Genomic DNA, 57671 nt, shown 5'->3' with positions numbered 1-57671 from the left:
AGCTAAAAAAGTTATCGTTTACAAATACAAAAGAAAAACTGGATATCACAAGAAAAACGGTCACAGACAGCAGTTCACTAAAGTTAAAATCGAAAAGATCAACGCTTAATCTGGTGTTTGCATGATTACAGTGACAGTCAGTAAGAAGAACAATTCCTATATCAGTTTTACATCCAAAGGACATGCCGGATACGCAGAAGAGGGATACGACATCATATGTGCCGCTGTCTCCACTCTCGTAATCAACACGGTAAATTCTCTGGATCAGCTGACGAAAGATCATATAGAGGCAGAGGAGAGTGACGGCTTCGTATCCTTCACTTTTACCGAACCGATTTCAGAAGGGGGAACTCTTCTGATGGATTCCCTTGTTCTCGGACTGACAGAAATTGAGCATAGTTATTCAAAACGTTATTTAAAAGTAAAAGTCAGGGAGGTGTAATGACATGATGAAAATGAACCTTCAGTTATTCGCACATAAAAAAGGTGTTGGTTCTACAAAGAACGGCCGTGACTCCGAGTCTAAGAGATTAGGTGCCAAAAGAGCAGACGGACAGTTTGTTAAAGCTGGAAACATCCTTTACAGACAGCGTGGAACAAAGATTCACCCAGGTGAAAATGTAGGCTGCGGTAAAGACTATACATTATTTGCACTGACAGATGGTGTAGTAAGATTCACCAGAAAAGGACGCGATAAGAAACAGGTTTCTATCGTTCCGGTAGAGGCAGAATAATCAAGTTCAGCGTAAGGCTTCAAATCGTTCAGGTTTGGAGCCTTTCTTTGAATTCAAAATAAAAGAGGAGCGACATATATGTTTGCAGACAGAGCAAAAATTATCATCCGTTCAGGAAAAGGCGGAGATGGACATGTAAGCTTCCGCCGAGAGCTGTACGTGCCGAATGGCGGTCCTGACGGCGGAGACGGAGGAAGAGGCGGAGACGTGATCTTCGAAGTGGACGAAGGTCAGAATACGCTTGGAGAATACCGTCATAAGAGAAAATTTAAGGCACAGGACGGACAGGAAGGCGGCAAGAAACGCTGCCACGGAGCTGACGGCGATGATATCGTCCTCAAAGTTCCAGAAGGGACCGTTATCATGGAAGCACAGTCACGCAAGGTCATTGCGGATATGTCCGGTGAAAACCGCAGACAGATCGTGCTCAAAGGAGGAAGAGGCGGCAAAGGAAACCAGCATTATGCGACAGCAACCATGCAGGTTCCGAAGTATGCACAGCCGGGACAGCCTGCACAGGAGCTGGAAGTTCTTCTGGAACTTAAGGTGATCGCAGACGTAGGACTTGTAGGATTCCCGAATGTCGGCAAATCCACTTTCCTTTCCAGAGTCACCAATGCACAGCCAAAGATCGCCAATTATCACTTCACAACACTGAGTCCGAACCTTGGTGTGGTAGATACTGAGAATGGCGGATTTGTTATCGCAGATATCCCGGGACTGATCGAGGGAGCATCTGAGGGTGTTGGTCTTGGACATGAATTCCTGAGACACATTGAGCGTACCCGTGTCCTTGTGCATATCGTAGATGCTGCATCTACAGAAGGCCGTGATCCGGTGGACGATATCCATAAGATCAACAAGGAACTGGAAGCATACAATCCGGAGATCGCAGCAAGACCGCAACTCATTGCGGCAAACAAAATCGACTGCATTTTTGACGACGGAGAGGAAAATCCGATCGACCGTCTCAAAGCAGAATTTGAACCACAGGGGATCAAAGTTTACCCGATCTCAGCAGTAACAGGTCAGGGGCTTAAGGAACTCATTTATGGGATCAAAGAGCTTCTGAACAGCGCACCGGCAGAGAGGATCGTATTTGAACAGGAATTCTTCCCGGAGGACGAACTGTTTGCAGAGAATCTTCCATTTACAGTAGAGAGAGATCCGGATGATCCGGAGATCTTCATCGTAGAGGGACCGAAGATCGAAAAGATGCTCGGATATACCAACCTCGATTCCGAGAAAGGCTTCGCATTCTTCCAGCGTTTCCTCAAAGAAGGCGGAATCCTTGAGGAACTGGAAAAAGCTGGTATCGAAGAAGGAAACACAGTCCGTATGTACGGCTTTGACTTTGATTATTACAAATAGAAAGGTCTGAAAATATGACAAGCAAACAGAGAGCATACCTGAAAGGGCTTGCAATGAAAATGGAACCGATCATGCAGCTTGGCAAAGGATCTGTCACACCGGAAAACACAGCGGCTGTTGACGAAGCACTTGCAGCAAGAGAGCTGATCAAGATCAGTGTACTTCAGAACTGCCTGGATGACCCGCGTCAGATGGCAGAGGTTCTGGCAGAAAGAACACATGCCCAGGTCGTACAGGTCATCGGACGAAAGATCGTTCTGTACCGCGAAGGCAAGAAAGAAAAGAAAAAGATCATTCTTCCGTAACATCAGGGAGGAACAGGTATGGAGAACAGACGAAAAAAAATCGGCATCATGGGAGGAACGTTTGATCCCATCCATGTCGGACATCTGATCCTTGGAGAGAAGGCATACGAACAGCTTGGACTTGACAAGATCTTATTTATGCCGGCCGGGAATCCTCCGCACAAGAGGAACCGTAAGGGAAGGGCATCTGATGAACAGAGAGTTGAGATGGTGAATCTGGCGATCCAGGGAAACCCGCACTTTGAACTTTCTCTGATCGAGATGAATGCAGAGGGATTTACCTATACCTATTGTACTCTGGAGACCCTTAAGAAACAGAATCCGGATACGGATTATTACTTTATTATAGGAGCCGATTCTCTGTATAACTTTGCAACCTGGATGGAGCCTGCCCGGATCTGCCAGGCGTGTACGATCGTTGTTGCGACCAGAGACCACGTGCCTGTAAAAAATCTGGATCAGGAGATGACGTATCTCTCAAAGCAGTATGGAGGATGTTTTATCCGACTGGAGACGCTCAATATCGACATTTCCAGTCAGCTTCTGCGTCAGTGGCATCAGGAAGACAAGAGTATCCGCTATTATGTGCCGGATGCAGTTGTAAATTATATTGAGGAGAATCAGATCTATCATCCGTCTGAGATGATACCTGATCTGACTCCGACAGAGGGAGATAACGTAAAGATGGCAGATTATGATTTCATAAAAATGCAGAAGAAACTGGCAAAATATCTTGATGAAGACCGATATGCACATACCCTTGGTGTGATGTATACCTGCGCATCCCTGGCGATGGTCCATGGATATGACCTCAAAGATGCACAGGCTGCAGGGCTTCTTCATGACAGTGCCAAATGCATTCCAAACAAGAAAAAGCTTAAGATGTGTGAAGAACATAAAATTCCGGTTACAGAGTTTGAAAAAACACATCCGTTTCTTCTTCATGCAAAATTAGGGGCATATGTTGCAGAAGTCAAGTATGGAATCAAGGATAAAGAGATCCTTTCTTCCATTACTTATCATACAACCGGAAGACCAGACATGTCTCTTCTGGAAAAGATCGTATATATCGCAGACTACATTGAGCCGGCGAGAAACAAAGCACCAAATCTCACCAAAGTAAGAAAACTTGCTTTTGAGGATCTGGATGAGTGCATGTACGAGATTCTCAAGGATACACTTTCCTACCTTGAAGAAAATCCGAAGGACGTCGATTCTGCAACAAAAGAAGCATTTGAATTTTACAGCGATTTGCATAACACCAGGTTTGGGGATAAAACACAGGCCTGATGCAGAAAGGAATAGAAGCTATGAACAAAGAACTGGAAATGGTACGTCTTGCCTGCAAAGCCATGGATGAGAAGAAAGCGATCGATATCAAAGTGATCGACATCCATGAGGTTTCCGTGATCGCAGATTATTTCGTGATTGCAAGCGGAAGTAACTTAAATCAGGTACAGGCAATGGTAGACAACGTAGAGGAACAGCTCGGACGTGCCGGCTATGAGCCGAAACAGGTCGAGGGAACAAGAGGTTCCAACTGGATCCTTATGGACTACGGTGATCTGATCATCCATGTATTTGATGAAGAAAACCGTCTTTTCTATGATCTGGAGAGAATCTGGAGAGATGGAAAAGAAGTCGATGTGGAAGAGTTTTTGAAATAATTTACCATAAATATATTATGTAAACAAATAAAGCAAATACTAAAGCTCCGGATCAAAAACAGTCCGGAGCTTTAGTTATGCATAAAATTATTCAAAGCACAGGAAAGATCGATCCTTACTGAAAGAAGCGGAATACACCAAAGACTTTGCCGAGAATCTGAAGATTATCCTGAACCAGAATCGGATCCATGGAATCGTTCTCCGGCTGAAGACGATAGTAGCCGTCTTCCTTATAGAAAGTCTTTACAGTGGCGGAGTCCTCAACGAGTGCAACAACGATATCTCCGTTCTCTGCAGACGCCTGCTGTTTCACAAGAACCTGATCTCCGTCGAAGATCCCGGCATTGATCATACTGTCACCCTTGACGCGGAGCATAAAACTCTGCTCATTCGGCATGAATTCTGCCGGAACAGGAAAATACGTCTCGATATTCTCGACTGCGAGGATCGGCTGACCTGCTGCTACGGTGCCGATGAGAGGAACATTAACAACCTCTCTGCGGACAAGGTTAAAATTGTCATCAATGATCTCAATTGCTCTTGGTTTGGTCGCATCTCTGCGGATATAACCGTTCTTCTCCAGGGCTTCCAGATGAGAATGTACGGAAGATGTGGATTTCAGATGAACTGCTTCACAAATTTCTCTTACGGCAGGAGGGAAGCCTCTGTTCAGGATTTCGTTTTTGATGTAATCCAGAATCTCCTGCTGTTTTTTACTGATTCTGCCATAAGCCATAGATATACCTCCAGGTTCACGATACTTTACTATACACAAATTTAGTATAGCACAGTCTGGACAAAATAGCAAACAGATATTCGGAAAATACGTTCGAGATTTCCTGACAGATCAAGAAATTATCTGCTTTTTCTTGTCATTGCAGGATGAAAATGGTACAATGATGGATGCAAAATACAAAGATTGATATAAAGGAGGCATTTTTTGTGCCTGATAATCAGAAAAATTCCGGTAATCATCCAGGTTCTCTTTCGAAGATTCGAAAGATCTTTGGGTTGAATATAGGCACTATGTTATTTGGGTGTCTTTTGATTTATATGTTGTTCAGTGCTGTGCTGTATCTGACTTCTACGAATATTGAATCGTATCTGGTCATTTCAGGACCTCTGTCAAGAAATGAAACTTATACAGGGCTTGCACTTCGCGAAGAGTCTGTTCACCAGGCAGAGACCAGTGGATATGTGAGTTATTATGCAAGAGAGGGAAGTAAGATCAATGCCAGCGGAGCTGTTTATGGCATCAGCAGTACACAGCCTTCAGAAACCACATCGGAACTGAGTGCAGAGCAGCTTTCACAGATTCGCAGTAATATGCTCAGCTTTTCCAAAGGATTTAATTCCAGCAGGTTCAACAGTACATATAGTTTTAAATATGAACTGGAGGGAGATATCCTTCAGTATGCACAGGCCCCGGGAAGTAGTACTGCGACGGTTTCTTCTGCATCATCAGATTCTTCTGATGAAAGTGCAGACAGTGTGCCGGCAGTTTCGACAGCATCTTATGCCGGTCAGACACTGAGCAAGGCAGATACGGACGGGATTGTGTTGTATTCTGTCGACGGATATGAAGGAAAAAGCCTGGAAAACCTTACAGCAGAGGACTTTGACCAGACCGCATATCATGAGACAGATCTTAAGAACCAGGGAACAGTTAATGCGGGTGACAATATGTACACGCTGGTAACGGATGAGCGGTGGAGTCTTTTGATACCGCTCAGCGGCAAGCAGGCAGCAAAACTGAAGGATCGTACTTCTGTTCGTGTCAAATTTATGAAAGATGGAATGACACAGAGCGGAGATTTCAGTATTGTGGAAATTGACAAAGCAAAATATGGAAAAATAGATTTTAACAAAGGTCTGATCCGTTACGCGGCAGACCGCTTTCTTGAGATTGAGTTGGTAACTAACACGGTTACAGGACTTAAGATCCCGTTGTCTTCGATTGTAACAAAGGAATTTTATAAGATTCCTTCTGCATACCTGACAGTGAATAAAGATCAGGAATCAGGAATTATGATCCAGAGCACGGACAAAAATGGAAATACGACACAGAAGTTTGTCAAGGCGACTGTTTACGGAGAAGATGAACTGGAAAGTACAGAAGAAGAGGAGTCTCCGGGAAGTATCTATTATATTGATATGAGTAATTTTAAAGAGGGAGATGTGGCAGTCGACACAGAGAATCAGAGTAAATATGTGATAAGAGAGGTTGGAGTTCTGGAAGGTACATATTGTATCAATCAGGGATATGCTGTTTTCCGACGGATTCAGATCCTGGATCAGAATGAGGAATACGCAATTATATCCAGAGAGACTCGTTACGGGCTTTCCAGATATGATCATATTGTCAGAAATGCCGATAAGGTAGATGAGCAGGAAATTTTATATTAAAAGTTGTATAAGCTAAGGAGGCTGATATTATGGTAACAGAGAATCTGAATCAGGTCAGAGAAAATATTAAAGCAGCATGCGAGGCAGCAGGACGCGATCCAAAGGAAGTAACGTTGATCGCAGTCAGCAAGACGAAGCCGGTTCATATGCTTCAGGAAGCATATGATGCAGGTGCGAGAGTATTCGGAGAAAATAAAGTACAGGAGATCACGGACAAATATCCGCAGCTGCCAAAGGATATCCAGTGGCATATGATCGGACATCTTCAGAGAAATAAAGTGAAATATATCGTGGACAAAGTTGCTCTGATCCATTCTGTGGATTCTCTCAGGCTGGCACAGACAATTGAACAGGAAGCTGCAAAGCATGATGTCTGCGTTCCGATCCTTCTGGAAGTCAATGTCGCACAGGAGGAGACGAAATTTGGACTTAAAACAGAAGAAGTTCTTCCTCTGGTGGAATCTATCGCGAAGTTTCCGCATATAAAGATACAGGGGCTTATGACAATTGCGCCTTATGTACAAAATCCAGAAGAAAATCGACCGATTTTCCGTCAATTAAAAAAATTAAGTGTTGACATTGCGGCCAAAAACATTAATAATGTTACTATGAGTGTTTTAAGCATGGGTATGACTGGGGATTATCAGGTTGCTGTGCAGGAAGGCGCTACAATGGTGCGTGTTGGAACTGGAATATTTGGCGAGCGAGATTACTCAAAACAGGCACAGGACAAATAAGATTGGAGATTGAAATGGGCGTTTTAGATAAACTTTTGGACGTTGTAAAGCTGAATGATGAATATGAGGAGGATGACTTCCTTGATGAAGGACTTCTTGACGAGGACGATGAGGATTTCCTTGACGACGAGGACGATGAAGAGAAACCGGTAAAGAAATTCTTCCAGAAATTCGGCAAAAAGAAAGAAGAGAATGATTTTTTTGACGAGGACGAAGAAGATGAGGAAGAAGAGCCAGTAAAGGCAGAGGTGAAGCAGCCTGCACCGAAGCAGACCTTTAAAACCACTTCTGCACCAAAACAGGACAAGCCAGTACGTACTTCTTCCAAGATTACACCAATGAGAAGCAGCAGAAGATCCAGTCTTCCTGTAAATATGGAAGTCTGTGTCATCAAACCGTCTTCTATGGAGGATACACGTGAGATCGCAGATACTCTCGTTGAGAAATCTACAGTTGTTCTGAATCTGGAAGGTATTGATGTAGAACTTGCACAGAGGATCATTGATTTTACATCAGGTGCATGTTATTCCCTCGGTGGAAGCCTTCAGAAAGTATCCAGCTATATCTTTATCCTTGGACCAGAAGGTGTAGATATCACAGGTGACCTTCAGAATATTCTTGGAAGCACTTCTACTCCTTCTGTAAGAGCAGGTTATTAATGCACAATGGAAAAAGAAGAATTTTTCATTAAGAGAATCCGGGAACTGGCAAATCTTTCTTATCGGAGAGATATTGTCACATTTTCGGATTTCCTTAATTTAAACGAACAAAATATCGTAAACAACCGAAAGAATCAGATTCCTGGTGTAGTGACGGAATGCTTCGGCGGTTATGAGCAAGCAGAGCGTCAGATGATAGCGTTTCATCCTGATGCTCTTGCTTTTACCTGGGAATATCCGATCACCTGTCTTAAGGTTGAACCGAAGGCCAGGAAATTTTCAGAGGACCTGGGCCACAGGGATTATCTGGGGGCAGTCTTAAACCTTGGGATCGAGCGTTCCGTGATCGGGGATATTCTGATCCAGGAACATACGGCCTGGATCTTCTGCCACAACAAGATCGCAGATTTTCTTGTGGATAATCTTGATCGGATCCGTCATACTGCGGTGAAGGTTTCTGTTGTGGATAACCCGGAGCATTATCCGGAACCACAGTTTGCACTTGTCACAGGAACCTGTTCTTCGGTACGTCTGGATGCGCTGATCGCACTTGCTTTTCAGGCTTCCAGAAGCAGCATGGTTTCTTTTATCGAGAACGGGCAGGTTTTTGTAAATGGCAAACTCATCACTTCCAATGGCTATGAGCCGAAGGAAGGGGATATCATATCAGTCCGCGGAAAGGGACGTTTCATCTTTGACGGAGTTTCCCGGCAGACAAAAAAGGGACGGAACAGTGTGAAGCTGCGCCGTTATCAGTAAATCACAGAGGAGGCAGACATGGCAGAAGAAATTTTACAGGTAAAAAGAAATGGAGATTTTTATTATCCGATCTATTTTGAAGAGGGATTTGACAGACTTGCAGACGCGATCTGTACAGAGGGACTGGAAGGACGTAATCTCTGTATTGTGACAGACACCCATGTGGAACCTCTTTATGCAGAGGAAGTAAAGCGTGTTCTTACGCAGGTTGCATCCAGAGTCTCTGTCTTTGTCTTTGAGGCAGGTGAGAGAAACAAGAACCTGAATACGGTGCAGCAGTTATACAAGGCACTGATCGAGAATCAGCTTGACCGCAAGAGTCTTGTGGTTGCGCTTGGCGGCGGTGTGGTAGGCGATCTCTCCGGATTTGGAGCAGCGACGTATCTCCGAGGCATTGACTTTATCCAGATCCCGACAACACTTCTCTCTCAGGTGGACAGCAGTGTAGGCGGCAAGACAGGTGTGGACCTTGACCAGTACAAAAACATGGTCGGAGCTTTTCATCAGCCGCGCCTTGTCTATATGAACATGAATACACTGAAATCCCTCCCACCGGTAGAGTTTGCCTGCGGAATGGGTGAAGTACTTAAGACAGGTCTGATCTGTGATGCGGATTTTTATGAATATGTGCTTGCAAACCATGAGGCGATCCGTGCCCTCGATACTGCTGCCCTGGCAAAAATGATCCGCCGCTGCTGTGAGATCAAGGCCGGTGTTGTAGAGCGTGATCCGAAGGAACAGGGAGAACGTGCACTTCTGAATCTTGGTCATACTGTGGGACATGCAGTGGAGAAACTCAAGGATTTCCAGCTGCTGCACGGACAGTGCGTTGCGATCGGACTTGTGGCTGCTGCTTATATTTCCTGGAAGAGAGAGCTCCTCACAGAAGAAGAATATAACAGGATCAGAGAAGGCTGTCTTCTTTATGATCTTCCTGTCAGTGCAGAAGGTCTTGACGAGGCAGCAGTCCTTGCGGTCACCAAAAAGGACAAGAAGATGGAACAGGGACAGATCAAATTTGTGCTGATGAAGGGAATAGGAAACAGTTTTATTGACCGTTCTGTAAGTGATGAGGAATTGCTGGAGGGAATCAGGGAGATCCTTAAATGAAAAAACAGGATACGTTTGACACAGGAAGGACTACAATTCTATGTAGCGGACTGATCCTTGTACTGATTTTGCTGGATCAGGTTGCGAAGCATGAAGCTCTTTTGCACCTGAAGGATCACAGTAGTATCTCATTGATACCAGGTGTACTGGAACTTGCTTATGTAGAGAACCGCGGCATGGCATTTGGCATGCTGGAAGGCAGACAGTTCTTATTTGGCGGCATGTGTGTGATATTCTGCATTGCACTGATCTGGGTCTTTGTCAGGATACCGAAGAACAGATATTATCTGCCACTGCTGCTCACAGGAGCAGTATTGTTTGGCGGGGCAGCAGGGAACTTTATTGACCGGCTGTTCCGAGGATATGTGGTGGATTTTATCTATTTTTCCCTGATCGATTTTCCTGTGTTTAATATTGCGGATATCTATGTGGTATGCGGCGGGATCGTGCTGGTGCTTCTGGTAGTCTTTAAATACAAGGATGAAGACTTTGAATTCCTGAGTTCAAAGATAAAGGATAAATAATCTATGGAAACAATAAATTTTAAAGTGGATGTGGAAAAAGCCGGCATCCGTATTGACCGCTATCTTGCGGATGTATGCCTAGACTTTTCCAGATCTTATCTGCAGAAACTTCTCAAAGACCAGATGGTTTCTGTAAATGGCAAAGTAGTAAAGGCAAATTATAAGACGCGGGCGGGTGACGAGGTGGCACTTCAGGTGCCGGATATGCAGCCGCTCGATATCAAACCGGAAGAGATCCCTCTTGATATCCTGTATGAGGATGAATGGCTGATGGTGGTAAATAAGCCAAAGGATATGGTCGTGCATCCAAGTGCCGGACATATGGAGGGAACTCTGGTCAATGCAGTCATGGCGCACTGCGGTGAGCATCTCTCCGGGATCAATGGCGTTCTGCGCCCCGGAATCGTGCACAGGATCGACAAGGACACAACAGGGGCACTTCTTATCTGCAAGGAGGACGGAGCCCACAGAGACCTTGCAGAGCAGCTCAAGGAGCACAGTATCAAACGAAGATATCGTGCTGTCGTGCAGGGGAACATCAAAGAAGATGAGGGAACTGTTGATGCTCCGGTAGGAAGACATCCGATCGACCGCAAAAAAATGGCGATCAATCATAAGAACGGCAAGGAAGCTGTGACACATTATAAGGTCCTGGAACGTTTCGGCAATGCGACGTATATCGAGTGCCGCCTGGAAACGGGACGTACGCACCAGATCCGTGTGCATATGGCAAGCCTTGGCTATCCGCTTCTCGGCGATACGGTGTATGGATCATCCAAAAATCCATATCATCTCCAGGGACAGGCACTTCATGCAATGATCCTGGGATTCCGTCATCCGGTGACGGGGGAATATCTGGAATTTACGGCACCGCTTCCGGAGTATTTCGAGAAACTTCTCGATAAATTGCGTAAGTAAAGAATCAAGAGACTTTTCTGGCAAATTGTTGGTCTAATTTTAGGGAAATTGTAAAATAATTATAAATTGTTGGCATTTTCAGAAAAAATAATGTATAATACTTCTATAGTTTTTGCAGAAGGGAGTGCACAGCTTATGAATAGTACAAGTTCAATCATCACAATCGGACGTGAATATGGAAGTGGAGGAAGACAGATCGGTCAGGAGATCGCCAAATATTTCGGGATCAAATGTTACGATAAGGAACTTCTGGAGCATGCCGCAAATGACAGTGGTATCTGCAAGGAACTGTTTGAGAATCATGATGAGAAACCGACCAACAGTTTTCTGTATTCTCTGGTCATGGATACCTATTCTTTTGGATATTCTTCCGCAGGATTTTCGGATATGCCGATGAACCACAAGATCTTCCTTGCACAGTTTGATGCGATCAAGAAACTGGCAGATGAGGGCTCGTGTGTTATGGTAGGCCGCTGTGCAGATTATGCGCTGGCAGACTGGAAGGACTGCTTTAGTGTATTTGTACATGCAGATCTTGACTGGCGGATCAACCGTCTTGCAGCCAAACACAACAAATCTCCAAAAGAAGCCAAGGACATGATCACCAAGACCGATAAGAGCAGGGCAAGCTACTATAACTACTACACCAACAAGAAATGGGGAGCAGCCAAGAGCTATAATCTCTGCATCGACAGTAGCAAGCTCGGTATCGAGAACAGCGTCAGAACGATCATAGAAGCGATCAAGATCTTTGACGAGAGCAAAAATAAATAAAAGTTTCAGCAAAGAAGTCCTCTGGCAGTGTGTCAGGGGACTTTAGCTTAGGGGAGGAACACTATGAGCCACACATCGATCCTGCAGTTTCGTACAGCCAATTGTAAAAACTGTTATAAATGTATCCGCAACTGTCCCGTAAAGGCGATCAGGGTCACAAATCAGCAGGCACAGATCATTGAAGAACAATGTATTCTCTGCGAGAAATGTATCGCTGTCTGTCCTCAGCACGCAAAGGTAGAACACGACGATATCCCGGCTATCCAAAGAGTGATTGCGTCCGGCAAAAAGGTGATCGCGTCTGTACATCCTGCTTATCTTGCAAGATATGGCTGGAACAGTATTGGTGATCTGGAAAAATATCTGCAAAAAATGGGTTTCTGGCAAGCATTTGACGCGGCGCAGGGAGCAGCTGTGATGAAGGAAGAATATACCAGGCTTCTGCGGGAACAACAGCAGAAAAAACTGGTGATCTCATCGAACTGTCCGGTGGTGGTGCGGCTGATCGAGACGAAATATCCTCATCTGACAGAATATCTGGCTCCGGTTTATTCTATGAAGCAGATGCATGCAGCATATTTAAGAGAGCAATATCCAGACGCATCTATCGTATACATCAGCCCGTGTATTTCTGTAATGTCAGAACTGAAAGAGCGCCAGTCATGCGCGGATTATGTAATTACATTTGGAGAGCTGAATAACTGGATGAAGGATATCCAGGAAAAACCAGAACGAGAGGATCAAAAAGACGTATATCTTTCAAGAATGACCGCGGTAAGCGGAGGTCTGATACAGGCAATGCAGCCGATAAACGGACAGAAGTACCTGTCGGTAGATGGAATAGATCAGTGCAAGGAAATCTTAAAGGAACTGAGGACAGGAGATTATGCAGATTATTTCATAGAAATGAACGCCTGTACAAACGGATGTATCGGCGGGGCTTATTCTTTGCAGCAGGAAAAGAAACTGCTGGATGCGCTGATCGCGATCAGAGAGCTTTCCATGAAAAACGGTCAGGTAGATTATCAGAAAGATCATCATATCCAGATGCCGGAGATTCCGGAAAGGAAATTTGTGCAGGAGGAAACCTATCCGGAAAAAGCGATCACAAAAGAACAGTTTACCCATGTGATGCATGAAATGGGCAAATATACAAAAGAGGATGAACTGAACTGCGGCGCCTGCGGCTATGACACCTGCAGGGCAAAGGCGATCGCTGTTATCCAGGGCAAAGCGGAAGTATCTATGTGCATTCCTTATATGAGAGAAAAACAGGAAGACTACGCCAATATTATCATTGAGGCTATGCCGGGACTTCTGGTCACGGTAGATTATGACCTTAATATCATACAGATGAACAAAGCGGCGAATGATCTGTTTGATATTTCCAGAAAAAAGCAGCTCCTTGGAAAAGCGGTGGGCGAGATCATGGATGATTATCCGATCATAAATATGATCGCTTTTAACCGGGAGATCGTACAGGACTGTATCTATCTGAATGAACAGAAACGTTATATAGAACGTGTTCTTACAAATGACCGGAAGAATAAACTGATCTTATGTATCATGAAAGATGTGACCAGAGAAAAGGAGAGCGAAAAGAAGCAGAACCGTGCCAAGGCAGAGGCAGTTCAGATGGCAGATAAACTGGCGGCGGAACAGCTTCGGATCGTGCATGAGATCGCCAGTCTTCTGGGAGAAACGGCAGCAGATACCAAAGTGGCCATTGAAGAGCTGAAGCAGACCATTTTGCAGGAGATAAAGTAGGATGGAAAAGAAGAAATACGAGACGATACAAACGATAGGAGATATTCCGACAGGATTCGGTAGGGTCAGCCTCAACAAGAAGAAAGAAAAGATCTGCGGTGACTATTATACAGTGATCACAGATACAGATCAGACAGTACTGGTGCTTTCTGACGGATTGGGAAGCGGGGTAAAGGCCAATATTCTGGCTACGCTGACTGCCAGAATGCTCAGTATCATGATCGCAAGGAATATGGACATCCGGACAGCCGTAAAAGCTGTTGCAGATACGCTTCCAATCTGCAGTGTACGCAATCTGGCGTATGCTACTTTTACTGTATTAGTGTCAGAAGGGAATGGAATCTGTCTTCTGCAGTACGATAATCCGGATGCTATTTTGCTTCGTAATGGAAAAAGTGTGGATTATCATCGGGATATTCTAATGTTCGGAGAAAAAGAGATCCACCAGAGTTATTTTCAGTTTCGGACAGGCGATATGCTGATACTTATGAGCGACGGTGTCACCAATGCCGGAATGGGCAAAACCACCTATGGCGGCTGGGGAAGGGAGGAAGTACTGAAATTCTGTGAACAGCGTTACCATAAGGGAATGAGTGCACAGGAGATGGCATCTGACATTGCAGATGCGGGTGTGGCCCTGAATATGGATGAGACGGATGATGACCTTACGGTATTGACTCTGACAGGAATGAAGAAAAACGTAGTGAACATTATGGTCGGGCCGCCGGCAGACCGGGCGGATGACCGCAGTTATTTTACGACTTTTTTTGAAAAAGAGGGAATGCGCATCGTATGTGGTGGGACCACGGCAAAGCTGGTAGCGGATTATCTGGGAGAAGAGGTAGCCGGGATTCCCGGTACCGGAACAGAAGAAGTTCCAGCCATGTCGCAGATCAAAGGCATTGACCTGGTAACGGAGGGGCTTCTGACTTTACAGAAGGTGATCGATTACTATGAGGATTTCAGCGAAGACAGGCTGTATTATAATCGGATCATCAAGAAGAAGGATGCGGCAGCAGAACTGTTTCGGATATTGTTTGCCGAAGCTACGGAGATCAATTTTTTCTTTGGAAATGCACTGAATGAAAATTATACGGCACTTCATATTGAACGTGAAAAGAAAAAGAATCTGGCACTGGAACTGATCGAAGCTTTAAAATCCGAAGGAAAAAAAGTGAAGATCTGCTTCTGGTGCGTATAAATGAGGAAAATGGAGAAGAATGCAATGATAACAAGACAGGATTTAATAAATCAGATAGAACGCTATCAGCCGTTTAATGAGCAGGAAGAAGCAGATAAATTTCTGATCTTACAATGGATCAGGGAGAATGATAACGCATTCTTAAGGGAAAACACCGTTGCCCATATGACGGCTTCTGCCTGGGTGGTGAACAAAGACCGGAGCAAGGTACTTATGGTATATCACAATATCTATGATTCCTGGTCGTGGCTTGGGGGACATGCGGATGGAGAGACGGATCTTCTTGCGGTTGCGCTTCGTGAGGTAAAAGAAGAAGCGGGGATCTCGCATGTGCGCCCGGTATCGGAGGAGATCTTTTCTCTGGAATCTCTTACGGTGGATGGGCATGTCAAGAAGGGAAAGTATGTATCCAGCCATCTGCACCTGAATGTGACGTATCTTCTGGAAGCAGACTGCGAGGAAGCAGTTTCGATCAAAGCAGATGAAAACAGTGGAGTAGCCTGGTTTTCTCCGGAAGAAGCATTAAAGAAGTCTACAGAGCCATGGTTTGTAGAACGTGTATATGCGAAATTGATAGAAAAAACGAAAAAAGAAAGATGTCAGTAGCAGATTTGTGCTATAATATTTGGAAATAAAGATAAAACAGGAGAATTTTATGAGACTGGTTGTACAGAGAGTACTTCAGGCAGAAGTACAGGTAGATGGACAGAGTATAGGCAAAATAGGCAGGGGCTTTCTGGTGCTGGTAGGTGTCGGAAAGGATGACACAAAGGAGATTGCAGACAAATACCTCAAGAAGCTGCTGGGACTTCGTATTTTTGAGGATGAGAATGGAAAGACAAATCTTTCTCTCAAAGATGTTAGCGGGGAACTGCTTCTTGTTTCGCAGTTTACGCTCTATGCAAACTGTAAGAAGGGAAACAGACCAAGCTTTATCGAGGCGGGTGAACCGGACAAGGCGGAAGCTTTGTATGAATATATGATCGAGGAAGCATCAAAGAGCGTTCCGGTCGTACAGCATGGAAGCTTTGGGGCAGACATGAAGGTTTCTCTTATCAATGACGGACCTTTTACGATCCTTCTGGATGAGCATATTTTATAAGATACCGAAGATAGGGAGGCAGGAATAATGATTATTGATCATGTGAAGGTTTTTACAGAGGATAAGAAGTTTACAGACGGCGGGATCGTCATAAAGAACGGAACGATCGAACAGGTTTATACAGAGGGGAAGAGACCTCAGACAGAAGATGAGGTCCTTGACGGGAAAGGCATGTACGCGATACCGGGGCTTATTGACCTGCATTTCCACGGATGCAAGGGAGACGACTTCTGCGACGGCAGCAGGGATGCGATCGCCAGGATCGCGGAATATGAGGCTTCTGTGGGGGTGACTGCGATCGCTCCGGCGACGATGACGCTTCCGGTCGAGGAACTGGAGCAGATCCTCCGTGTGGCAGCAGAATACAAAAAGGGTCCGCACAGTAAGAAAGAGGCGGATTTTGTCGGCATCAACATGGAGGGACCTTTTATCAGTCCTGCCAAGAAGGGCGCGCAGGATGAGAGAAATATCATTCCGTGTGATGTGAAGGTCTGCGAGCGTTTTCTGGAAGTTTCAGAGGGGCTGGTGAAGTTCATGGGTATCGCGCCGGAGGAGAGCGAAAATGCGGTTTCTTTTATTGAGGCGGTCAAAGATAAGGTAAATGTTTCTCTGGCACATACAAATGCGGATTATGATACGGCTATGGCGGCTTTTAACGCAGGGGCAGACCATGCGGTTCATCTTTACAATGCCATGCCTGCATTTACGCACCGCGCACCGGGTGTGATCGGGGCTGTTTATGACAGTAAGCATGTGATGGCGGAGATCATCTGTGACGGTGTACATATCCATCCGGCAGCAGTTCGGGCGACATTTGAAATGATGGGAGAGGACCGCATGATCCTGATCAGTGACAGTATGCGTGCAGCAGGAATGCCGGACGGTTCCTATACTTTGGGCGGGCTGGATGTAAACGTAGTCGGAAACCGCGCTACACTGGCCTCAGACGGGGCGATAGCAGGTTCTGTGACGAATCTTATGGACTGCATGAAAACAGCGGTTAAAACCATGAATATCCCGTTGGAAACAGCAGTTGCCTGTGCCACGATCAATCCGGCAAAAAGCCTTGGGATCGATGCTGAATACGGTTCCATCCGAGCAGGCAAAAAAGCGCACATCGTCCTGATGGATCAGGAACTGAACGTGCAGCAGGTAATTAAGGATGGGGAACTGCTATAGTTGCAGTTTCCTTATAAATATGTTATAGTATATAAGAACACCTAACAAACCCCAAAACCTGCTTCGCACAACCAGGAAAGGAGGAACATTCTTGATGGAAGATTATCCATTCAGTGAAAAGACAAGGATCATATGGAAACAATTTATCAGGCAGTTTCAGGAAGAAAGTATTGCATCCTATCAAAGTGATTTCCTGGAATTTACACGATTTACGAAGAAAGATTTCCTGGATATCCATGCAGAAGATGTAGCGGGATTCTACAGAAATCTTGAAAAAAAGATCGAAGAGAAAACACTTGCGCCAAGTACCTGTGCCAAAAAGATCCGGGAACTGAATTCCCTGTCAAATTACGTCTATGAGAATCGTCTGGAATTTGGTATCAGAGATGATTATACGAATCATTTTGCCGATTATGTCAAAAAAGTCCAAAAAGTAAGCATGTATGCAAATGCAGTTCCTGTGGAGGACATTGACCGGCTGCTTGTAGCTGCACAGGAAAATCATATGGCGTACTGTATCATAATTTTGCTTTACCGCATGGGCTTTTCCTCGACAGAGATCATTGACATGAAGCCGGAAAATATCCGTCTATATAACAACGGAGCCTATGCATTTATGCCAAAACGCGACAAGGCAAATTTTATCCCGGAAGATGTCTACAGGATCCTGGAGCTGTATCTGGCAGAACGAGAATCGAACGAATATCTGTTTTACAATAAATATGGAAATCAGCTCAATACCATGTATATCAGCCGTCTACTGAAGAAATACACGGCAAAAGCAGGGATTCACAATTACAGCGCTCAGCAGCTTCGGAATTCCTGCATTTATACGATGTTTGCATATGGAGCAGATACGGAAGGTGTTGCAGAGGAAATGGGGATCACACCGGATAATCTGAAGCGTTATAAGCGTAATTATATAGATGAGACCTCCAGAAGTATCCGAAGTATGGTCAAATTAAAGGCAGATCTTCCGGAAAATGAATAAACAGAAAGAAGGAATTTTTTATGCGTCAGGAACAATTTAAAATGGAACGCCAGGGACTGATCAAAGTTGGCGATGTCGTAGAGATTTCAGAATTTCAGTCCTATATGAATTACAGTTACATCATAGAACCGGCTGTGGCAATGTCCGGATGTTACAAAAACTCCGAACGAATTAAATCCAAAACTGGCGTGATCAAAAAAATCGACCACACACCAAGGGGATTTATGGTAACGGCTGAATTTGAGGAATAAAGGCAAAATCCGGGATATGGCTGGAATCTGTATAGATCTATATGAAAAACTACGGTTTGTCGTATAGATATAGATAACTGCTGTCAGCTGTATTTTTCGGGATTTACTAATGATTTGATTTTAAGGAGTTAAATTTTTATGGAGAAAAAAACAACATATCACGAACAAAAAGATGTCGAGAATATTTTAAGGCTGCGTGAAGTTCTCTCAACGCTGCCGCCGTTTTGCAGGGATTATTTTCGTGCGATCGATACGACGACTACGACCAAGACCAGGATTTCCTATGCCTACGATATCCGGATTTTCTTTCAGTTTCTTCTTGATGAAAATCCGGCATTTAAGGATTACAAAATGACGGATTTTACAGTTGATGTCCTGGATCAGATCAAGGCTCTGGATCTTGAGGAATATCAGGAATATCTCAAGGTCTACCAGGCTGGTGACAAAACCGAAACAAACGGCGAACGTGGGCTCAAACGAAAGATCTCTGCCCTTCGGAGTTTTTATGCATATTATTACAGAAGGGAAATGATCGAGACAAATCCGACCGTACTTATCGATGTGCCAAAGATCCATGACAAAAGCATCATCCGGCTTGATACCGATGAGGTTGCTCTCCTGCTTGATTATATAGAACATTGTGGCGACCAGCTTACCGGTCAGAAACGTGTCTACTATGAGAAAAACAAAGAACGCGATCTGGCGATCGTGACTCTGCTTCTCGGAACCGGTATCCGAGTTTCGGAATGTGTGGGACTTGATATTGAAGATGTGGATTTTAAGAATAACGGAATAAAGGTCACCCGAAAAGGTGGAAATGAAATGGTTGTATATTTCGGACCGGAGGTAGAAAAAGCTCTGAAACGTTATCTGGAAGTCCGCGAGAATATCATTCCGCTGGAAGGCCATGAACACGCTCTCTTCTACTCTGCTCAGCGCCGCCGTATCGGTGTCCAGGCGATCGAGAATCTTGTCAAGAAATATGCCCAGCAGATCACGACCACCAAAAAGATCACACCGCACAAGCTCCGCAGCACCTACGGTACGACCTTGTATCAGGAAACAGGTGATATTTACCTTGTTGCAGATGTTCTTGGCCATAAGGACGTAAATACGACCAAGAAACACTATGCAGCGATCGACGATGCCCGAAGACGCCAGGCGGCGAAGGCAGTCAAACTGCGCGAGGATTAATACCTGCTGCCCGTAATGTCTTGCATTATGTACGTTGTTATATGTGCAAATAAAAAGAACATCTTTATGACAGATCTTCGGGATCCTGAAGTTTTTGTCATAAAGATGTTCTTTTTATAAGACTATCCTGCCAGATGCAGTGCTCCTATCAGAAAGATCCAGCTCAGTCCATAATAGGAAATAACAGCCACAAGGTCGTTGACTGTAGTGATGAGCGGACCGGAAGCAACTGCCGGGTCGATGTGGATCTTTTTGAAGAATAACGGAATGCAGGTTCCTACGGCACTGGAGATCAGCATTGCGAGCAGCAGGGAAGAACCGATGCAGGCAGATACCGCAAAGGCAAAGATAAGGGTTTTGCCTTTAAATAACCAGATATACAATCCGATCAGCACAAAGGACATAAGTCCAAGCACACCGCCGTTGCACAGACCGATACGCATTTCCTTAAAAACAAGTTCCAGTTTCTGTTTGCCGGTGAGGGATTCATCCATCAGTACACGGATCGTTACAGCCAGTGACTGGGTTCCGACATTACCTGCCATATCCAGGATCAGCGACTGGAAACACATGATGATCGGCAGATTGGTCACAACCTTTTCAAAGATTCCGACAACAGAGGAAACGACCATGCCAAGTCCAAGAAGGACGATCAGCCATGGCATTCGTTTCTTCATACTTTCTTTGAGAGGTTCCTTGAGATCCTCCTCAGCAGTCAGACCAGCCAGTTTCGCATAGTCCTCTCCCATCTCATCATCGACGAGATCTACGATGTTTGCAGATGTAATAACACCGATCAGGCGGTTATCGTTATCAAGGACCGGAATGGAATCTTCGGAATAATCCTTGAGGTCTTCCATACAGTCATCGATCAGGGCTGTTCCGTATACATACGGGTAGGAAGTGACGATCAGTTCACTGAGCGGATGATCCTGGCGCGCGATGATCAGATCTTTCAGATCGATCGCACCGTAGAATTCCTGATTGCTGTTTACGACAAAAATGGTAGAGATATTGTCATTCTGAGCTGCCTGGGATACCAGGGAACTCATGGCTTCCTTCACAGAAAGATGATCCTGGATCACGATATAGTTGGTGGTCATCCGGCTTCCGATTTCTTCCTCATCGAAAGAATTGATCATCTCGATATCATGTCTCGCTTCATCATCCAGTAACTCGATCAGAAGTCTTCTTTTTTCTTTGTCAAAATGCTGCAGGATTTCAGCTAATATGTTTGTTTCTGTTCGGGAAAGGATCGCAGCAGCTTTCTTGAGGCTCATTTCTTCGAGATAAGTGACTGCCATCTCCTCATCAGTGTATTCCAGAATATCCGATAAAGTATCAAGATCAAAGATCCGGTAAAGCTTGTTTCGTTCTGCAGAAGAAAGCTCCGGCAAAACATCTGCAATGTCGTTTTCGTGGAAATCCTGCAGACGCTTGGAAAGGACTGCCGGAGATATATTGCTTCTGATCACTTCAAGGATTTCTTTTGTGTAGTCCTGTGTTCTTTTTTCCATCCTGTTTTCCTCCTTTTTCGTGGTTTCCGAAAAAGAGCACACCAAAACAAGGCATGGTCTTTCTCAGAGCATGTCAATTGGTATCATTGTTAAACGGATATTTGAATTCCGTTTCGCTATTTGGTTAGATTGTGTTCAGGGATTTTACAGGATAAAAAAGAGAAAAATAGAATAATATAAATTAAAACAGAATGTGACGTGTCATCTCACAAACTGCTGCTCTCTTTGATCCTGTGTTACTACTTCGCCCGTGAGAATCACAACTCTCCATTCTGTTCACCTGCCTTTGTATAATTGAATTTTATTGACGGTCATATTATAACCCGCTCACCAGGGGATGTCAAACGGTTTTATCTTAATATTTATTTAGATTACATAATCATACTTATGGTAACTAAAATGGTGCGCAGAAAAAGAACCCTGCCAGCCAGCAGAGTTCTTCTCATCTCCATATCCTATGTAAAATTTAATGAAACCGTAATTATAATGCAGTCACGATCTTATCCTGGAATGCTTCCGGAACTTCTTCCTTGTCAAGAGACATGCTGATGATGAATTTTACATTGAATTTCTCACCAACTGCGATAAGCTGTTCCAGAGTATTGGAAACATCCTGTCCCTCTAATTTAGCGGTTGTCAGGAAACTGTCGAGATATACCTGCTCAAGATCGTGGTCCTGAGAAATGATTCCGCATACGAAACCAACGAATTCATCGGCGTTCTTGATCGGATATACAGAAACATCGATCAGACGAACCTTGTTGTTCAGTTCATACATGTGTTTCGTGCTCTTGTCTAAGTAAACAATGCTGCCATTTGCATCCTTAATTGCGCCGTTCACTTTGTCTAACAGTACTTTTGTTTTGCCCTTGCCTTTCTTTCCTACAATCAGTTCAACCATCCTGTTTTCCTCCTTAGACACAATATGATATTAATTTTGAACAAATACGATAATTAATATGTTTGTATTATAGTGTATTTTGCATCAAATTTCAATAGAGAATTGCAAGTTTTTGTGAAATTTTCATTAATATTGTAGTGCGGCACAGAAAAGGATTCAATTTTCCTGTACCAGAGGGATTCCTGAACGGGAATAATCGTAATCAAGATAGTAATTCAGCATTTTCTGTATCCGTGATTCATAGTTTTGAGGAGTTATGAGTCCCTTGTCATCATAAATCCAGTTAATGATGTTTTCGCTGATCGATTCACTGTAATGAGTATCATCTTTGTAATTATCAAGATCGCAGGTAAGCTCAAACAGATCCGTAAAGGAAAAAAGCTTCACATTATCATACTCCATAAGCAGTTCTGCCTGCAGCTTTTCTGCTTCAAAATAACGTTCCAGATTTCCGGAGCATTTAAGCTTATACCACCAGACTGCACTGTATGGCGGCGTATAGAAATAAAACGTAGTTTCCGGATGAGCTTTTACCATATCAAGAACATTCGCCTCTACATTATGACGGACAGTTTTGGCATCATCCTCTGAAAACTTCTTCTGTTTTTCGATTTTTGTTGGAACAGAGTAGGTTTGGAGTACGTAGTCTGTTCCGACGGGATAATCTGCTGCCCAGGAACTGTATTCATTCATGGATGGTGTTTTTTCGCCATGAAGTGTGTATTTGATAACACCAAGCGTATTGTCTATAAAGATATCTTTGTTAAAAAGATACTGGACATCGTTCCATATATTATTATCATACAGATAAGTTGGAACATTGTCATAATTGTAATCGGACTTGTCATCAAAAATCTTATTATAATCCAGACAGCGGAAAATATATTTAATATCAGACTTATTGTCAAATATAGTACGGATTTCTTCATCGATTGCCCAATAGGTATCACCAGTAAGGGTTACCTTGACAGAATGCGTTCCAAACAGGTCATCAAACTGTGAAGTCTTGAAATTCTGCATCATAGAAGTGCCTGTGATTGCAGCATCATAATCAAAATTCTGGATGATACCGTTATTCAGATATCGTTCTTTTCCTCGCTCAAGAGGATATTCCAACTGTTTCAGAGGCTTATGATAGTGAAAAAAAGGATCGATCACTGCTGTCATGCCACCTGCGAGGATCAGGAGTGTGCCCGTTCCCACGAGTACAGTTTTTACAAATTTATTACTGTTCATAGTATTGCTCCCTAAAAGTTAAAGTAGAGAAATTCTGATACACCGGAAAGGGTAAAAATTCCCCAGACCAGACAGAGTACAGTCACTGCCGCCATTTTAGTGGTTGGACGGAAATTCATCTCCTGATTGTTTTTGAAATTAAGACACAGGAACAACATTCCGCCAAGCAGAATCAGGGCATCTGAACCACGGATGGAAGCCATGATTTTATTGAGTACGGGGATATGACTGTAAATCAAGTAGAATTCCTTTAACTGAAAAGTCTGTAAAAATGTAGCATGGAGATTGAGGTTCTGGAATTTCAGGATTCTTTTGATAAATGTAAATGCCTGAGAAATAGAATCAGCCCTAAAAAAGATCCATGTTATATTTACAAACAGAAAAGTAAAAGCCCACTGAAGGACTACATGCATGCTCTCCCACTGTTTCCGGAACATTCTGGTAAGTGCATTTCCTATTCCATGCAGAAATCCCCAGAAAATAAAGGTCCAGTTCGCACCATGCCAGAGACCACTGACAAGGAATACAATGATGATATTTATATAAGTCCGGACAGTTCCCCTACGGCTTCCGCCAAGCGGAAAGTACACATAGGTTCGCAGGAATCTGGTCAGTGTCAGATGCCAGCGTTTCCAGAAATCTACGACAGACAGCGCTTTGTATGGTGAATTAAAGTTCATTGGGATATGGATATTAAACATATATCCCAGACCCGTTGCCATATCACAATATCCACTGAAGTCAAAATAAATCTGGAAAGTGTAGGCAAGCATTGTAAGGATCGCATCCATGGATGTAAGTCCACTGCCAAGGTGGCTGTAGCCCCATGAAACAGATCCGCTTAAGGTGTCGGCGATCACAGCTTTTTTGACAAGACCGGCTGCGAACATATACAAACCGCGCGCCATATTGTCCCAGTTGATCTTCCAGTTGTTTTTGTCCTCAAACTGTGGAAGGACTTCGTTATGCAGAACGATCGGACCCGCGATCAGCTGCGGGAAAAAGGTTACAAATAATGCGTAATCTGTAAAATTGTATTCCTTGGTTTCTCCACGGTAAGAATCAACCATATAAGAAACCTGCTGGAAGGTAAAAAAGCTGATACCCAGTGGCAGGACGATATTCTTTAACTGGAAGTCCGTGGAAAAAACTTTATTCAGATTATCTACGAAGAAATCATAGTATTTGAAATAAAATATCAGACCAAGATTGAATATCAGACCAATACCAAGCAGTGCCTTTTTCAGAAGTGCAAGCTGTCCTTTCGATATTGTGCCCCCCCATCTGCGCTGCAAAAGCTGAGACAACAGATAATTGACAACAATACTGCTGCACATGATCCACAGATAACTTGGATTGAAATAGCCATAAAACCAGAAAGACATGAGGATCAATGCAACCTTTGCAAAGACTGGTTTTCCGAGTTTATGCAGTCCATAATAGCTACCAAGTGTCAGTGGAAGAAAAACAAATATAAATATGTAAGAATTAAATAACATGTCGTTTTTGTACTTCCCCCTAAATTAATTTTTTAATTTTGTATCAATTATCAACTATAAGGGAAAGTTTAAGGTTCGTCAAGTTTTTCTTCCACTTTGCAGGCTGTTAGAATAGGTGGCACCTTCTGCGGCAAAGAGGATTGTCTTTATTATAGATGGTCATGATCTCGTTTTTATTTCCGCTTGTATCTGCAAGTGTACCGTTTACGATCATGCTTTTGCTACATCCCATGATAAAGTCATCATAAGAGCAGATAGTAACATGGTCGATCTCTGCCTGTTTACAGGACACCGGAGTATTTGTGATCCCGCTCAGTCCCCATACCTGAGATACTGGAAGTGCTCGCATGATCGGAACGGTTGAAGTCTTCCGGATCTCCTGGCAGATATCAAAACCAGATCCATCCGGAAGGCTGACATCCAGAATAACAAGATCGTATTTATCTTCCGTCCATAACTGCTTCTGCTCATCTCTGATGCGGGCGATATCAAGAGCATAGCCCTGTTTCTTAATGGCAAAGGATAAGCCATTTAACATACTTAAGTCATCTTCGACCAGTAATATGTGTTTCATGTTGTCTCCTTTGGTTTCTGTGTTATTAAATCCAGTATAGTGCGGGATGAGGCGGGATGCAACTTACATTCTTGTAAGATTGGGATAAGAGGCAAAAAAAGAGTGAAGCTTTTAAAACTCCACTCTTTGTCTGAATGATAGATCATTTTCTGTGCATCTGCAGAATCTCAAGAAGAATTTCATACACAGATTCATTTTTCTCTATGATAAGTGACAGGTTTTCCTTTGTCTGGTTCAGAAGGTGAAAAAGGGTCCGTACGTCGGAACTGCCACTGTTGTTTCGCAAAGATGAACGAAGATATCCTTCTGTGTCGTAATAATAACGTTCATCCAGAACGGTGACGAGACGGTCGGTGACGCGGACCGCGGCGGTGTTCAGGTCTGCGGGTGTGGAGGTCTGGCGGAACTGGTAGCCCTGATGAATGTAGCCGTCAAGCAGGTTTTGCGTTTCGCTTTCATTGTTGGCGCAGACTACTTCGATATGCGGATAGTATCTGGAACTTTTTTTCCTTGGCAGATGGAGCATATTCTGGATGAAGGAGGAAAGTTCGGCATTGGTGCGGATGCGGTTAGTCAGATGGAAGGTCAGGATCTGTGGCAGGCGTTCTATCTTCTGAATAGTGGTCTGGTCCATTTCCTCAGGAGAGATCATATCCTCGGAATCACTGGAAAAGATCACGGGCTGGTGATTAACTGCATTTAGAAGAATGTCAAGTTTTGGAGCGGAAAGCAGATGAGCTTCATCTACCAGGATGGCGCTGTAGGAATCAAAGCTGACTGGTTCCCTTTCATTAGCAAGCTCTTTGTCGGTGAGAAAATCGATCCTCTGCAGGCGTTCATGCAGGATCTCCCAATCCCTGGCAGCTTCTCCGCAGTGGATCATGCAGACTCTCTGACGGACAGACAGTTTCATGGCAATGTCATAGAGCAGCAGGGTCTTGCCTGTCCCTGGAAGTCCGTTGAACCAGTAATAGCCGGTGTGTTCTGTGCGGATCTTTTTGAGGATCTGCCGTTCGATATCACGCTGCTGTGAAGTCAGGAAATATTCTTTCCGAAGAAAACGGGCAGGTTCTGTAAGCGGGGAGATCAGATAAAGTTCTGCCTGAAAAAGATCCTCGATATCTCCCTCATAATCCGGACTTTCCTTCTGGAGAATTGTACATAGATGTTCCCAGTCTGCCTCTATGATATGGTCATGCTTTGTCAGCTTGACAAGCCGGTTCTGGTTGCTGATATAAGTATAAGAATGGAGCGGCTTTCCAAGCACAGACAGATAATATCGGTTCTGCAGAAGCTGTTTGCAGATCGCCTCATCGGATACTACACCACTTTTTAACTCGATATTTACGATCTGGTCTTTTTTGATTTGGAGAAGGTCAAATTCCTTTCCAAGCTTTGGAATCTGGAAAGAATAGAAAAAACGAAGAGAGCAGATCTGAGGAATATGCACTTCCAGATGTTCTGTCAGAGCCTTCATGCTCTCCATCTCCCACTCTCTCATCCGAAGAAAATATCCCCTCCCCGATAACTGACGCTCCAGTTTCTGAAGATTGTCGAGCGTCTGGTTTCTGGTGATGGTATAGATGGAAATAGATTTCATAATGATTTACCTGACCTCTTTTTTGAGGATTTTGTTAAACAATGTAAAAAAGGTTATTGTGGTAACAGCCGCGGCAAGGATATCGCTTACCGGTTTTGCTAGGAAAACAGCGAACACTTTGTTCGAGAAGAAATTCGGCAGCAGGAAGATCAGCGGGATCAGCATGATCACGATCCAGAAGAAGATCGTATATGTAATACATACGATAAACTGTGTAAAAAATGCTTTTTTGACACGTTCTGTCTTGCACCGTAATTATAGCTGATGATTGGTTGTCTTTGTTGATTAATGCGCGGAGCGCAGAGGGGTTTGGCTTGTTATATGTATTTATTATACTATAACATTTTAATTTATATAACACACTTTTTTATTTTATAAAAACAACAGCCCAGAGCTCTGTCATTCTGCATAAACTCTCCGGGCTGTCTCTTTTTATACATTCATGTATTATACGGTATTGATGTTCTCCAGAAGGGAACTCATCTCCTGATACAGAAGTTCCTTACTGGAAGCTCCCATTACAATGGATATAAATGGATTACCATATTCATTCTGACATAACAATGCCAGACAGTTTCCTGCACTGCTGGTGGTTCCCGTCTTACCTCCAAGGATCGTAACGCCCTTTGGTGCTGTTGCTTCTCCTGTAAGGTAATGGTCGGTTGCTGTCAGTACTACACTCGCATCAGAGCCATCGCTGTATTTATAATTTGCAGTATAGCTTCCCATCTGTGTTATCTCTGTAAATTCAGGATACTTGAGTGCTTCTTTAAGCATCAGATAGATGTCATATGGTGTTGTATAATGGTTCTCATCCTGCAGTCCATGTGGATTTGTGAAATGTGTTCCTGTACATCCAAGCTGTGCGGCATAAGCATTCATCATAGAAACAAAATTCTCGGTTGAACCGCCGACATGCGTTGCGATCGCAGATGCGGCATCGTTTCCTGAATATACAAGGAGACAGTGCACCAGTTCATCCATCGTTACCTGGTCACCTACCTGGAAACCAACTCGCTGAGAGCCTTCCTCCAGAGTTACATTTTCCTCTGAGATCGTGACTACGTCATCCATGTTTCCATTTGTAAATACCAGGAGTGCTGTCATGATCTTGGTGATACTTGCCGGATAAACTTTGTCATAAGCACCCTTTGCATACATTACCGATTTGTCATTGATATCCAGGAGAAGTCCCTCCTGTCCATCCTCCAGTGTCACAGAATCCAGACTCTGGTCACCGCTTACCACACAGAGGTCTGCAGCAAAAGAAGCCGCTCTTGAAGTTGCCTTAAGTGTATTCTGATATTGGAATTCCTGATTAATATCAAATGCCTGTACCTGTCTGCCAAAGGAAAGTCCCTTCTGCAATAAGAAGTACCCTCCTTCACACAATACGACTGCCAGAAGAAGCACCGTTACTATAGTCGGAAGGAAATTTCTTCTGGGACGTTTTTTCCGGCGTGCTTCTGGATTTCTTCTTGCCTGTGTCGGACTGACAGGACGTGCACTTTTGCCTTTGATTTGCTGAGTGTGTGAAGCACTTCCTGTCGGTCTTGCTGACCGGGCTGCTTTTTTTCTGGTGGAAGCAGCGGATGAGGAAGTATTACGAGGTCTTGCTGGTCTCTCCTGCATCTCTTCTCTTCTGCGCTCACGTGGCTGTTCTTTTTTCATAGGTAATCCTCTTTCTGATTTACTGACTTTTTGCGAATTTCCTTATTGTATGCACTGCTCTGCAAGCCTACATTCAGGACAAGCCCCATTCCAAGATAAAGACTGACGAGAGAAGTCAGGCCATAACTTACAAATGGAAGTGGTGTACCTGTATTTGGTGCGATTCCTGTCGCAACACAGATATTCAGAAAACTCTGCAAAGAAACGATACTCGCCATTCCGCAGCATATGATCTTACCCGACAGATCCTTGGCCCGAAGCCCCATCCGGATACATTCTATCGAGATTGCCAGAAGCAGAAGAATAATCGTACAGCAGCCAAGGAAACCATATTCTTCGCCTGCAACTGCAAAAATAAAGTCTGTCTGGTTCTCAGATACAAAGTTTCCTTCATTTACAGAAGCAACTTCATCGTTTCCGGACAGTTTCTTACCAATCAGTTCTCCTGATGCGATCGCTGTCTTGGAGTTATTCTGCTGCTGAATATCATCACTGTACTCATCATTTTCAGGATAAAGGAATGACATGATTCGATTTCTCTGATAGTCCTTGATCAGTTTCTGATCTGGCTGAACAACAATAAAAAGAAAGATGATGATCAACGGGATCAGGATCAGGAATGTTCCGCCTATGACCTTGTAACTAAGTCCTGCAATATAGATCAGGATGCAGAACACAGCCAACATCATAAGCGTATTCTTAAGGTCCGGCTGCTCATAGATCAAAAGCAGTGGAACAGCCAGCAATAAAACGGATTTCGCCAGTGTTTTCGGCGTATTCAGATCTTCTTCGTGATCCATAAAAAACCTGGCAAAAAACAATATAATGATGATCTTTGACAACTCTGTCGGCTGGAAACGAATAAATCCAAAATCAATCCAGCGCGCTGCACCGTTTGCAGAATCACCAAACAGACGAACGATCAGAAGAAGGGCGATGTTCGCGCCATACATGATCCACTGGAAATTGGATATCCAGGAATAATCAATCAGTGAAAGAATCACCATGAAGATCAGTCCCATGATAACACCGATCATCTGCTTACTCCGCAGGTCATCTCTGGCACTTCCAACCAGAATGATTCCGATCACACTGATCGCAAGAAGAAAGATCACCAGTCTGAAATTATAAAATCGTAACTTATACTGTTTAATCATTTTGTATCTTATTCCCTTTTCTTATATACCGGAATATCCGCATGAAGAACCGGCGGTTCCTGGCTGATCCGGAATACAACGCCATCTTCATCTATGGATACGTATTTTTTTACTGTGCGGATCATATCATCTTTCAGCAATTTCATCATCTGCGGAGAACAGTCGATCCGCTCTGAAACCAGAAGGAGCTTCATCCGGTTCCTTGCATAATCAGCGGAGCGGTTCCTGAATTGCGAAAATGCTTTCATACAAATCCCCTCCTTCTGCTTATGGATCATTTACGGAAAAAATCTCCAATTCGCTGAAACATTCCTTTTTTTGATCTGAGTTCTGCAAAAGGAACCTCCTCACCAAGAAGCCTCCGGCAGATATTGCGGTATTCCTCCTCTGCCTGAGAATTCCTTCCCGAAAGCGGTTCTCCCTGATTTGCTGCGATCACGATCTGCTCATCATCAAGGATCGTACCGATCAGATCCACGGCAAGGATCTCGATCACATCCTCTACGGACATCATATCTCCACGTGCGATCATATCGGGTCGAAGCCTGTTAATGATCAGATGGATATCCCTGATATCTTCCGCTTCAAGAAGTCCAATGATACGGTCTGCATCACGGATTGCAGATACCTCCGGTGTTGTTACGACAAGTGCCTTATCTGCCCCGGCGATCGCATTTCGAAATCCCTGCTCAATGCCGGCCGGACAGTCAAGAAGAACAAAATCAAACTCTTCCCTGAGTTCCTCTGTCAGCTTGATCATCTGCTCCGGTGACACTGCCGACTTGTCCTTCGTCTGCGCAGATGGCAGAAGAAACAGTTCCGGATGTCTCTTGTCCTTGATCAGTGCCTGCTTCAGACGGCAGTTTCCATTAATGACATCCACAAGATTATACACGATACGGTTCTCAAGTCCCAGGATCACATCCAGGTTCCGAAGACCGATATCTGTATCGACAACAACTGTCCGCTTGTCCAGCATTGCCAGACCTGTGCCAATATTGGCAGCTGTCGTTGTCTTGCCTACGCCACCCTTACCGGATGTAATTACTATCACTTCGCCCATGTTTCTGTATCCTCCTCAAAGATATGTTCCAGACTTCTGGTATTTTCTTCTGTGATCTCAGACACAGGGCAGATGCCCTGTGTCTGTTAATCATTTGAAGTATTGCTGGTATCGCTGGAGGCATAGCCCGTCAGAATTGTATCTTCATCTGCCAGATCATAAATGTACTGTAAGATATCATTTGCGGTCAAACAGGCATTTCCTGAACTGTAACCATTTGCAATTCGGACAGCAAGCGCATATTCTGGAGCACCTGTTGATGCTGAAGTCGTATAACCGATAAACAGACCATGGTTCGGATGGTAAATATCCAGCTCGGCAGTACCTGTCTTACCAGAAAGAGTTACTCCAAGTCCATTGAACTGTTCATGTGTTTCAACAACCCTGCGCATACCATCATGAATATCATCCCATACGCTGCTCGGAACATCCGTCATCTGATTTTTGACAGACGGAGCATATTCTGTAAGGATTTTTCCCTGAGAATCTGTAACCTTATCCAGAAGGGAAAGGTCATAAACTGTTCCGGAAGTTGCCAGTGCCGTCGCATATCGTGCAAGCTGACTGGTACTGAACAGATGATTACCCTGTCCAATATAAGACGGAACTGCCTTACTGTCAGAAACATGTGGAGATGCTTCTGAAATCTCAATGCCTGTTTTTTCATCCAGACCAATCTCGGATGCATACTGCTGCAGTTTCGAAAGACTCAATGTTTCCGAAAAATCTCCATCTGCATTCTTTCCTGCAAGGAAACCGATCATATTGAAAAAGTAGTTGCAGGACTGCTCAATCGCACCACGAATCTCAAGAGATCCATGCCCCTGTCGGTTCCAGCAGTAAATTGCCGGTGTTACCAGATCAAATTTACCTGTACACTCATAATAAGTTCCATCATCAATAATGCCCTCCATCATTCCTGTAATCGTAGACAGAAGCTTCAATGTAGAACCAGGTGCTGTTGTCTGCTGCGTTGCCTTGTTAAAGAACGGGCTGGATTGATCCAATGCAAGTTTTGAATAATAGCTGGTATCCATATTATTGCTGAGTTTGTTATTATCATATCCAGGGTAAGAAACGCATGCAAGAACTTTTCCGGTATTTACATCTGTAATGACTGCTGATGCAGAACACGGTGCAAGTGCAAGCTGTGCCGGTTCGATCTCCAGATTGGCAATCTTATTGATCATAAAATCATAAGCAGACATCTGACCGGAGGCAAGGCTTTCATAACTTGAGTCATCCTTGGAAAGAACGCCCTGCTCGTAAAGTACCAGGCAGATATCCTGTCCGGAAATCTGGTCATTCATAAGCATGTACTTGTACAAAAGCTTCGAAAAACCAGTGTCTGTCTTCAGATAATCTGTAATATAATCCGTAAGTGCCTTATAAACTTCATTGGAATCCAGATATTCCCCATCTGGTGAAATAACAGAAATATCGATCCAGTTCTGGCTTGCGGCATAGTTCAGATAATCCTTGAGACTGATACTCTGATCTGTTGTCCATGCCTGGTATGTCGCATCCGAAGTATCTACGGAATCCTTCTTTATGACTCCCAGTGTATCTCTGAGAATGGTATCACAAATATAAGAAAGGTATTCCTGAAATTCCTTCGATTCATCCTTATATGCAGGCGGATTGTCCATTGTCAACCTGTTAGTTATTGTATCAAAAACTTCCTGCTGCTTTTGTTGAAATTTGGCATATAAATTTTTTTCTGTATCGGAAGCATTCTGATTACTGAACTTATCAATATCAATCACACTGTTGGATATCAGTGCATTGTATACATCATAGATCGGAACAACGATCCTACTTGCATCCTGTTCAGCTTCATAGTCAAACTCCTTAACTGCCTCGATCTTGTTCAGAAGAATACCGGCAACCCTCTGTTTGAGGATCTGATAAATTGCCGCCTGCCAGTCTGAATCTACAGAGAGATAAACATCATTTCCAGCCTGTGGCTCTATTGTTGTGCCACTGTCAATTTTGAGGACTTTACCAAGGTTATCAACCGTAACCGTCTCCTGTCCATCCGTTCCCTGAAGATCCATTTCCATATACTGTTCAATTCCCGCTTTACCGATGACGGCATCATTAGAGTATTTCGGATCCTGTTTCTTAAGATCTGCAAGTTCATCAGAAGATGCCTTACCAGTATAGCCCAGCAGAGGTCCCATACTCTCATCCTCTACATACTGGCGGCTGGAATCCTCCAGAACATCAATTCCCTGAAGTTCATTCTGATTTTCCTTGATTGCTGCAACGGTGCTCTCGCTGACATTTGTCGCGATCGTAACCGCCATATATTTCTGGAAACTGTTTGTGCTCAGTTCATAGCGCATGATTGCAATATCCAGAACTTCCTGCCTGGTAAGTTCCTGTGGAAGACCGTACTGTTTCAACTCTGCATCTGTATAGGCTTCATCGCCATAAAGGACGATAGAAAATCCCTTGTTACCACTAAGATAATCCATCATGTCAGCAGCACTGGCAGCTGCCTCGTCTTTGGTCAGGTCATCAATGAGCGCATGACCGTAAATATCTGCCTTAAATCGATTCAGGGTAAATCCAGGATCAATATCAAACACATAATTTCCACTGTTATCCAGTTTAATATGAAATGTATTTGAAAGACTGTCTCCATTCTCAGCAAGGATCTGCAAAACCTTATAAGCAGTACCATTTAATGTCAGGTTTTTCTGGCGGGTCGTATCATAACTTCCATTATCCTCAAATGTCAGAGAATATGACAAAATATTGGAAGCAATCAGTTTATTGTTTCTGTCATAAATATTACCTCTGGTACTTTTGAGGACACGTGTCTTGGTGGTCCTTGTCTGGAATTCATCAATATAGTCCTCGCCCTGAATGATCTGCAGCTCATAAAGCTGGCGTATCAGAACAAAAGACAAAAGAATAAACACCAGCAAAAGCACAGAGGTTCGTTTCAGTTGAATTTTTTTGAATATTTTTTTTATTTTAGTACCCAAATAGATTCCCTTTCTTTCCTGGTCGCACTCATGAAGCGATGATTAATATAATAAAAAAACTTATAAACGATCATTGTCAGAAACACTGTATAAAAAATTTCCGGAATAATGATCCTGTACAGATATGTAAAAAGTCCAAGCCTTCCTCTCAGGAAAAACTGAAGTCCATACACTGCCAGATTATAGAACAGATCCATGATTGCAGTGAGAGCCATTGGAACTTTGATATCATCATCATAATAAATACGGAATGCATAACCACTGAAAAATCCCGCATACATATAAATCAGCGCATAAAATCCAAATACAGATCCATAAAACAGGTCTACAAGCAGTCCGCTGAAAAATCCCGTCCACAGGCCACTCTTACGTCCCCGCATCAGCCCCATGGAAACACATAGAATCAACAGAAGATTCGGAGTAATCGAGCCAATGGCGATTTTCTGGAGAAGTGTTGACTGCAAAAGGAAAGACAAAATGATCGTAAAAAACAGAACGATTTTACTTTTCATTATTCTGCTCCCTCCTGGTCGGTATCTGCATCAGAAGAAGTATCCGCTGCTCCACTGTTATCAACTGCATCCAGCTTGTTTACCGTGATAACAAAGACATCCTTAAGATGCTGAAAATCCACCGGTGTTACAATTGTACCGGTCTTTGTCAGATTGTTGGTATCCAGTTCAATCTCGCTGACGTAACCGATAAACAGTCCCTCTACATATTTGTCACTGATATTGGAAGTAACAACTCTCTCGCCTACCGTAACTTTATTATCCTTGTCATAAAGCTGTGAAAAACGAAGTTTCCCCTCATCAATCAGTTCAAGTTCTCCTTCTACCACACAGGTGTCATCTGTGCCTACGGTCATTGCACTTACATTACTGCTGTCATCAATGATCGCACGGACGGTAGCCCAGTTTGGTCCTACTTCTGTAACAATTCCTACAAGCCCCTTACCAGCGATCACATTATTATCCACACGGATACCATCATTACTTCCGCGATTGATCATAAAGGTATCGTACCAGTTTCCAGGGTCCTTGGAAATGATTCTGGCAGCAACCTTAGGATATGAGGAATATTCCTCATCCAGATTGTAAAGTTCCTGAAGTCTGGAAAGTTCTGACTGATTCTGGATCAGGATATTATTCTGTTCTGTAAGTGTATCAACAGCATCCTGCAGTTCCTGGTTCTTATCGATCAGATCCTGCTTATCCTGAAATGTCTGGTTGATCTCACCGATCCAGCTTCCGATCCCATTGATACTTTTTTCAAATGGAACTACGATCATTCCTGCTGCCTCTGCCAGCGGCTCCGATGTAACACCGGAAGCCAGTGTCGATACCACAGCACTTCCACAGAAAAATGTCATGATCACCAGCAGATGTTTACTCTTTAAATGTATACGAAATTGAAATTTCTTTTTCAGGTTTCTCATGTATCATACCCCTAAAAAATTATAATTTACGTTGTTTAACGGGCTGTGCCCATTTCATCAGGTCACGGTCACGGATGATCTTCTCCAGACCGCAGATTGTCGCCTTTTCGTAGAAAGGCGATAAGTTAAAGGAAAATCCTGTATAGCTCGCAAGATAATTATCAATATATGGAATTCGCGTACTTCCTCCGGTGAGATAAATCCCCTCTCTGGCAATGTGGTAGGCAATCTGCGGTGGAATTCGCTCCAGAAACGTCTTCATTTCTGCTGCAATCTCATTCACACAGTCCATAATCCCGGCATTTACCACATATCCGGAAATAACTTCTTCCCGTGGAAGACCGGAGATGCTGTCAATTCCAACTACCTTGCGTGCCTCCTTCCGCTGATCGTTCAGACGGCCCATCGCAATCTTGAGCCGTTTCCCGGTCCGCGTACCGATCTGCAGGTTGTAACGCTTGCGGATCTCTGCACAGATTGCTTCATTCATCTGTCTGCCGCCGATCGGAACTTTCTTGGAAATGATAATGTTTCCGTCTGTCAGAATAGAAAACTGTGTGCTCTGTGCACCAATATTGACAACCATACTGCCTTCATTTTTCTCCATCCGGACTCCCATTGCAAGTGCATCCGCGATCGGAGCTTCTACCATGTAAACCCGGTTCTGATGAAGCCAGTGTCCATTTGCCACATAATAATACGCCCTCTTCTCAATCGCAGTCATATCCAGTGGAACTGAAAAAAACATATCGGATCCAACTCCCAGAAATTTATCGATTTTTTTCATCATACTGTATAATGCGATCTCCTGGAGTTCCAGATTTGCAATCATACCAAATGTCATCGGAGAATTCACGGCAATGTCTACCGGAGATTTTTCAAACATCTCATAGGCTTCATTTCCCACTGCAATGATTCTGCGTTCTCTGGATGCTACCATGTTTTTTTCCATGTAACTCTTGTTTTTTAAAAAGGAATAGACTTTAATCGTGCTGCTTCCCAGATCTATTCCGTATGTTTTTCTTAAAAGCATAAAACAATCCCTTCATTCCAGGTATTCTCCGAGTATTCCTTCTTCCCTGAAGCTTACATACCTGTGATCACCGATAATGATATGATCCAGAAGACCAATCCCAAGCATCTCTCCTGCCCGGAAAATCCGTTCTGTGACTTCGCGGTCACATTGGCTTGGAACCGGATTGCCACCCGGGTGATTATGTACCAGAATCAGACTGACCGCATGATAGCGAAGTGCTTCCAGATATACTTCCCTTGGAGTGATCAGTGTTGCATTGACTGTTCCCTTGGAGAGAATCGTATCATTCAGTAAATGGTTCTGGTTATCCAGCATCATACAGATCATTATTTCCTGTTCCTGATGACGAAGCTGCTCCATATAATAGGCTGCAATCGAATCCGGATTCTGAAAACTCAAGTTTGGTCTGGCTGCCGCACATGAGATTCGCTTTGACAATTCTCCAATGCATTTAAGCTGCACCGCCTTGACAGTGCCAATCCCATGTATCTTCTTAAGGTCTGAAAGGGAACTGTGAAGGATTCCCAAAAGACCGGGATATGAAGAATGTTCCATATGGTTCAGGATCTCATTTGCGAGGTTCAGCGAATTCTTCCCTCTGGTCCCGGACCGGAGGATCACTGCCAGAAGTTCACTGTCACTGAGTGTACTCTCCCCGTCCCGCATGCATTTCTCATAAGGACGTTCGGATTCCGGTATATCTTTGATGGTTTGATTCATATATCTTACCTGCGCTCTCTAAATAAGTTCAGGCCCCCGAAGAATCAAAACTCATTTTAGCATAAAAAGAGGGAGATGTACACTCCCTCCTAGAAATTTCTAAATTTTTCACAAATGAACTCTGCCGCCTTGATCCCATCCATCGCAGCAGAAGTGATGCCTCCGGCATATCCTGCGCCCTCTCCGCATGGATAGATTCCTTCTATATTAGAGAGTCCTTCTTTACTCCTTGTGATCCTTACAGGAGAAGAAGTCCGGCTCTCAATTCCACTTAAGAGCGCATCTTCACGGTCAAAGCCATGAAGTTTCTTACCGAATGCAAGAACGCCTTCCTCGATGGAATCCCCGATTGCCTTTGGAAGAATGGAACGCACATTGGAAAGTACAAATCCGCCCCTCATCTGAGGAACGACTTCCCCTAATTCTGTACTTGCCTGATCTTTCCTGAAATCTCCAAAAAGCTGAACCGGGATCCTTCCTTCGCCGAGTTCCCACGCTTTTCGTTCGAGTTCTCTCTGGAATGCGATCCCGCCAAGTGGTGTCTCATCCGGGAAATCTTTTGGGTTTACGGTGACGATCAGGGCACTGTTTGCATTTTTGCTGTCACGCGCCTGATAGCTCATGCCATTAACGGCAAGTCGTCCCGGCTCCGAGGAAGCATTTACGACATAACCTCCCGGACACATACAGAAAGAATACACGCCACGGCCATTCTCGCAGGTATGTGTCACCTTGTAGCTCGCCGCCCCCAGGATCTCATTTTCTTCCTCACCATAGAGGTCTTTGTTGATCATGCTCTGTGGGTGCTCCACACGTAGTCCGACAGCAAACGACTTCGGTTCCATATAAACGCCGCGGCGGTTCAGCATCTCAAAAGTATCCCGTGCGCTGTGGCCGAGAGCCAGCACGCAGACCTCTGCCGGGATCTTTTCTCCGTGGTTGACCTCAACGGCTTCCAGTCTGCCATCCTTAAGGATCAGGTCCGTCATTGTCGTTTCAAAGCGGAAACTTCCACCCATTGCCTCGATCTGATGGCGAAGTGTTTCTACGATCCCGATCAGTACATCGGTTCCGAGATGTGGTTTCTGCTGATAGACGATCTCCTTCGGGGCTCCGGCTTTTACAAATCGTTCCAGGACTTCATGGTTACGTCCGTTTGGATCCTTGACCAGAGTGTTCAGCTTTCCATCAGAAAAAGTTCCTGCTCCGCCCTCGCCGAACTGCACATTAGAATCCGGGTTGAGAACACCGTTTTTCCAGAAATGATCTACCGTTTCTTTTCGTTTGGACGCCATTTCTCCCCGTTCGAGGACAAGCGGGCAGTATCCTGCCCTTGCCAGATACCACGCACAGAAAAGTCCTGCCGGTCCGCTTCCGACGATGACAGGTGGATGAATCAGCTCCGTACTTCCTGGTTTCGGGAAATGATATCTTTTCTTTTCTGTTGACATAATATTGTTACTGTGAACTTTTTTCAGAATCTGTTTTTCCTTTGGCACCATGACATCTACGGTGTAGGCGAATTTTTTGTCGTCCTTGTGTCTGGCGTCCAGGGACTGTCTTATGATCTCGTATGTGAAGCTGCCCTCCTGACATTTCAGCGTCCGGGCGATCTTCTTTTCCAGCTGTTCTTTTGTATGGTTTATAGGAAGTTTTAACTGTGTGATCCTTATCATCTTATCTCCTTTGCCGCATGAATGCCTGCCACTGCTCCGCTCGACCATGCCCACTGTAGATTATAGCCGCCGCAGGGACCGTCGATGTCGAGAAGTTCCCCTGCAAAATACAGCCCTTTATGGAGCCGGGATTCCAAAGTCTCCGGATCTACTTCACCGGTATCTACACCGCCTGTGCAGACCTGTGCCTGTTCAAATCCGCTGGTTCCTTTGAGCTCAAGAGGAAAAGCAGTCACTGCTCTGTATGGATCTTTCTGTTTCAGGATAACCTTGATCAGTTTATCCGGCAAAAGCCCCAGCAGGCGTTCTGTCCTGGAAAGTTCCGGATATTCTTTTTCCCTTTTTGTGAGAAGTTCTTGAATGTTCTTCTCTGTATATTCTGGGAAAAAGTTCAGTGTAACGGATACTTTGCGTTTCTCTTCCAGGGCTCTGGCTGCCATTCCACTGATCTGAAAGACCGGTATTCCGGAAATCCCATAATCCGTCAGCTGGATCTCCCCTGTCTCGCTGGCAGTTTCCGTTCCATCGATCCACAGAGTGACTTTGCAGTCGGTGCGCACACCTGCCCATGCGGAGAAGAAATTGCCTTTTACCTTGAGCCCTGTCAGCGCAGGAAGCGGTTTGAGGATATGATGTCCGAGTTCCCTGGCAAGTACATATCCGCTTCCATCTGCACCCTGTACGGAAGAAGCTTTGGAGCCATTCGCGAGAATGACTGCAGCCCCCTCATAGGTCCACCCTTCTGTCTGGACTTTCCAGAGATCCTGTTCTCTGTAGATCTTCTGGACCTTTTCTCTTGTTTTGATCTTGACTTTAAGGGAGCGTGCCTTAAGAAGCAAAAGCTCCGGAATATATTTCGCCTGGCCGCCTCTTGGATAAAGCCAGCCTTTTTTGTCTGTCACAACAATTCCCAGTTCGTCAAAAAATTTCAAAGTATCTTCCAGCGAAAACTGAGACAGAATGTCCCTGACAAATGCCGGGTTTTGTCCGTGGAACTTTTCCCAGGACATCTCCTGATTGGTCAGATTGCAGCGGCCGTTTCCTGTCACGCAGATCTTACGGCCCGGTTTCTCATTCTGTTCGAGAATCGTGACGGCTGCTCCGTTTCTGGCAGCCATGATTCCGGCAGTCAGTCCGGCAGCTCCGCCGCCGACAACGATCACCTGTGGTTTTTTATCCATAACGACTCCTTATTTTGATGGGAGAGTGACCAGATTCTTCTCTACCAGTTTCTGGAGAGACATCAGGACACCAAGTTTTGCATGTTCCCATGTAAGTCCACCTTGGAAATAAACGGCATACGGTGGTTTTACCGGACCATCTGCTGAAAGCTCGATCGAAGATCCCTGTACAAAGGCACCTGCTGCCATGATCACCTGGCTGTCATATCCCGGCATATCCCATGGTTCCGGGTCTACATAGCTGTCAACCGGTGCTGCTGCCTGGATGCCCTTGCAGAATGCGATCAGACCTTCCGGTGTGCCAAGAGTTACCGCCTGGATGATATCCTGACGCGGTTCACTTCCGTTCGGTACGACCGGGAAACCAAGCTTCTCATAGATATTTGCTGCAAAAACTGCTCCTTTGAGTGCACCCTTTGTCACCATCGGTGCAAGGAAAAATCCCTGATAGAAAGAACGGTTTACACCGAGAGACGCACCGACTTCCATTCCAAGTCCCGGACAGGTCATACGGGTAGCAGCGTTTTCTACGCATTCTTTTGTTCCTGCGATGTAACCACCGATCGGTGCCAGACCGCCGCCCGGGTTCTTGATCAGGGAACCGACGATCATGTCTGCTCCGACATCACTCGGCTCGATCGTGTCTACGAATTCTCCGTAGCAGTTATCTACCATACAGATCACATCCGGTTTGATGCTCTTTACAAATGCGATCAGTTCGCCGATCTGCTTTACAGAGTAAGATGGTCTTGTCTGATATCCTTTGGAACGCTGGATCTCTACCAGGCGTGTCTTTTCGTTGATGGCTGCACGGATCGCATCGTAATCAAACGTTCCGTCTTCTTTGAGGTCTACCTGTCTGTAAGTAACGCCATATTCTGCAAGAGAGCCTCTGGACGGACGGATGCCGATGACTTCTTCCAGAGTATCGTATGGCTTGCCGGCAGGAGCCAGAAGTTCATCTCCCGGACGGAGATTTCCAAACAGGGCGATCGCAAGTGCATGTGTTCCGCAGGTGATCTGGGAACGGATCAGGCAGGCCTCTGTATGGAAGGTATCTGCATATACTTTTTCCAGTGTATCACGGCCGAAATCATCGTATCCGTATCCTGAGGAAGACTGGAAACAGTCTGCATTTACTTTGTTTTTCTGCATTGCGAGGAGTACTTTCATCTGATTGTACTCTGCGACTTCATCAAATTTCTGAAAACGTTCTTTTAAAGATGCCTCGATCTGCACTCCAAAGTCATATACTTCTGAGGAGATACCAAGCTGTTCATACATTTCTTTCATGGTTTCTTATCATTCCTTTCTGTATTCGTCGTTTATCCAAGAAGGTCCTGTTCTTTCAGGACGCTCATCATGTATTCCAAGATTTCCGCTTCGTTCCAGTGGAACTGTTCTTTGTCCACCCAGATCACATCCTGTTCTCTCCGAAACCAGGTGAGCTGGCGTTTTGCAAAATGTCTCGTATCTCTTTTGAGGATACGCACTGCTTCTTCAAGAGGATATTCTCCTTCCAGATAGGCAAGGATCTCTTTGTAGCCAAGCCCCTGCATGGAGACCATTCCACGGTGGCATCCGCGTTCTCTCAGAGATTTTACTTCTTCGAGAAGTCCCTCCTCCATCATCTGATCCACACGCCTGTCGATCCTCTCATACAGGATCTCCCTCGGTGCGGTCAGGACAAAATATACCAGATTATATGGTGACGTCTGCTGTTTCTGTTCTTCATTATGTTCTGAGATCGGGGTGCCGTTCTGATGATAAAATTCCAGCGCGCGGATCACACGTTTGACATTGTTTGCGTGGATGTTCTCTGCGCTTTTGGAATCTACTTCGCGAAGTTTCTCGTGGAGATACTCAGCTCCTTTTTCTTTTGCAAACTGCTCCAGTTCCTCCCGGTAAGAAGTTTCCTGTTCTGCCTGTGTGAAATCAATGTCTCTGGTCACTGCCTGAATGTAAAATCCGGTGCCGCCTACCAGGATCGGGATCTTGCCTTTGGCATAGATCTCTTCCAGGGCGGCTTTTGCCAGTTCCTGAAATTTTACGATATGAAATTCTTCTTCCGGTTCCAGGATATCTACAAGGTAATGCGTAACGCCCTGCATCTCCTCCTTACGGATCTTTGCAGAGCCGATATCCATTCCTTTATAGACCTGCATGGAATCTGCCGAGATGATCTCTCCGTTCACTGCTTTTGCAAGGGAGATGGAGAGGCTTGTTTTTCCTACTGCGGTAGGACCTGTCAGCACGATCAATGGCTTTTTCATAACATACTCCTATACGATTCGTTTGAATTTTTTCTCCATCTCTGTCTTTGTCATGGAAATGATGGTTGGCCTTCCATGCGGGCAGTGGTATGGATTTTCAAGTGTCATAAGTTCATCCAAAAGCTTCTCAGCTTCCTCCATCGAAAGGCGGTTGTTTCCCTTGACTGCCGCCTTGCACGCCATCGTGGCGAGCCTGGATGCAAAAATATCCAGTGCATCTTTGCTGTTGTCGCTGTCCAGATGATCCAGCATCTCAAGGAAAAGTTCTTCTTCGGTAAGACCATAAAGATTGGATGGCACAGCACTGATGCAGTATTCACGACCGCCGAAATGCTCAATCTCAAAACCAAACTGTTCAAAGTAATCTTTGTTTGCGTTTAAGATTTCCTCTTCCTGCATATTAAGGGAAACGATCAGCGGCGGTGTCAGGTACTGGGAATCTATGGAATTCTCACGGAATTTCTTTACCAGGCGTTCATAGTAGACTTTTTCGTGGGCTGCATGCTGGTCGATGATGTAGAAATTATCGTCAAATTCTGCCAGCCAGTAGGTATCAAATACCTGACCGATCATCCGAATCCTGTTTCGGGATTCCGGAGCAAGGAGCTTTTCTTCGAAGAGTTCCAGCTGTTTGGGGGCTGGCTCTTTTTGTGGTGCGGGAGATGGTTCTGCTAGAGCAGATGGTGTCTCTGTGCTTGTCTGTTCTGTCTGCGCTTCTGATTCTATTGACGGTACGGGTTTCGTAGCGTCTGATGATTTTTCTGTTACCGGAAGTTCCTGTATTTGTAATTCTTCTGATTTTACGATTGCTGGTGTCTCCTGCGCCTGCGGTATGGTCGTCGTGGCTGGTGCTGTTTTTTTCGATAGTGTTTCTGCCATTTTTGCCTGCTGCTCCAACTCGACTTTCTTCTTCACCTCATCCAGCTCCTGATTCTTCCTGAGTGTTCCTGCAAACAGATTCTCCTCAGAAGGTGTCAGTGCCGGGGACGGATTTTTTTCTGATAAAATCCCCTCCGTTTTTGCCGGGTGCATCGTCGAATAAGCTGCCGGATTTTCTCGCACCGGCTGCGGTCTGGATATCGGTGTACCGTAGATCTGCTCCCGGCGTTTCTGCTCGAACGGCTCCGGTACCGCAGAAGACTTGACCACATTTTCTTTCCTGGAAGTTTCTTCCTGACCAAGTGTGACCTTCGGTATCATCTCGCGTCTGGTCAGGGCATTTCGCACCGTATCATAGATCGCATCGTAAACTTCCTGTTCCCTCGCAAAACGTACTTCCCTCTTGGCTGGATGGACATTGACATCCAGATCATTCCCCTCCATCTCCATACGCAGAGAAACGAACGGGAATTTATGCTGCATCAGAAAGCCTTTGTACGCGTTCTCAATGGCTTTGGTGATGATATTGTTCTTGACATAACGACCATTGATGTAATAATTCTCAAAAGAACGGTTTCCCCTCGCGATCTCCGGTTTTCCGACAAAGCCGGAGATCTTCATGAACGAATTCTCCTGCTCGACTTCGAGAAGCGCTTTGGCGATATCCCTGCCATACACACTGTAGATCACATCTTTGACACTGTAGTTGCCGGAAGTATGCAGCTTGACCTGTTTATTCTGGATGTATTTAAAAGAGATCTCCGGATGAGAAAGTGCAAGCTGTTCCATCAGGGTATGGATATAATTCGCCTCTGTTGTATCTGATTTCAGGAATTTACTGCGGGCAGGGGTATTATAAAACAGATTCCGTACAAGAAATGTCGTACCCTCCGGTGCACCAAGTTCTTCCAGCGAATGCTCCACGCCGCCTTCGATCACATAACGGTTTCCACTGATGGCAGACGGAGTCTTGGTGATCAGTTCCACCTGTGAAACTGCCGCGATACTGGAAAGAGCCTCTCCTCGGAAACCAAGGGAAGCAATGTGCTCCAGATCCTCAACTTTCTCAATCTTGCTGGTCGCATGACGGAGAAAAGCCAGCGGGATCTGGTCTTCTTCCATACCAGATCCGTTGTCGGTGATGCGGATCAGCTTTTTGCCGCCGTCAGTGATCTCTACTGTAACGGCTGTCGCACCGGCATCAATTGCATTTTCTACCAGCTCCTTCACCACAGAGGACGGGCGTTCCACCACCTCACCTGCTGCGATCTTGTCGATTGTATTCTGATCTAAGACTGCAATTTTTCTCAAAGTTACCTCCCCATTCCGGATAAACAAAGATCCTTTTTACCAGCGGTTTTTGATCTTGTTCTGTAAATTATATAAAATATTCATAGCTTCCATCGGTGTCAGATTCGTCATGTCCAGGTTTTTGATCTCCTCTACGATATCATTATCCTGCACGGTATCAAAAAGTGACATCTGTGCCATATCTACCTGGTCATAGACGATCTTCTGTTTTTTCTTCGGTGCGGTCAGGTCCTTGACTGCTGCCGTGATATCCGCATCGCTGAGTTCTTCGACGAGTTCTTTTGCACGGTTGATGACAGAATCCGGCACACCGGCAAGCTTCGCTACCTGGATACCATAGCTCTTATCCGCGCCGCCCTTGACTATCTTACGTAAAAATACAATGTCATCGCCTTTTTCCTTGACAGCGATACAGTAGTTATTGACTCCCGGGATCTTGCCTTCCAGTTCGGTCAGCTCATGATAATGTGTTGCAAAAAGTGTCTTGGCTCCACAGAGCTTGGTGTTGCTGATATGCTCGATCACCGCCCATGCGATCGCCAGTCCGTCAAAGGTACTTGTTCCACGTCCGATCTCATCCAATATCAAAAGACTTCTGGAAGTCGCATTTCGAAGAATATTGGCAACCTCTGTCATCTCCACCATAAAAGTACTCTGTCCGCTTGCCAGGTCATCAGATGCACCGACTCTCGTAAAGATACGATCCACGATTCCGATGTTTGCCTTCTCTGCCGGAACAAAGCTTCCGATCTGTGCCATAAGAACGATGAGGGCCGTCTGACGCATATAGGTAGATTTACCTGCCATATTCGGTCCGGTGATGATGGAGACACGTTTTTTCTGATTGTCCAGATATGTATCATTGGAGATAAACATATCGTTTTCGATCATCTGCTCTACGACCGGATGACGGCCGCCCTTGATATCCAGGACGCCGCTCTCGTTAATCTTCGGTTTGACAAAGTTATTTTTCTCAGCAACAAGGGCAAGAGAGGCAAAAACATCGAGCGCTGCAACTGCCTTCGCTGTCCGCTGGATACGGACAACCTCCTGTCCGACTTTATCCCTGACATCTGCAAACAGTTCATATTCCAGCGCATACAGGCGGTCCTCCGCGCCGAGGATCAGATCTTCGAGTTCTTTGAGTTCCTGTGTGATATAGCGCTCGGCATTGGTCAGTGTCTGCTTGCGGACATAATTATCCGGAACCTGGTCTTTGAATGAATTCGTTACCTCAAGGGCATATCCAAACACACGGCTGTATTTGATCTTGAGTGTCTTAATCCCGGTACGTTCCTTTTCGCGGGCTTCCAGCTCTGCAAGCCATTTCTTGCCGTCGGTCCTGGAACGGCGGTATTTGTCGACATCTGCATGATAACCTTCCCTGATGATGCCTCCGTCTTTCTGTGCGAGCGGCGGTTCATCCACGATCGCGCGTTTGATCAGATCTGTGACATCCTCAAGCGGGTCCATATCTTCATAGATTTTCTTAAGGACCGGAGCCTCAAATTCCTGAAGGACCTGGCGGATATACGGGATCATTGCCAGTGAAGAAGCAAACGCCACCATATCTCTCGGGTTTGCGGACTGATAACTGATGCGGCTGATCAATCTCTCCAGATCGTAGATCGGATTGAGGTATTCACGGATCTCATCGCGCAGCATCGGCCTCTGGGTCAGTTCTTCCACTGCCTCCAGACGGGCACGGATCTCAGATGCATCGATCAGCGGCTGCTCTACATATCCTCGTAACGTTCTGGCTCCCATTGCGGTCTTTGTCTTATCAAGTACCCATAGAAGAGATCCTCGTTTCTGTTTCTCACGAAGTGTCTCTACCAGTTCCAGGTTTCTGCGGCTGGAACTGTCGATCAGCATAAATTTATCCGCGGAATACGGACGGATCGATGCCATATGAGATAAGGCTGTCTTCTGTGTCTCATTCAGATACTGAAAAAGTGCTCCTGCTGCGATCACGCCGCTGTCATAATCCTGAATACCAAGTCCTTCCAGTGTATTTACATGGAAGTGTTCTCTCAGTGTGCGCTTGCACAGACTGTCATCAAAATACCAGTTATCCAGCGGGAAAATACAGATATGAAGGCGGTCTTTCAGATCTTCTGTATCAATTCCGCTCATAAAAAAAGCGTCATTGCAGATGATTTCCGCAGGGACGAATTTGTTGATCTCATCCAGAAGTTTCTGAGGCTTGTCTACTTCTGTCAGAAAACAGTCACCGGTTGTAATATCTGCGATGGCGCAGCCAAAATGATCCTCCATTGATACAATGGACATCAGATAGTTATTCTTGGACTCATCCAGAGAAGTCGCATCCAAAGTCGTTCCAGGTGTGACAACACGGATAACTTCACGCTTTACCAGACCTTTGGCTTTCTTCGGATCCTCCACCTGCTCACAGATTGCCACCTTATGCCCCTTCTCGATCAGACGCTTGATATAAGTCTCCGCAGCATGAAACGGAATCCCACACATCGGCGCACGCTCCTCAAGCCCGCAGTCCTTACCGGTCAGTGTCAGCTCCAGCTCCTTGGACACCAGCAGCGCATCCTCAAAAAACATCTCATAAAAATCGCCCAGGCGGTAGAACAAAATACAGTCTTTGTAGGTTTCCTTTGTCTTGCAGTATTCCTGCATCATCGGTGATAGTTTCCCTGTGTTAATTGGAAACCCTGTATTTACGCGGCTTGTAGATGCTTTATGTTCCTCTTTAACCCACTTTTGACCCATTTTTTTTTCTTCTTCAGTGTTTCTTGTTTTTTCCAAATATTTAAACCTCTTCCTAAAATCTCATTTCATCAGCAAAATCAGCTTTCTTTTCCATACTTTTCATCATACCGTTTGTATTCATCTTTTACATACCCCTGTTCAAGATGCGTATAATACTCTGTCATTTTCTGAGTAGAATGACCGCTGATTTTACCTACCGTAGCCGGTTTCATTCCAGATTGTACACATCTTGTTACAAAAGTATGACGAAAGCTATGTGGAGTTACATCTAACATTTCTGCTTCTCGACCTTCTTTTTCAGCCTCTAATGCTTCTTGCTTATTTACAATATTTTTGATTCGCTCACATTCATCTTCAGCATTACCAGGAAGATAACTCATTCCTGTTGATGTTGTAAATATCAGTCCAGGATATTTTTTTAGAAGATCATTTCCAGTTCCCCATTTCTTGCCTAACACTTTCTTGTCCTGATTCTGTTTTTCTTTCCAGCTTAAAAAAGCTTCAATTGCAATATCTGGCAGCGGAATTATTCTGACACTTTTCTTTTTTTCGGTGATGTAATCTGTGTAACATAATACGGCTCAGCAAGTTTCTTTCCCTGCTTGTCATAATACAATTTGACTCTGTTTAGCGTTTTGTATACACGAAGATATTTTTCATCGAAATTGACATCTCTCCATTGTAAGGCAAGTACTTCGCCTATACGCATTCCCGTATGCATCAAAATCAAGAAAAGTTCCTCATAACGGTCTCCTTTAATGGTTTCCAAAAAGCGATGGCTTTCGTCTGTACTAAGACAATTCTCTTTTACATCCAAAGCTTCTTCTGTAGGTTCTGCCAACACTTCTCCCGGTGCCTCAACGGAAAGCTTAACTTCTGCTGTAGGATCCGATGGAATCATTTTACTGGCTGCTGCCCTCTCAAACATTTGATGCACGACACTTAATGATTGCTTGATTGATGTAGGAGCGTATCCTTCATCCTCCAATTTTTTAATCATGTCAAGAATATGTTCCGGTTTGATATCTACCAGTTTCATGTAACCGATGTATTCTTCCGTTCTTCTAAAACCATCTTCATAATTTCTTATCGTGGTTGCTTTAAGATTCCGAACCTTATAAAGTTCCATCCATTTCTCATACCATTTTGAAACGGACATACTCGAATCAAAGCCTGGAACACCTGGGAGAACCTCCGCTAAATACATGCTTCTTTGCTTTCTCACTTGCTGAAGATTTGTTCCATAGATAGAAAAAGGCGGTTTGCCAGAACCCTTAATTGTGATTCTGGCTTCATACCGCCCATCTTTTCTTTGTCGGATTCCCTTACCTATTTCTTTTCCTTTTAGATTTTTTCCCATAACATTACCATCCTTTTTCTAATAACAATAGATGATCATGCATGGCACTGGACTTAATTTTAACACAACCCCAAAAGTCTTTCAAGACTGCCGATCTATCCATTTCTGAAATTTTTTCTTATCAATCAGGGTTCTTCGCCCAATTCGTACCATGAAGGTATTATTGTTCATAAGTGTTCGCATTGTTTTCTCAGAAAGCCCTGTTAGTTCACAGGCTTCCTTAACTGATATAAGAATCTTATCGTTATCTGCTGCCGGTTGTTTCTTTTTATGTATCATATATAATTACAGCCAATATCTGCAGGCAGATGATATTGGCTGTTCCTCCTCTCCTATGGATTCTATAAACGGACTTCCTGCGAGTCCCTGTGATTTTGTTTTATTTATTGTGCTGCTTTTTTACATAATATTCTACCGCTTCCTGTAAGCTGCATCCGCTCCGACGACTTTTGCTTACTACACTATTTTTACTTATCTTTAGTTTTTCGCAGCATTCCTTAAGCGATGGATAAAGGGTTCCATGATAATCAAATTCAGGATTATCCAGCATCTTTTTTCTTTTTCTTGTCATAAAATGCTCAAATGATTTTTCTATGGAACAATTTTTATCTCTGGCTCTCTGCCTTACACACGCATCCTCAATGCCATATTTTTTGCAGCATGCTCGGAGACTGGGGTATTCCGTCCCCTTAAATGTAAACTTCTGTATCCTTTCTTCGATTATCTCTTTGTTTGCAATAAAATGTTCCAACGATTCATCTATGCTGCACCCTAATTTATACTTTCTTGAAGATACGCTGTTTGCATTCACACCATAAACCTCACAGCATTCTTCCAACGTTTCATAGATTTTATTTCGGAATACAAATTCATTTTTCTTTGTCACTATTTTTTTCTTTATGAAATGATCCAGGGCCTCTTCTATACTACATCCAGTCGAGGAAGCCCGGTTACGGACACTGGCGGCACGAACATCATACTTTCTGCAGCATTCAGCAACACTTTGATATTCTTTTCCCTTATATACAAATATCTTTTTTAGTTCATCCGCATTGCTTTTTTCGATAAAATGTTTTACAGCCTCTTCCCAGGTGCAATGAATCCGCCATGCTCTGGCCCGTACACTGGTTTCATTAATTCCGTATATCTCACAACACTGTCCAAGGGAAACATATTTTTCCCCTTCATAAAAGAATGGTTCTTTTGCGCGGCGCCTTTTTTTTGATATTACCTTGTTTCCAGAATTCTCATCATTTCCGGTGGATTCCTGTGGCACGCAACCTTCCATATGAGAAACATTTTTTTCCAACGTCTCTGGCAAGGAGCTTTTGGTTCTATAGGCAGCACTTCTTACAATTTTGGGGTTCAGTCCATACGCAAGACAACATTCCGTGAAACTATTGTATTCTTTTCCCCGGAATGCAAAGATTCTTTTCTTTTTAGATTTAATGTAATGTGTAATCGCACGTGTAGAAGAAACTCCATTCTTTTCCATATACAAACGTACGGATATAGGATTTATTCCCAATTCTTCACAGCATTGAGGAAGTGATGGGTATTTCACACCATGATATGTGATTTCATGTGCCTTTTTCCATTCTATTGCCCGTTCAATCGCTTCCTGTGGTGTGCATTTTCGATTCCACATATCGGTCTTGACAGAATCTTCGTTTATATCATAAAATTCACAACAAGTCTTAATGCTGGCCCATTTTCGATTTCGGAATATGATCTCTTTACTTTTTTTCAATTCAATAAAATGTGTAATCGCTTCTTCAGTTCTACATTTATATTGATTCTGATACGCCATTACACTACGGTAACATATTCCATAAAAATTACAGCATTTATGCTTACTTTCAAAAGTTCTGCCATTGTACACAAATTTGAATTTCTCCATGTAATTTGATCTGATTTTACGTGGCATAAAAACTTCTTTCCTCCTTTTATCGTGATTGAATCTGATACATGTCAAAACATTTTGCCAAACAAAAAAAGACACTCCAAGAGTTCATTTTACTCTTTTTGTGTCTTTATCGGTTGATCCGCAGACGCGGTAATTTGTTGCAATACCCAACACCGTTTACACGAACGCCTTTGCTGCGGAGCTCGTCAATCTCTTTTTTCCTGAGACTCTGACTTTTTACAGCCAGTTTATAATCTTCTTTTGCCAGTTTCTTTTTTAATTGTTTCTGCCATTTTACAAGAAAATCCCTTGCAAGCTCAATATCTTCATTCTGCTGGTTATAAAAAGTACGTGTCTGCCTTATGGTCCCATCCGGTTCCACTTCAAGCGTATAGTACACCTCCGTTGGTTGTTCTGCCTTTCTCAAAAACAGGATATAGGATTCCTGCTGGCTCATTCGTTCATAATAGGTTTCTGTATTATTTACGCAGTGATGCATCAGTTTTGCTTCATACAAAATGTCATCCACTTTTTCCGGCACAACGATCTGATACTCTTTGTCCGCATATTCATATTTTTTCAAATCCCTGCATATACGATTCAGACCCGGATACTTCTTTTCTAGCTCTCCGGCTCTTAAAATCAAATCTTTTGCTTCTATCTCTTTTATCATTTCATTATGTCTCTGCATGAGCTTTCGTGCACGGTAGATAACAGAATCCTGCACATTCACTCCGACCCGAATTGCCATATTAAGATAATCCTTCCATGTTTTGATCAGGTCTTTCACGGATTCCCCACTTTCTGCTGCCTTCTTTTCCAGATAATTTTTGATCTGTAAAGGGGCCATACGATCCATAATGAACATAAGATCCGCTGGTTTAAGCTTTTCCCGGCACATCCACGAAATCACATCGTCACGGATCAACTTATTTTGGGCTTTTTCAAGTAATAGCCATTGAAGAAAAATCTCTCCCCCATTGTTTGTACGCAGCCTTTTTAAGCGGAATCCATCAATTCCCAGTGCTTTTCCAAGGTCTCCGGAATCTTCACAATAGATCTGTGCTTTATTATCCATAATGTCCTCTGCGAGATGATAAAGTCCTGCTTTAATGAGCCGTTCCAGATAAGGTCTTTCTTTAACCATTTCAAAAAAACTTACCGGATCTAAATACTTTTTGGTTTTTGCATATTCGTAGAATCCTGTCCTACGGAATGTCCTGTTTTTAATGCCATACAGTGATTTCCCATAAATATTTCCCATATCATATTTTTCATATGTCATATAGCCACCGTAACCTGGATACAGTGGAACCTGTAATTTACCCTGGATCCATCGGTTTTCTTTTGTCCAATGATGACGGCCGAAATAATATTCTTTCGTATTTAATTCTTCATCATACAGGATTCTCCGGCGCTCAAAGAAAGAATATACTGGTTTTTTATATGAGCTGCTTACTATGAGCATCTGAAGCTGGAATTCTCTCAAAACAAACACATTATTTCCACAGGTCTGAAGCAGGTATGCAGTCTCTTTTTGGGTTTCTATATTTTTGGCCCGGCCTAATGCTTTATATTGAATCTGATGTCTGCATTTTGGGCAATTCCCCACTGCATTATGGTGAGGATGGCTGATTGGAACTTCGCTTTCACACCAACTACAATATCCTGTCTGATCTTTCCTGCGGCTGTAATGATAAAAGATAAAATTCTGGGTAATTCCAACTTTTTTCTGCCATCTCAGCCAGTCTTTCGGAATTTTTGGAAGTCTATCCATACACTGATCCCAGCTTGTCAGAATTTTTTCATATTTCATGCCCAGCCTCCGGTGTCTCTGCTCACGTTGATATACATACAGTGCATAAAAAGCATCGTCATATTCACTTTCAAGATACTTTTGGATCAACGCTGTATCCGCCTCTTTCATATAAGAATTTTCCTGATATAACCATTTTGAGAAAATGGTCTTATCCAGCATACTTTCTGACCATTTCTTTGTCCGGTAATCATACCCTTTAAAAATATCGTTCTTTTTATCAATATATAATGTATATACAGGTTTCCGACAGTCCGTGGAAAGATATTCTGCCAGATAAAATGCTACTTTTAAAATATTGTTTTCTACTTCTGCACGTAAATATAGCCCTCTCTGATAAATCAGCTGCTCCGTATAGTATCTTTTATCTCTTACTGGCACATCTTCTTTTGCAAGTTTTATCAGTTCATCCGTAGCTTCCAGCAATTTCATGTTACGCAATTCTTTTTTATTCATTTCCGTCCTCTCCTTCATTTTCTACTGCATATAATGTCATTTTCTCTTTTCTGCTCAAATGCAGCAGGGGAACTCCCTGCCGCATCCACTTTATCCTTTTATTTACGCCGCTATTTCAGTAGGGCTTTCTTCGTTTTCTGCCGATTCCACTGGTAGGTCCATTAAGTCTTTCTCTAAAAGATCAGCCAGAAGTTCCCCAGCAAATGTTCCGCCATGGACAACTACATGCTTATCACGTATCTCCTGATAGTTCTGCTGCCTGAGCTTCCTGCTTTCTTCTGTGCTCTTACGATCTTTTTGGGTTAATCGTTTCTGAATTTCCTTCTGCCACAATGTTAAAAAAGAAGTCACTTTATCAATGTCCTTATTTTGACGATTAAATTCCGCACGTTTTTGCCGGATAGTTCCATCTGGTTCAACTTCCAGTGTATAAAACGGTACTTTCGGATTCTCTTTTTCCCGCAAAAATAGGATATAGCTTTCCTTTGAAACGATCCGGTCAAAATAAGTATCCGTTTTATTTACACAGTGATGAAGCGTATCACCTTCATATAGGATGTCATCGATACTCTTTGGCGCAATAACCTGATATTCACCGTCACTGAACTCATATTTTTCTTTCAAATCAATGAGATGTTTCTGAAATCCGACATACTTTTCTTCCAGCTCCCTGCGTCGGATTCCGCGTTTCATTTCTTCTATCTTCAAAACCGCCTCTTTATGGCGCAGTTGAAGATCTCTGGTACGGTAAATAATGGAATCATGTATATCCATTCCCAGTCTTTTTGCCATAGAAAGATAATCGTTCCACACCTGCAGCACATGGCTGATATCATCCCCGGATTTTTCTGATTGTTTCACAAGATAATGTCGAATCTGGCAGATGCTCATCTGATCCAGAACAAACTTCAGGTCGTTTGGTTCAAATCCTTCTTTTACCATCCAGCATATTTCTTCATCCCCGATTGTTTTTCCTGTACTCTTTTCAAGTTGCAGCCATTTAAGTTCTTTTACCCCGCCATTCATATCTCGGAGTCTTCGAAACTCTTTCTTATCTACGGACAGGAATTCTGTTGGTTTTCTGCCTTTTCTTTTTATTGCATCTGCTGCCCTGTGGTCCAGTACATCATCAACTAACTGGAAAAGCCCCGCTTTTACAATCTGTTCCAGTACCGGATACGTTTTCCACAGGTAAAGATATTTTCCAGGATCTATCTTTTTCTGACCAAGGGCGTACTCACGCAGACCTGTTTCTTTTAATTCATGCCTGGACAGATCCGACAGGGTATATGGATAAACCATTCCTTTATATTGACTGTCACAGCAAGTATAATACCAAGAACTTCTACACGAAATCCAACGCATTTCCCGTTGTTTGAACAGATCATAAACGAAATTGGAAATTTCCTTTCCATTTGCAGAGAAGATTCTTCTCTGCTCTTCATGGCAGGTAGTTTCGCAATCTGTATAGCCGCCCTTTTTATACCACGTTCTGGCATGAAAGATCCGGAGCACAAAACCAGAAGTCTTGCGTCTCCTCTGGATAAGATAGACTCTGTACCACTTTGTACAAAATCTTCCAGACTTTCCCACAGAACGAAAAGTAATTGGTTGTCCACACACATTGCACTGTCCTTTCTGGTTATATTTGGGTGAGCGGATTGGAACATGTTTTTTGCAATATGTACAGTATCCTTCTGTAGCACCATTTTTCTGATACTTGTAGAAGATATAGTGTTCCGTAATTCCATATTTTGAAACCCATCCGATCCAGTTCTTAGGCAGTCCAGATACAGTTTTCATCACTTGGTCCCATGAATCTGTAAGTTTTTTATCATGACGTATCCTTTGTTCTTTACGGATATTCGCCTGAAACTCTTCCAGTGCCCGGATTGCAGGCTGCATTGTCTTTAAATATTTTTGGATGACCTTGGTATCACAGTCATTTACATAGATGTTGCCCAAATTAGTTCTTACATCCCATAAGATACTTTCAAGAAGTGCCTTTCTCCATTTTTTTAATTTTTCATCATAAGTTATAAACCGTCTCTCTTTTCTGCTGATAAACAGACGGTACCTTGGAAAGTTTATATTCTCCTCAATATCTGTTACGGCAAATAGATACACTTTTAAAATTCCTTTTTCTACTGCTGCCCGACAATACATCCGATATTTTCCGGGTTCACCCCTTTGTTTCTCCAGTGTACTCAAAGATATTTCCGTTTTCTTTGCATCGGCGATATGTCTGTTCATCACTTTTAATGGTTTTAACTCCATCAATCTCTTTTTTCTCATAACTCCACCAGCTTTCCAGTCACATCAATCCATGCTCCCTCCGGATATTTCTGACCATCGATACAGATGACCCCAATTTCCAGGATCTGGCTGTTGCCAGGCTGCTCCTTTAAAAGTAACAGTAAATCGCCCTTTTGTCCTTTGGCTTTGGGGTCTTTTCCACGTACAATGCAAAATCCGTTGCAGCTGGTCCCGCTTTCTTTTGCAACATGGGAATTCCATTTCCGGTTTGGATATTTCGACATGTAAGCAGCTCCGTGTAATAACAGGCTTCTCAATTCAATTTTCTTTAACAGGCGCATCTTTGTGCAGGAGATTTTTGAATCTTTTCCATCTTCATCCAAATCCCCTGATGCATCTACTATGTAATACACGGAATTTTTCCAATTCGGATAATAGCAGAGACAATCCAGTGGGTTTTCTGCACAATGAAATCCATTTTGTCTACAGTTTGCTTTTTCCGTTTCATTTATGCCATACTCCTGAAACTGAAAGCCCCGACATTTCAAATCCTTTTGAAATCCTTTATATGCGATCATATCCTTCTCCTTTAACTCTCTTTCGGCTGCATCATGTCAAACAAGGACATCTGCCCGGAATCTTTTGATTTTTTCTTGCTGATATGCTTTTCTTCCTGCTCCGCTGCTTCTTTGGGATGCACCTCGGAATCTTTCTTTGTCCCCTGGTTTTTCGGTATTGTTTTCGTTCTCTTATTTACCGAATCCCATTCCTTTTGAATCTTTTTCTTTTCTTCCTGCTCTTTTTCTGCTATTTCTTTTTCATCATCTTTCGCATAATATTCAAGTACCCAGGGAAAAACCTGGTCGCCGGAGAGTGCCAGGCCTGTATTGGCCCGAATGCCGTTCTCTCCCTTTTTTTTCGCTCCCTCCAGTGCAATGTTGTAGGCTTTTTGCGTCACATAATCCAAACATCTCTGAAGCATCTTATGTTTTTTTAACACCTGTGCATCTAAAGCAGAATCCGTTTTGGCAAGATTTACAAGATACTGTCCTATGATGTCTGCAAAGCCTGCATCCTTTAAGGCAAACATTTCTGCACGCAGTTTTTCAGACGCATTCGCAAACTTTCTTTCCTCAATCGGTATATCAACCAGCCGATAGCGGCTGCCCTGAATAAATTTCTCTGTCTGTTTTTGGGAAACTGCATGTGCTTTGGCAAGTTCCCGCACACCATCCATATTCCCGCTCTGGCGGTAATACAATGCTGCTGTATTTAATTCTTCTGCAGTTTTTATGATCTCATTTAACATAATCGATTCCTTCTTTCCTGATAAAAACATGAGGCAGAAGAAAAAATCTCCTGCCTCTGCCTGCTTTTTATGCCGCATTCATTTTCTGTTCAGCCGCTTCCATTTCTTTTTCTACTTCCAATGCAATCCTGCGTCTCTCAGCATCATCAGGATCCAAAAGGCTGATCATTTCCAGTACAATACGGCGAACCCATTCATTTTCCTCCCATCCTGCACTGATCTGACGGGCTTTTTCCGTCAGTTCCTTCCAGTCAGCATCTTCCAGATCCCTGCCACGATATTCCTTATAGAAAGAATAGATTTCTTTCATGGCTTTTGGTGCCTGAATCTTTGCCGCTTCATCCAAATTGGAGAGGAGCCCCATCAGCATGGGATGGTTTTTATATTTTTCAATCAAAGGACGGATACCGGTCTGAATTTTACCCGTATAAAGTCCCAAAAAATCATTAAATATTCCTGCAATCAATTTCTGATCTGTCATTCGTTTCCTTCCTTTCTGTTAATTTTCTTACTCTGCGCCTGACCGTAGATGGAAAACACTGAAATGCTTCCGATACTGCATCCTGGCTGTATCCCTGATCAAGAAGAGCTTTCATAGCCGCTGCCTGTTCTGTTTCCTTGAGCTTTCTTATGGACGGTTTCCGAACTTTCTTTTTCAGGATTTTCCGGCAAAGCGGATGATCTGGTCCGTATTCGTACATTGTGCTGGCTTCCGCTGCATTCAAATCACACAAAATTGCGATCAGCAGACAGTAATATCCTTTATATTCGTCGTCTTTCATGCCGCACCACCTTTATTGCCTGGTTTTCAAATGTACCTCTTTACCCTAATCTGCTTTAAATTCTTTTTGATCAAGACCATTTTCGAGCAGATATCTTTCCGTACCTTCTGGATCGAGCTGTGCAAGTCGTGCAAGATTAAACTCTACGACATAATAGCTGCCATAATTGATTTTCCTCTTACCTACAACTTTTCCGAGTTTATACTTCTCAATAAACGCAACCTTTGCTTTTGCTCCGCAATCCGAGATTATTACCTGCCCTGGCCTTAGGAATCCCATAACTCCAATTGTAAGATCTCCGAATAATTCCAGCTTTTTCTCACATTCCTTTTGCTTTTGCCATAATCCGACATACAGGGATCCGTTGTAGTACATATTCACTCTGACATATAATTCCTCATGTCCACATTCCCAGTCATATCCCAATGGTTTTTCATCTTTTCGAATGCATATATCCTGTCCCATATTCTGCCTCCTTTTTTGATTTTCCTGTTCATCTTTTATGGATTATTTTATATTTCCTCCCTTCCTGTTTTTTGTACACCCCACATTTCGTTTTTGGGCAACAAAAAAAGACACCAAAAATCTTCTTTTGATTTTTGATGTCTTCCTATTGATAAAAGGCCTGCGCCTAAATGTTGCTCCCGGAACAGCATATCCGGAA

General features: G+C 43.8%; 55 protein-coding genes and 2 pseudogenes (1 of these 57 running past the window's edge). 24 read left to right on the top strand and 33 right to left on the bottom strand.

Going from position 1 to position 57671, the window contains the following annotated elements; genetic code table 11:
• From rplU to rsfS, 8 genes and pseudogenes are all read left to right on the top strand, one after another.
• On the top strand, positions 1–109 hold the final stretch of the coding sequence (gene rplU, locus DWX28_RS13330) for a 50S ribosomal protein L21 (protein WP_005422792.1). It extends 197 nt beyond the left edge of the window; only the last 109 of its 306 coding nucleotides appear in the window; its start codon lies off the left edge, out of view; its stop codon occupies positions 107–109.
• 12 nt (positions 110–121) lie between these two features.
• Entirely contained in the window at positions 122–442 is a 321-nt protein-coding gene (locus tag DWX28_RS13325; RefSeq protein WP_022215028.1) for a ribosomal-processing cysteine protease Prp, read from the top strand.
• A gap of 4 nt (positions 443–446) precedes the next feature.
• On the top strand, positions 447–734 hold the full coding sequence (gene rpmA, locus DWX28_RS13320) for a 50S ribosomal protein L27 (protein WP_005422790.1): 288 nt from the start codon (positions 447–449) through the stop codon (positions 732–734).
• Positions 735–812: 78 nt separating this feature from the next.
• Positions 813–2105 carry a GTPase ObgE gene (obgE, locus tag DWX28_RS13315; protein WP_022215027.1) on the top strand — a complete coding sequence of 431 codons (1293 nt, stop codon included), beginning with the start codon at positions 813–815 and terminating at the stop codon, positions 2103–2105.
• A 14-nt stretch (positions 2106–2119) separates the two neighbouring features.
• Positions 2120–2410 carry a ribosome assembly RNA-binding protein YhbY gene (gene yhbY, locus DWX28_RS13310; protein WP_022215026.1) on the top strand — a complete coding sequence of 97 codons (291 nt, stop codon included), beginning with the start codon at positions 2120–2122 and terminating at the stop codon, positions 2408–2410.
• 18 nt (positions 2411–2428) lie between these two features.
• A pseudogene (gene nadD, locus DWX28_RS20590) lies at positions 2429–3052 on the top strand (nicotinate-nucleotide adenylyltransferase); the annotation flags it as partial.
• A 42-nt stretch (positions 3053–3094) separates the two neighbouring features.
• Positions 3095–3700, top strand: coding sequence for a bis(5'-nucleosyl)-tetraphosphatase (symmetrical) YqeK (yqeK, locus tag DWX28_RS20585; protein ID WP_118252981.1), 606 nt, complete (start codon positions 3095–3097; stop codon positions 3698–3700).
• A gap of 20 nt (positions 3701–3720) precedes the next feature.
• Entirely contained in the window at positions 3721–4077 is a 357-nt protein-coding gene (gene rsfS, locus DWX28_RS13295) for a ribosome silencing factor (RefSeq protein WP_118252978.1), read from the top strand.
• Positions 4078–4192: 115 nt separating this feature from the next.
• On the opposite strand, the gene lexA is transcribed toward rsfS, so the two are convergent.
• Positions 4193–4813, bottom strand: coding sequence for a transcriptional repressor LexA (lexA, locus tag DWX28_RS13290; RefSeq protein WP_022215023.1), 621 nt, complete (start codon positions 4811–4813; stop codon positions 4193–4195).
• Positions 4814–5019: 206 nt separating this feature from the next.
• Between lexA and DWX28_RS13285 the strand changes: the two genes are divergently transcribed.
• The 16 genes from DWX28_RS13285 (at position 5020) to DWX28_RS13210 (ending at position 19649) form a co-directional block, all read left to right on the top strand.
• A complete protein-coding gene (locus tag DWX28_RS13285; RefSeq protein WP_022215022.1) occupies positions 5020–6483 on the top strand; it encodes an HlyD family efflux transporter periplasmic adaptor subunit in 1464 nt (487 codons plus the stop codon).
• A gap of 29 nt (positions 6484–6512) precedes the next feature.
• Entirely contained in the window at positions 6513–7220 is a 708-nt protein-coding gene (locus DWX28_RS13280) for a YggS family pyridoxal phosphate-dependent enzyme (RefSeq protein WP_022215021.1), read from the top strand.
• A 14-nt stretch (positions 7221–7234) separates the two neighbouring features.
• Positions 7235–7879, top strand: a complete 645-nt coding sequence (locus DWX28_RS13275) for a cell division protein SepF (RefSeq protein ID WP_022215020.1) — start codon at positions 7235–7237, stop codon at positions 7877–7879.
• A 6-nt stretch (positions 7880–7885) separates the two neighbouring features.
• Positions 7886–8638: a YlmH family RNA-binding protein gene (locus DWX28_RS13270; RefSeq protein WP_022215019.1), complete on the top strand. Its 753-nt coding sequence runs from the start codon at positions 7886–7888 to the stop codon at positions 8636–8638.
• 18 nt (positions 8639–8656) lie between these two features.
• Positions 8657–9748: a 3-dehydroquinate synthase gene (aroB, locus tag DWX28_RS13265; protein ID WP_022215018.1), complete on the top strand. Its 1092-nt coding sequence runs from the start codon at positions 8657–8659 to the stop codon at positions 9746–9748.
• Positions 9745–10272 carry a signal peptidase II gene (gene lspA, locus DWX28_RS13260; RefSeq protein WP_022215017.1) on the top strand — a complete coding sequence of 176 codons (528 nt, stop codon included), beginning with the start codon at positions 9745–9747 and terminating at the stop codon, positions 10270–10272. Before aroB ends, lspA begins: the two co-directional genes overlap by 4 nt.
• A gap of 3 nt (positions 10273–10275) precedes the next feature.
• The gene (locus tag DWX28_RS13255; RefSeq protein WP_118252962.1) at positions 10276–11190 is read left to right on the top strand and encodes an RluA family pseudouridine synthase; all 915 of its coding nucleotides are present in this window, start codon (positions 10276–10278) and stop codon (positions 11188–11190) included.
• A gap of 135 nt (positions 11191–11325) precedes the next feature.
• The gene (locus tag DWX28_RS13250) at positions 11326–11964 is read left to right on the top strand and encodes a cytidylate kinase-like family protein (protein ID WP_118252959.1); all 639 of its coding nucleotides are present in this window, start codon (positions 11326–11328) and stop codon (positions 11962–11964) included.
• A gap of 63 nt (positions 11965–12027) precedes the next feature.
• A complete protein-coding gene (locus DWX28_RS13245) occupies positions 12028–13731 on the top strand; it encodes a [Fe-Fe] hydrogenase large subunit C-terminal domain-containing protein (RefSeq protein ID WP_118252956.1) in 1704 nt (567 codons plus the stop codon).
• 1 nt (position 13732) lies between these two features.
• Positions 13733–14932 carry a SpoIIE family protein phosphatase gene (locus tag DWX28_RS13240; RefSeq protein WP_118252954.1) on the top strand — a complete coding sequence of 400 codons (1200 nt, stop codon included), beginning with the start codon at positions 13733–13735 and terminating at the stop codon, positions 14930–14932.
• A gap of 24 nt (positions 14933–14956) precedes the next feature.
• The gene (locus tag DWX28_RS13235) at positions 14957–15538 is read left to right on the top strand and encodes an NUDIX hydrolase (RefSeq protein WP_022215012.1); all 582 of its coding nucleotides are present in this window, start codon (positions 14957–14959) and stop codon (positions 15536–15538) included.
• 49 nt (positions 15539–15587) lie between these two features.
• A complete protein-coding gene (gene dtd / locus DWX28_RS13230) occupies positions 15588–16034 on the top strand; it encodes a D-aminoacyl-tRNA deacylase (protein ID WP_022215011.1) in 447 nt (148 codons plus the stop codon).
• Positions 16035–16061: 27 nt separating this feature from the next.
• On the top strand, positions 16062–17213 hold the full coding sequence (gene nagA / locus DWX28_RS13225) for an N-acetylglucosamine-6-phosphate deacetylase (protein ID WP_022215010.1): 1152 nt from the start codon (positions 16062–16064) through the stop codon (positions 17211–17213).
• 94 nt (positions 17214–17307) lie between these two features.
• Positions 17308–18204 carry a tyrosine-type recombinase/integrase gene (locus DWX28_RS13220; RefSeq protein WP_022215009.1) on the top strand — a complete coding sequence of 299 codons (897 nt, stop codon included), beginning with the start codon at positions 17308–17310 and terminating at the stop codon, positions 18202–18204.
• Between the two features lie 20 nt (positions 18205–18224).
• On the top strand, positions 18225–18455 hold the full coding sequence (locus DWX28_RS13215) for a hypothetical protein (RefSeq protein ID WP_022215008.1): 231 nt from the start codon (positions 18225–18227) through the stop codon (positions 18453–18455).
• Positions 18456–18593: 138 nt separating this feature from the next.
• Positions 18594–19649, top strand: a complete 1056-nt coding sequence (locus tag DWX28_RS13210) for a tyrosine-type recombinase/integrase (protein WP_118252952.1) — start codon at positions 18594–18596, stop codon at positions 19647–19649.
• Between the two features lie 122 nt (positions 19650–19771).
• Here the strand turns inward: DWX28_RS13210 and mgtE are convergent, their stop codons facing one another.
• The 32 genes and pseudogenes from mgtE to DWX28_RS13045 all read right to left on the bottom strand — a co-directional run bounded on the left by mgtE (position 19772) and on the right by DWX28_RS13045 (position 57472).
• Positions 19772–21166 (bottom strand): magnesium transporter, encoded by a 1395-nt coding sequence (gene mgtE, locus DWX28_RS13205; RefSeq protein WP_022215006.1) that lies wholly within the window; start codon positions 21164–21166, stop codon positions 19772–19774.
• 481 nt (positions 21167–21647) lie between these two features.
• Complete coding sequence (locus DWX28_RS13200) at positions 21648–22067, bottom strand: hypothetical protein (RefSeq protein WP_022215005.1); 420 nt, start codon at positions 22065–22067, stop codon at positions 21648–21650.
• Positions 22068–22223: 156 nt separating this feature from the next.
• Complete coding sequence (locus DWX28_RS13195; protein WP_118252948.1) at positions 22224–23303, bottom strand: hypothetical protein; 1080 nt, start codon at positions 23301–23303, stop codon at positions 22224–22226.
• A gap of 11 nt (positions 23304–23314) precedes the next feature.
• Positions 23315–24802 carry an MBOAT family O-acyltransferase gene (locus DWX28_RS13190; RefSeq protein ID WP_022215003.1) on the bottom strand — a complete coding sequence of 496 codons (1488 nt, stop codon included), beginning with the start codon at positions 24800–24802 and terminating at the stop codon, positions 23315–23317.
• Between the two features lie 346 nt (positions 24803–25148).
• A pseudogene (locus DWX28_RS20580) lies at positions 25149–25376 on the bottom strand (response regulator); the annotation flags it as partial.
• Between the two features lie 142 nt (positions 25377–25518).
• Positions 25519–26976 carry a DNA/RNA helicase domain-containing protein gene (locus DWX28_RS13180; protein WP_118252946.1) on the bottom strand — a complete coding sequence of 486 codons (1458 nt, stop codon included), beginning with the start codon at positions 26974–26976 and terminating at the stop codon, positions 25519–25521.
• 447 nt (positions 26977–27423) lie between these two features.
• Positions 27424–28647 carry a D-alanyl-D-alanine carboxypeptidase family protein gene (locus tag DWX28_RS13170; protein WP_243002434.1) on the bottom strand — a complete coding sequence of 408 codons (1224 nt, stop codon included), beginning with the start codon at positions 28645–28647 and terminating at the stop codon, positions 27424–27426.
• Positions 28644–29804, bottom strand: a complete 1161-nt coding sequence (locus DWX28_RS13165; RefSeq protein ID WP_022214999.1) for an FtsW/RodA/SpoVE family cell cycle protein — start codon at positions 29802–29804, stop codon at positions 28644–28646. Before DWX28_RS13165 ends, DWX28_RS13170 begins: the two co-directional genes overlap by 4 nt.
• Positions 29805–29812: 8 nt before the next feature.
• Positions 29813–30052 (bottom strand): cell division topological specificity factor MinE, encoded by a 240-nt coding sequence (minE, locus tag DWX28_RS13160; RefSeq protein WP_022214998.1) that lies wholly within the window; start codon positions 30050–30052, stop codon positions 29813–29815.
• A 26-nt stretch (positions 30053–30078) separates the two neighbouring features.
• A complete protein-coding gene (gene minD, locus DWX28_RS13155; protein WP_022214997.1) occupies positions 30079–30867 on the bottom strand; it encodes a septum site-determining protein MinD in 789 nt (262 codons plus the stop codon).
• Positions 30868–30953: 86 nt separating this feature from the next.
• Positions 30954–33785: a penicillin-binding transpeptidase domain-containing protein gene (locus DWX28_RS13150; RefSeq protein ID WP_227222043.1), complete on the bottom strand. Its 2832-nt coding sequence runs from the start codon at positions 33783–33785 to the stop codon at positions 30954–30956.
• A 62-nt stretch (positions 33786–33847) separates the two neighbouring features.
• A complete protein-coding gene (gene mreD / locus DWX28_RS13145) occupies positions 33848–34375 on the bottom strand; it encodes a rod shape-determining protein MreD (RefSeq protein WP_022214995.1) in 528 nt (175 codons plus the stop codon).
• Complete coding sequence (mreC, locus tag DWX28_RS13140) at positions 34375–35301, bottom strand: rod shape-determining protein MreC (RefSeq protein ID WP_118252944.1); 927 nt, start codon at positions 35299–35301, stop codon at positions 34375–34377. Before mreC ends, mreD begins: the two co-directional genes overlap by 1 nt.
• Positions 35302–35320: 19 nt before the next feature.
• A complete protein-coding gene (locus DWX28_RS13135; RefSeq protein ID WP_118252943.1) occupies positions 35321–36334 on the bottom strand; it encodes a rod shape-determining protein in 1014 nt (337 codons plus the stop codon).
• A gap of 12 nt (positions 36335–36346) precedes the next feature.
• Positions 36347–37057: a RadC family protein gene (gene radC / locus DWX28_RS13130; protein WP_022214992.1), complete on the bottom strand. Its 711-nt coding sequence runs from the start codon at positions 37055–37057 to the stop codon at positions 36347–36349.
• 89 nt (positions 37058–37146) lie between these two features.
• On the bottom strand, positions 37147–38733 hold the full coding sequence (locus DWX28_RS13125; RefSeq protein ID WP_118252942.1) for an NAD(P)/FAD-dependent oxidoreductase: 1587 nt from the start codon (positions 38731–38733) through the stop codon (positions 37147–37149).
• The gene (locus DWX28_RS13120) at positions 38730–39914 is read right to left on the bottom strand and encodes an NAD(P)/FAD-dependent oxidoreductase (RefSeq protein WP_118252941.1); all 1185 of its coding nucleotides are present in this window, start codon (positions 39912–39914) and stop codon (positions 38730–38732) included. Before DWX28_RS13120 ends, DWX28_RS13125 begins: the two co-directional genes overlap by 4 nt.
• A 9-nt stretch (positions 39915–39923) precedes the next feature.
• Positions 39924–41207, bottom strand: a complete 1284-nt coding sequence (locus DWX28_RS13115; RefSeq protein ID WP_118252940.1) for a methionine gamma-lyase family protein — start codon at positions 41205–41207, stop codon at positions 39924–39926.
• A gap of 32 nt (positions 41208–41239) precedes the next feature.
• Positions 41240–42187, bottom strand: coding sequence for a tRNA (adenosine(37)-N6)-dimethylallyltransferase MiaA (miaA, locus tag DWX28_RS13110; protein WP_118252939.1), 948 nt, complete (start codon positions 42185–42187; stop codon positions 41240–41242).
• 9 nt (positions 42188–42196) lie between these two features.
• Positions 42197–44377, bottom strand: coding sequence for a DNA mismatch repair endonuclease MutL (mutL, locus tag DWX28_RS13105; protein WP_118252938.1), 2181 nt, complete (start codon positions 44375–44377; stop codon positions 42197–42199).
• 36 nt (positions 44378–44413) lie between these two features.
• A complete protein-coding gene (gene mutS / locus DWX28_RS13100) occupies positions 44414–47032 on the bottom strand; it encodes a DNA mismatch repair protein MutS (RefSeq protein WP_118252970.1) in 2619 nt (872 codons plus the stop codon).
• A gap of 167 nt (positions 47033–47199) precedes the next feature.
• Positions 47200–47628: a tyrosine-type recombinase/integrase gene (locus tag DWX28_RS20270; RefSeq protein ID WP_255420407.1), complete on the bottom strand. Its 429-nt coding sequence runs from the start codon at positions 47626–47628 to the stop codon at positions 47200–47202.
• A 20-nt stretch (positions 47629–47648) separates the two neighbouring features.
• On the bottom strand, positions 47649–48482 hold the full coding sequence (locus tag DWX28_RS20265; protein WP_118252936.1) for a site-specific integrase: 834 nt from the start codon (positions 48480–48482) through the stop codon (positions 47649–47651).
• Between the two features lie 81 nt (positions 48483–48563).
• Positions 48564–48761 (bottom strand): helix-turn-helix domain-containing protein, encoded by a 198-nt coding sequence (locus DWX28_RS20800; protein WP_055066219.1) that lies wholly within the window; start codon positions 48759–48761, stop codon positions 48564–48566.
• Between the two features lie 100 nt (positions 48762–48861).
• Positions 48862–50409 (bottom strand): hypothetical protein, encoded by a 1548-nt coding sequence (locus DWX28_RS13080; protein ID WP_118252935.1) that lies wholly within the window; start codon positions 50407–50409, stop codon positions 48862–48864.
• A 106-nt stretch (positions 50410–50515) separates the two neighbouring features.
• A complete protein-coding gene (locus tag DWX28_RS13075; RefSeq protein ID WP_118252934.1) occupies positions 50516–52660 on the bottom strand; it encodes a PcfJ domain-containing protein in 2145 nt (714 codons plus the stop codon).
• 102 nt (positions 52661–52762) lie between these two features.
• Entirely contained in the window at positions 52763–54955 is a 2193-nt protein-coding gene (locus DWX28_RS13070; protein ID WP_118252933.1) for a PcfJ domain-containing protein, read from the bottom strand.
• The gene (locus DWX28_RS13065) at positions 54952–55494 is read right to left on the bottom strand and encodes a DUF7666 domain-containing protein (RefSeq protein ID WP_118252932.1); all 543 of its coding nucleotides are present in this window, start codon (positions 55492–55494) and stop codon (positions 54952–54954) included. The genes DWX28_RS13070 and DWX28_RS13065 overlap by 4 nt, the downstream gene beginning before the upstream one ends.
• 11 nt (positions 55495–55505) lie before the next feature.
• Positions 55506–56225: a Cas9 inhibitor AcrIIA9 family protein gene (locus DWX28_RS13060; protein ID WP_158565315.1), complete on the bottom strand. Its 720-nt coding sequence runs from the start codon at positions 56223–56225 to the stop codon at positions 55506–55508.
• 67 nt (positions 56226–56292) lie between these two features.
• A complete protein-coding gene (locus DWX28_RS13055) occupies positions 56293–56706 on the bottom strand; it encodes a hypothetical protein (protein ID WP_118252930.1) in 414 nt (137 codons plus the stop codon).
• Entirely contained in the window at positions 56672–57007 is a 336-nt protein-coding gene (locus DWX28_RS13050) for a hypothetical protein (RefSeq protein WP_118037272.1), read from the bottom strand. Before DWX28_RS13050 ends, DWX28_RS13055 begins: the two co-directional genes overlap by 35 nt.
• Before the next feature lie 45 nt (positions 57008–57052).
• Complete coding sequence (locus DWX28_RS13045; protein ID WP_243002433.1) at positions 57053–57472, bottom strand: DUF4313 domain-containing protein; 420 nt, start codon at positions 57470–57472, stop codon at positions 57053–57055.
• Positions 57473–57671: the final 199 nt, after the last annotated feature.

This window comes from Blautia sp. AF19-10LB (genome assembly GCF_003461245.1).
GTDB lineage: Bacteria > Bacillota > Clostridia > Lachnospirales > Lachnospiraceae > Blautia_A > Blautia_A intestinihominis.
The sequence above is the reverse complement of the archived record's forward strand: the minus strand, read 5'-3'. Positions and strand labels throughout refer to the sequence as shown.

Bases quoted from the DNA above. Each gene is read 5' to 3' on its own strand.
- mreD (WP_022214995.1), bottom strand. From the start codon at position 34,375: ATGAAAAGTAAAATCGTTCTGTTTTTTACGATCATTTTGTCTTTCCTT.
- mutS (WP_118252970.1), bottom strand. From the start codon at position 47,032: ATGATGCAGGAATACTGCAAGACAAAGGAAACCTACAAAGACTGTATT.
- DWX28_RS13195 (WP_118252948.1), bottom strand. From the start codon at position 23,303: ATGAACAGTAATAAATTTGTAAAAACTGTACTCGTGGGAACGGGCACA.
- DWX28_RS13055 (WP_118252930.1), bottom strand. From the start codon at position 56,706: ATGACAGATCAGAAATTGATTGCAGGAATATTTAATGATTTTTTGGGA.
- DWX28_RS13250 (WP_118252959.1), top strand. From the start codon at position 11,326: ATGAATAGTACAAGTTCAATCATCACAATCGGACGTGAATATGGAAGT.
- rpmA (WP_005422790.1), top strand. From the start codon at position 447: ATGATGAAAATGAACCTTCAGTTATTCGCACATAAAAAAGGTGTTGGT.
- DWX28_RS13210 (WP_118252952.1), top strand. From the start codon at position 18,594: ATGGAGAAAAAAACAACATATCACGAACAAAAAGATGTCGAGAATATT.
- DWX28_RS20800 (WP_055066219.1), bottom strand. From the start codon at position 48,761: ATGATACATAAAAAGAAACAACCGGCAGCAGATAACGATAAGATTCTT.
- DWX28_RS13125 (WP_118252942.1), bottom strand. From the start codon at position 38,733: ATGATAAGGATCACACAGTTAAAACTTCCTATAAACCATACAAAAGAA.
- minE (WP_022214998.1), bottom strand. From the start codon at position 30,052: ATGAAAGCATTTTCGCAATTCAGGAACCGCTCCGCTGATTATGCAAGG.
- yqeK (WP_118252981.1), top strand. From the start codon at position 3,095: ATGGCAGATTATGATTTCATAAAAATGCAGAAGAAACTGGCAAAATAT.
- DWX28_RS13075 (WP_118252934.1), bottom strand. From the start codon at position 52,660: ATGAATAAAAAAGAATTGCGTAACATGAAATTGCTGGAAGCTACGGAT.
- DWX28_RS13255 (WP_118252962.1), top strand. From the start codon at position 10,276: ATGGAAACAATAAATTTTAAAGTGGATGTGGAAAAAGCCGGCATCCGT.
- DWX28_RS13180 (WP_118252946.1), bottom strand. From the start codon at position 26,976: ATGAAATCTATTTCCATCTATACCATCACCAGAAACCAGACGCTCGAC.
- dtd (WP_022215011.1), top strand. From the start codon at position 15,588: ATGAGACTGGTTGTACAGAGAGTACTTCAGGCAGAAGTACAGGTAGAT.
- DWX28_RS13275 (WP_022215020.1), top strand. From the start codon at position 7,235: ATGGGCGTTTTAGATAAACTTTTGGACGTTGTAAAGCTGAATGATGAA.
- DWX28_RS13080 (WP_118252935.1), bottom strand. From the start codon at position 50,409: ATGCCACGTAAAATCAGATCAAATTACATGGAGAAATTCAAATTTGTG.
- minD (WP_022214997.1), bottom strand. From the start codon at position 30,867: ATGGGCGAAGTGATAGTAATTACATCCGGTAAGGGTGGCGTAGGCAAG.
- DWX28_RS13240 (WP_118252954.1), top strand. From the start codon at position 13,733: ATGGAAAAGAAGAAATACGAGACGATACAAACGATAGGAGATATTCCG.
- DWX28_RS13235 (WP_022215012.1), top strand. From the start codon at position 14,957: ATGATAACAAGACAGGATTTAATAAATCAGATAGAACGCTATCAGCCG.
- DWX28_RS13270 (WP_022215019.1), top strand. From the start codon at position 7,886: ATGGAAAAAGAAGAATTTTTCATTAAGAGAATCCGGGAACTGGCAAAT.
- DWX28_RS13215 (WP_022215008.1), top strand. From the start codon at position 18,225: ATGCGTCAGGAACAATTTAAAATGGAACGCCAGGGACTGATCAAAGTT.
- DWX28_RS13115 (WP_118252940.1), bottom strand. From the start codon at position 41,207: ATGAAAGAAATGTATGAACAGCTTGGTATCTCCTCAGAAGTATATGAC.
- DWX28_RS13120 (WP_118252941.1), bottom strand. From the start codon at position 39,914: ATGGATAAAAAACCACAGGTGATCGTTGTCGGCGGCGGAGCTGCCGGA.
- DWX28_RS13050 (WP_118037272.1), bottom strand. From the start codon at position 57,007: ATGAAAGACGACGAATATAAAGGATATTACTGTCTGCTGATCGCAATT.
- rsfS (WP_118252978.1), top strand. From the start codon at position 3,721: ATGAACAAAGAACTGGAAATGGTACGTCTTGCCTGCAAAGCCATGGAT.
- mgtE (WP_022215006.1), bottom strand. From the start codon at position 21,166: ATGGAAAAAAGAACACAGGACTACACAAAAGAAATCCTTGAAGTGATC.
- DWX28_RS13165 (WP_022214999.1), bottom strand. From the start codon at position 29,804: ATGATTAAACAGTATAAGTTACGATTTTATAATTTCAGACTGGTGATC.
- DWX28_RS13060 (WP_158565315.1), bottom strand. From the start codon at position 56,225: ATGTTAAATGAGATCATAAAAACTGCAGAAGAATTAAATACAGCAGCA.
- DWX28_RS20265 (WP_118252936.1), bottom strand. From the start codon at position 48,482: ATGGGAAAAAATCTAAAAGGAAAAGAAATAGGTAAGGGAATCCGACAA.
- DWX28_RS13045 (WP_243002433.1), bottom strand. From the start codon at position 57,472: ATGGGACAGGATATATGCATTCGAAAAGATGAAAAACCATTGGGATAT.
- yhbY (WP_022215026.1), top strand. From the start codon at position 2,120: ATGACAAGCAAACAGAGAGCATACCTGAAAGGGCTTGCAATGAAAATG.
- DWX28_RS13190 (WP_022215003.1), bottom strand. From the start codon at position 24,802: ATGTTATTTAATTCTTACATATTTATATTTGTTTTTCTTCCACTGACA.
- nagA (WP_022215010.1), top strand. From the start codon at position 16,062: ATGATTATTGATCATGTGAAGGTTTTTACAGAGGATAAGAAGTTTACA.
- DWX28_RS13065 (WP_118252932.1), bottom strand. From the start codon at position 55,494: ATGATCGCATATAAAGGATTTCAAAAGGATTTGAAATGTCGGGGCTTT.
- radC (WP_022214992.1), bottom strand. From the start codon at position 37,057: ATGAATCAAACCATCAAAGATATACCGGAATCCGAACGTCCTTATGAG.
- DWX28_RS13325 (WP_022215028.1), top strand. From the start codon at position 122: ATGATTACAGTGACAGTCAGTAAGAAGAACAATTCCTATATCAGTTTT.
- lexA (WP_022215023.1), bottom strand. From the start codon at position 4,813: ATGGCTTATGGCAGAATCAGTAAAAAACAGCAGGAGATTCTGGATTAC.
- DWX28_RS13245 (WP_118252956.1), top strand. From the start codon at position 12,028: ATGAGCCACACATCGATCCTGCAGTTTCGTACAGCCAATTGTAAAAAC.
- DWX28_RS13200 (WP_022215005.1), bottom strand. From the start codon at position 22,067: ATGGTTGAACTGATTGTAGGAAAGAAAGGCAAGGGCAAAACAAAAGTA.
- aroB (WP_022215018.1), top strand. From the start codon at position 8,657: ATGGCAGAAGAAATTTTACAGGTAAAAAGAAATGGAGATTTTTATTAT.
- DWX28_RS13135 (WP_118252943.1), bottom strand. From the start codon at position 36,334: ATGCTTTTAAGAAAAACATACGGAATAGATCTGGGAAGCAGCACGATT.
- DWX28_RS13280 (WP_022215021.1), top strand. From the start codon at position 6,513: ATGGTAACAGAGAATCTGAATCAGGTCAGAGAAAATATTAAAGCAGCA.
- DWX28_RS13170 (WP_243002434.1), bottom strand. From the start codon at position 28,647: ATGAAAAAAGAACAGCCACGTGAGCGCAGAAGAGAAGAGATGCAGGAG.
- mreC (WP_118252944.1), bottom strand. From the start codon at position 35,301: ATGAGAAACCTGAAAAAGAAATTTCAATTTCGTATACATTTAAAGAGT.
- obgE (WP_022215027.1), top strand. From the start codon at position 813: ATGTTTGCAGACAGAGCAAAAATTATCATCCGTTCAGGAAAAGGCGGA.
- DWX28_RS13070 (WP_118252933.1), bottom strand. From the start codon at position 54,955: ATGAGAAAAAAGAGATTGATGGAGTTAAAACCATTAAAAGTGATGAAC.
- miaA (WP_118252939.1), bottom strand. From the start codon at position 42,187: ATGAAAAAGCCATTGATCGTGCTGACAGGTCCTACCGCAGTAGGAAAA.
- lspA (WP_022215017.1), top strand. From the start codon at position 9,745: ATGAAAAAACAGGATACGTTTGACACAGGAAGGACTACAATTCTATGT.
- DWX28_RS13220 (WP_022215009.1), top strand. From the start codon at position 17,308: ATGGAAGATTATCCATTCAGTGAAAAGACAAGGATCATATGGAAACAA.